Source organism: Mucilaginibacter sp. OK283, assembly GCF_900110415.1.
In the GTDB taxonomy this organism is placed as follows: domain Bacteria; phylum Bacteroidota; class Bacteroidia; order Sphingobacteriales; family Sphingobacteriaceae; genus Mucilaginibacter.
Genome location: NZ_FODR01000001.1, coordinates 171,005 through 228,675 on the forward strand (window position 1 = coordinate 171,005; position 57,671 = coordinate 228,675).

Genomic DNA, 57,671 nt, shown 5'->3' on the forward strand with positions numbered 1-57,671 from the left:
AGCGTAAGTTTAGGGGTAAACATAGGCAGCCAACCGGCCTGGGGGCCTGTTGGATATGATTACGCCAATTATTATTACATGCCCGATATTGATACTTACTATGATGTGCCAACACATCAATATGTATACTTTGATAATAATGTGTGGGTACACCGCGCCTATTTACCGGTACGTTATCGTAACTATGACTTATACCACAGCTATAAAGTGGTAATTAATGAGCGCTCCCCATGGGTAAGAAACGATGTTTACAGAACAAGGTATGCCAGCTACAGGGGCCGTCATGACCAGGTTGTTATACGCAACAGCCGCGATGTCAGGTATGCCAATTACTGGAGAGGCAATCATGACCGTAGGGTAGCGTACACCCGTGGTAATGGCCACTTTGACAATGGAAACCATGGTGGCCGCGGGCCACAGTTTCATGGCAACGGCGGCGGTCATTTTGGTGGCGATCATGGCAACCATGGTGGCGGCGGTGGTCGTGGCAATCATGGTGGAGGTGGAGAACATGGCGGTGGTCATGGTCATCACTAATAACCAAATAAAAACAGCAAAACAGGCCTCCGGTAACATGGGGGCCTGTTTTGTTTAAAACGGGTTGGCAATATTTAGGCATCCCTAACTATTACAAACCGACTGGTTTTTATTTATGTTTGTACGTTCCCAGTTCAACAACGGATGTATACATTATCAGAAGAAAATTATCTAAAGGCCATTTACCGTATCGCACAGCAAAAGGATGTTAAAATAACGCCAACTGCTATAGCCGAAGCGCTGGGTAATAATCCCGCCTCGGTAGTTGATATGATCAGGAAGCTTACCGAAAAGGAGCTGATTGCCTATGATAAAAAGGTGGGCGTAAAGCTTACCCCACAAGGTTTAAAAGATGCCATACTAATTGTACGCAGGCACCGCCTTTGGGAGGTGTTTCTGTTAGAAAAACTGGGCTATCATTGGGACGAGATCCACGATATTGCCGAAGAACTTGAGCACATAAGTGATGCAACTTTGGCCGATAGGCTTGACAAGTTCCTGGGCTTCCCTGAATATGATCCTCACGGCGATCCCATTCCAAAAGCCAACGGAAAGGTGCCTAAATCATTTTCGGTAACGTTAATCGATCTTAAACCTGGTGCGGCATGTCGCGTGGCTGCCGTGCGCGATACCAGCAATTCGTTTTTGCAATACCTTATCAAGCTTAATATTGGTATAGGTACCCACATCCTGCTAATTGAAAAAATACCTTTTGACGACTCGCTGGTAATCAGTATCAATGGTAAGGAAAACACTACCGTGTCGCAAAAATTTGGCGAGAATATTTTGATTGATTGAGAGGCGGATTTTTTTCAAGCGAAGGCACTAAGGAGCAAAGAAAGACAAACAAATACTTTGCGCCTTGACTTCTTTGCGTATTTGCGCGAAATAAATAGCCCTTTTGACTATTTGAAAAAAGTGTCATTTTTTTGTCTTTATTCCTTGCTATTTGCTCCAATTTATAGCCAAATCCCTGATTTACGTTATTCGCAATCTTGTTTTCATCTTATTTTCATATAAGCAATCTACCTTAGTTGTTGTAGAGGTGAGAGGTAACATTTTTGTTATAAACAAAATCATCCTACGGCGGGATTAGAGTAGTTTGATTTTTTGACGATAAAAAATTTATTTTATGCTGGCAGTAAAAACTTTAGGTAACAATTTAACCACCTACAAACGTAATGTACACGCTATGGGTGATAAATTTGAGATTAGTGTGGTTGGAAGTGATCCTTTATTGGCCAATGAACAAATAGAAATCGCTATCGACGAGATCAACCGGGTCGAAAAACTGCTTTCGGCTTTTGGCGACCACAGCAATATTAAACAAATTAACCGCGAAGCCGGTGTGGCCCCGGTAAAAGCCAATGGCGAAATTTTCAGGTTAATTAGCCGTGCTTTACAGATATCTGAACTTACACACGGTGCTTTTGATATTACCTATTTCACCGGTAATACCGGCAACGATACAACTTCGGTTGAAAACGTGACTGTTAAAACGGCCCCATACTCGGTAATGCAAACCAACTATCAAAATGTTGTACTTGATGCCGGCAAACAAACTATTTTTTTAAAGGAAAAAGGTATGCGCATTGGCTTTGGAGCCAACAGTAAGGGATACGCCGCCGACAGGGCAAAATTTATTTTGCAAATGAATGGCGTAAGCAGCGGCGTTATTAATTCAGGTGGCGATTTGCTAACCTGGGGCACACAGCCTAATAACAAACCATGGACGGTAGGCACTGCTGATCCGGAACAGCGGAAACAGCCATTTGCCCACCTTAACATTAGCAATATGGCTTTTGCCACATCGGTAAATGCCGAAAAATATGCAAGCATCAGCAAAAAAAAATTTCAAAGTATTGCCAGTGCCAATAAAGGTTTCCCGGTAAGCGAAATTAAAAGCGTAAGCGTGCTTAGCCCAACCGCCGAATTGGCCGATGCCATGGCATCTCCTATGATTAGCATTGGCATTAACGCCGGCATGTATTTAATTAACCAGCTAAATCAAATTGCCTGTGTTATTATTGACGACCAGGACCGCGTTTATATGTCAAAAGGCATCAGCATATAACACCTTTAATCTTATTTATTTTAAACCAATCATAATTATTCCGGCAAGCGTGTAATCACTTGTTTGTCTAAGCATTTTCTCTTGCTTAAATAAACAGGTGATAATTGTTATCAACAGTACCCCCAATTTGGGTATTACTGTTTATATTGACCGATATTTGAATATAATTTTAAGTTTTTCTTCCTCTCAATGGTAAAGTGGTTTGCGTATATTGTACTGTTATTGATATTTACGCCACATTTATCTGATGCCGGTACTACAAACAGCCCATCAAATCCTGTTGAATACCATTATACGGTTACGTTGCAGCATCATAATTTACCGGCCGATACTACGTTATCAAAAAGTAAAAAAGAGCAGGAAGAAAAAAATAAAATTAAAGAGGTAGCTAAAGCAAAACGGCAGGCCAAGCCCGCAAAGGTGAATGAAAACACTCTACCTGTGGCGCCCAAACCTAAGCCGAAAAGACAGCGCCGGCCCGAAGGGCTGGAGCGTCCGCCGGAAATACCTCGACGAAATGGCGATTAAACAGGTGGTTAACAAACAATTTACCAATTTTTGATGAAGTACCTTTGCTTATTTTTTTTTATTGCCGGCAGTAATGCCTTATATGCCACAGGTATTAACAACCGGTTTTTGACCGGTGGCAACATCCATATTGTGGCCGATACAGATACCATCATCAGGAAAAAATCTGTTTCGGTGGGGGTGAATTATGGCAGCGACGCCCTCTTTTTCGGACGTACCAGCCCTGTTAAATATCCCTTTGTTACCGGCGATGTTATTTATAACAGCAAACAAGGTTTTTTTGCGTATGGTTCGGTATTAAAGGTTTTGGGGTATGCGCCGGTTGATGAAGTTGATGTTGGCGGCGGATACTTTTACAAACTGTCTAAAAAGTTTTCGGGCACGGTAAGCTATACCCGGTTTATTTTTAATAAGCAAGCCAACGTAATCAAATCGGCTTCGTCAAATGATATTAACCTGAAAAACTCATATGATTGGAAGTTTTTGAAAACCAGCGTTATTGCGGACTACCTTTTTGGCAAATCAAACGATTTTTTTGTTACCGTTACAAACTCCAAATACATTGAAACAAGCTGGAGCATTTTTGATGATCAGGATTACCTTTCATTTAATCCATCATTCAATTTTATAACGGGAACCCAAAATTTTGTGCAGCGATACTCTGTAGACCATCGTTTTAAACAGGATATTGACAACATATATGTGTACGATGATGCAAACTCCGCACGGTATAACCGCAAGTTTAAAATGCTTAACTACAGCTTTAAGGTGCCCATTGCTTATAACAGGCCCCATTACACCCTTGAGGCTTCATGGCGTTATTCTATTCCGGTTAACGTAGAGGGGATGCTCGAAAACCATAAAGAATCGTTTTTTAACTTTACATTCTTCTACTTGTTTTATTAATACCAGCGCATGAATGTTTTAATTATTGAAGACGAAAAAGCGCTTGCACAGGAACTGGAGATATTTCTGACCAATTATAACTACATCTGCGAGGTTTGTTATAATGGTGCTTCGGCGTCAGAAAAAATTGCCACCAATTTATATGATTTTATACTGATAGATTTGGGTTTGCCTGATTACGATGGGCTCGATTTGTTAAAAGAGGTAAAAAAACAGGGTTTGGATGCGGCCTGTATCATATTAACCGCCCGCGCCGAAATCAACGACCGCATTAAAGGGCTTGACCTGGGTGCCGATGATTACCTGCCCAAACCATTTTCATTGCTTGAGCTGCAAAGCCGGATGCAAGCTATTATTCGCCGCAAGTTTGGGGTTAAAAATAATATTATAGACCTGGATGGTTTCCTGATTGATTTAACCAACCGCACCATATCATACGGTACAAGCATGGTTAATACCATCACCAAAAAAGAATTCGACCTGATTGCTTACCTCATCCTGCATAAAAACCGCACGCTTACCAGGATGCAGTTAAGTGAACATATTTGGGGCAGTGTGGTTAACAACGATTACGACTCCAATTATATAGATGCACACATTAAAAACATCAGGAAAAAATTAAATGCATTTGCATCGCCCGACTGGTTGGAAACAGTGCGGGGGCTTGGATATAAAATAAAGATAAACGCTTAATTATTTGAAATTAAGAACAAAGCTTACACTGTTTAACGCCATATCAAAACTGGTGATTGTGATACTTTTTGTATTGCTTGTACCCGTATTGATTAAAAATATAAGTAGCAGTTACGTTGATAGTAAGCTGATAAAACAAAAAAACAAACTGCTGCAAATTGTTAAAAGCCAGGGCATTGAAACTTATATAGTAAACGGCGAAGGCTATGGAAGTTACCTCCCGCTTAAAGATGAATACATAAGCCTTGATGAGGTTGACCCAAAGTATTTTTTAGATACCATTCAACGTGGTAAACGTCTTTTTAGCGAGGGCGACACGCTTGAGTACCGGATATTGAGCCATACCTTTAAGGTAAAAAACAAAAATTACCTCCTGGAAATTGGCAAAAGCGTTGATACTCTTGATGAAACCAGCATCCCCCTGCAAAACCTGGCTTTCCAGGTATTATTAGGCATGATATTGCTCACCGTACTTGCCGACCAGGTTTACTCCAATTATGTGCTTAAACCATTACGCATCATTATTAAAACCAAGCTTGTAGGCCAAAGGTTCCCAAATTTCCAGTCGTACCGAAAAGTGCGCACCACTACATCGGATTTTGAGCATCTTGACCTGAGCATCCACAATATGATTGAGACTATTGCCGATAAATTTCATAAAGAACGTGAATTTATCTCCAACGCATCGCATGAACTGATGACCCCGATATCTATCCTTCAGTCGAAAATTGAAAACATGTTTGAGGAGGAAGATATAAATGACGAGTTAAAAGTACGTTTGCTGGAGATGCAAAAAATTCTTAACCGGCTCAAAAGCATCACTAAAACCCTGCTCCTGATATCGCAAATTGAGAATGAGCAATTTTTAAAAGAAGATAGAGTTTCAGTAAGTGAGTTGTTGCAGGATGTTTATGACGAAATCTCCATTCGCCTGCAGGATAAAAACATAAGCTATGAAGTTTCGGTGCCCGATAACTGGTATATGGTAAACATTAATAAGTTCCTGCTTTTTAACCTGTTTTTTAACCTGATTAACAATGCTATAAAATATAACCGCGAGGATGGCAGCATCAGGGTTGCGGCAGTGGCCGTACATGATAAATTTATAATAAGCATAACCGATACCGGGATAGGAATAGATGCCGAAGCGCTGCCTCTGATATTTAACCGCTTTAAAAAATTCCGCCAATCGCTGCAGCAGGATAGCTTCGGCCTGGGCCTGCCCATAGTAAAATCTATAGCCGGCTTCCACAATATCGAAGTTGACGTAGTATCCGAAAAAGATGTAGGTAGTACTTTTAAGCTCATTTTTCCGGCTACATTGATAATTGTTGGTTGATCTGCTCTTCGCATTCCTCTTGTTGTATCGGGAATTTTACATTTATGTACTAAAAATTAGTCAGCCTATTAGATTAAGGCTAAACAATAATCATTTTTCAAATCGCTACTTTCGTAATTGTTAATAAAATAAAGCAGTAGTGTGTATTTGTCTTTATTGGCAGCCAATTTATGCCAATTTTGCTTTTGGCACCTGCTTTGCAAACGGAAGTATATATATACATATTATTATTATGAAATCTCTAAAAATTAAGGTAGCAACTTTCAGTTTAGCATTAGCTACGGTTGGAATATTAGGCTCGGGCTGTAATTCATTAACCAAAACACAAAAAGGGGCTGCTATTGGCGCTGGTGCCGGTGGTACTGTAGGCGCTTTTATTGGTAAGGCTGCGGGTAACACTGCTTTAGGTGCTATTATTGGTGGCGCCGTTGGTGGTACCGCAGGCGCATTTATTGGCCGAAATATGGATAGGCAAGCTGCAGAAATTAAACAAACAGTTCCCGGCGCTACCGTAACCCGCGAAGGCGAAGGTATCCTGGTGAAATTCGACTCGGGCATTTTATTTGATACCGACAAATCGGCTTTAAAAGCCGAAGCGCAAAGCAATTTGCAAAAACTGGCTGTATCGCTTCAAAATAACCCCGAAACTAATATTTTAATTGTTGGCCATACAGATAATACAGGAAGTGATGCACATAATATGGATTTATCCATTCAAAGGGCTCAAGCTGTAAAATCGTACATCGCGGCCCAAAATGTTCCTGCATCACGCTTACAAACTTCGGGCAAAGGTGAAACAGAGCCAATTGCCGATAACACAACAGTTGATGGACGTTCAAAAAACCGCAGGGTGGAAATTGTAATTGTTGCCAACTCAACAATGAAAAACCAAGCCAAACAATCGGCTCAATAATATAATAGTTAAGATAGAGTTAAAAAGAAAAACCTGGCCTTTGCGACCAGGTTTTTCTTTTTTGGTACGCCCGGCACGGGCGCAAACTATAGGGTGAATACCTCCAATGCAAGGGTTAACCAAAGGCACTGGGGGGAGTAGCTGACTTCCTACTTCGGCCCGTAAGTTACTATCGGAATGATCATCTCTTCCAACGAAATTCCCCCGTGCTGGAAGGTTTCGTTATAAAAGTTAACAAAATGATTGTAGTTGTTCGGGTACACAAAATAACTATCCTCCTTGGCAAATACAAAGCTCGAGCTTAAGTGCAGCTTGGGCAACATAGCATCGTGCGGATTGCGGATGTGGAACACTTCTTTGGCGTTATAGTTCAGGTTTTTGCCTTGTTTGTAACGTAAATTGGTATTGGTATTCCTGTCGCCAACAATTTTGCTTGGGTTTTTTACGCGGATGGTACCGTGGTCTGTAGTAATAATCACCCTAACCTGTTTCTGGGCCAAAAACTTCAACAGATCAAACAGGGGCGAATGCTCAAACCACGAGAGTGTTAATGACCGGTAGGCCGCATCATCACTTGCCAGCTCGCGTATCATCTGCATATCGGTACGGGCGTGCGATAGCATATCAACAAAGTTGTAAACAACCACATTCAGTTCGTTGTTCATCAGGTTGCTAACCGACTCATTCAGCGCACGGCCTTCGTCGATATTCAAAATTTTATGGTACGAGTATTTGCAGTCGCGGCGTAACACACGTTTCAAATGATCGGCAACAAATTCCGATTCGTAAAGGTTTTTGCCCCCTTCGTCCTCGTCGTTTTGCCACATTTGCGGGTAACGTTTTTCCATATCTAAAGGCATAAGGCCGCTAAAAATAGAATTACGGGCGTATTGGGTTGCTGTAGGTAAAATACTGTAGTAAGTATCCTCTTCCTCCATCCTGAAATATTCGGAGATGATAGGGTTGATGATCTTAAACTGATCGTAACGAAGGTTATCTATCAATATAAAAAACAGCGGCCCTTTGCCATCCATTTTGGGGAACACCTTCTTTTTAAACAACTGCGGCGAACTTGTAGGTGCCGAATCGGGATTTTTTATCCAGTTTAAATAATTACGCTCAATAAACTTGCAAAACTGCATGTTGGCTTCGGCCTTTTGCATGGTCAAAATCTCGTGCATGCCGGCATCTTCCAGTTTCTCCAGTTCCAGCTCCCAATAGATGAGCTTTTTATAAACGTCAACCCATTCCTGGTGGCTCAGGTTGTCGTTCAACGTCATGCCGAGCGTACGGAAGTCCATTTGGTAGGCCATGGTAGTCTTTTCGGTTACCAGGCGTTTATTTTCCGTTAGTTTTTTAATGGTAAGCAATATTTGCTTTGGGTGAACCGGCTTAATCAGGTAGTCATCTATTTTCGAGCCGATGGCGTCTTCCATCAAATATTCTTCCTCGTTTTTGGTTATCAGCACAATAGGAACATCATTATTAATGTTTTTTATTTGCTGCAGTGTTTCCAGCCCGGTTAGGCCCGGCATGTTTTCATCTAAAAAAACAAGGTCAAAGTAGCCGCTTTTGAAAGTATCAACAGCATCGTTGCCATTGGTTACGGTGGTAACCTTATAGCCTTTTTCGCCTAAGAAAAGTATGTGTGGTCGTAACAGGTCAATTTCGTCATCAGCCCATAAAATGGTGGTATCTTGCATAGTATCTGTAATTAAGTAGTCCGAATGATAAACGTATGAACCGGAATTCATCGAATTAAGGAATTATTTGAATTTTACATTAATAGTAAGTATTTGGCATTCAAACAATTCTGTTAATTCATAAATTCGATGAATTCCGGTTCAGAAATTATTCTGATTCAGTCAGTAAACCCCAAAGGGACGGATTTGTTGTTGATTAGTAAAGGTATTAACAAAATTTAACAAACATCACCGGCTTATTTTACCTTTGTTTTACATTTTTGCACTTTACTTAATCCATTGAACAAAAAGAAAATAATAAACGATCCGGTTTACGGTTTTATCAGCATCCCAACCGAACTGATATTCGACCTGATTGAACACCCTTACTTTCAACGGTTAAGGTACATTAAGCAATTGGGGATGACACACCTGGTTTATCCCGGCGCGCTGCACACCCGTTTTCATCACGCCATAGGTGCTATGTACCTGATGGATACTGCTATTGAAACCCTGCGTAACAAGGGCCACAACGTAAGCGACGAAGAGGAAGAGGCCGTTACTATTGCTATATTACTGCACGATATTGGCCATGGGCCATTCTCGCACGCTTTGGAGCGCACCATTATCGAAGGGATTGACCATGAGGATATTTCATCTATGCTGATGAACAAACTCAACGAGCAGTTTGATGGCCGCTTAACCATGGCTATTAGTATTTTTAACAATACTTTCCCCCGTAAATTTTTGCATCAGCTGGTTTCAAGCCAGTTGGATATGGACAGGCTGGACTACCTTAATCGCGACAGCTTTTTTACAGGAGTATCCGAAGGGGTGATCAGCTCCGAACGGATCATCAAAATGCTGAACGTTAAAGACGATCATATTGTCGTCGACGCGAAGGGCATTTATTCGATTGAGAAATTCTTGATTGCCCGCAGGCTCATGTACTGGCAGGTTTATCTGCACAAAACCGTAATTGCTGGTGAAGAGTTGTTGGTTAAGATATTTAAACGCTGCCGCGAGCTAACCATAAAAGGTGAAGATCTTTTTGCTACACCGGCCTTAAAGCATTTTATAAAAGGCGGTATCAGTAAAGATGCCTTTATGAACCAGGATCATCACCTGGAAACTTTTGCCAGTTTGGATGATACCGATATTATGGCAGCAGTAAAAGTTTGGACCGGGCATAACGATTTTATATTATCAACGCTGTCGCAAAACCTGGTTCAGCGTAAGTTGTATCATGTAGATATCAGTAACAAACGCCCTGATAAGGAATTTGTAAACTCGCTTATCAAAAAGGCGATAAAAAAATACAACCTAAGTGAGCAGGACGCCGGGTACTTTGTTTTCACAACATCCATACGCAATAACGCCTATACCGCCGGCGACGGCAACATAGGTATCTTAATGAAAGATGGTCATGTACATGACATTACAACGGCCAGCGATAACTCCAATTTGGAGGCATTAGCAAAAACCGTAAAAAAATACATACTTTGCTACAGTAAGGAACTGATTTAGTGAGTGGTGAGCGGTGAGTAGTGAATGCTTGCCAATGATTTTCCTAATCATTCACTACTCACCGCTCACCACTCACAATTAATATTTGCTGCTTTAATTATAACATTTAAATTTGTCGATGCAATTTACTGCCCAGGATATAAGTTTTCTGCTTAACGGAACGGTGGAAGGCGACCCTTCGGTTACTGTTAATCAGTTGGCTAAAATAGAAGAAGGTGCCGCCGGCAGTCTTTCTTTTTTGGCCAACCCCAAGTATGAGCAGTATTTATATACTACCAATGCTTCTGTAGTTATTGTTAATAACGATTTACAGCTTACCGGCCCGGTAGCGGCTACACTTATCAGGGTAGAGAATGCCTACAGCGCGTTTTCGGTATTGTTGGAGAAATACAACACTTTTAAGCTTAATAAAAAAGGTATCGAGCAGCCTTGCTTTATACACCCAACAGCCCAAATTGGCGCCGAGCCTTATATAGGGGCATTTGCCTACATTGGTCTTAACGCAAAAATTGGCGATAACTGCAAAATTTACCCCAATGTTAACATATCAGATAATGTAACCATTGGCAACAACGTTACCTTATTTTCGGGCGTTACGGTTTATTTTGATTGTGTAATAGGCAATAACGTTATTGTACACTCTGGCGCGGTTATTGGCAGCGATGGTTTTGGTTTTGCTCCTAATCCCGATGGCAGTTACACTAAAGTGGCCCAGATAGGTAACGTTATCCTGGAAGACGATGTTGAGGTTGGCTCAAATACCACTATCGACAGAGCAACCATGGGGTCGACGGTGATACGTAAAGGCGTAAAATTAGATAACCTGATTCAGATTGCCCATAATGTAGAAATTGGTGCAAATACCGTTATCGCCGCGCAGTCGGGCATATCCGGAAGCGCTAAAATTGGCGAGAATGTGATTATGGGCGGCCAGGTTGGTTTGGTTGGCCATATCAGCATTGCAAACCGTTCGCAGTTCCAGGCACAATCGGGCGTTAGCCGGACTATTGCCGAGGAAGGAAAAAAATGGGCGGGTACGCCTGCTACGCTATACAGCGCAAACATGCGTTCAAACGTGGTCATAAGCCGCCTTCCCGAATTGGAGAAAAGAATAAACGAATTAGAAAAAATAATAGCAGAATTAAAGAGGGACAGTCATTAGTCATTGGTCATTAGTCATTGGGTTTTTGCTTGATGACTATCTGAACTGTTCACCAATGACTAATGCCCAATGACCAATAATATGAATGTAAAACAAAGAACCATTAAATCACCTGTATCGGTTTCGGGTACCGGCCTGCATACCGGTCAAAGGGTAACCATGACCTTTAACCCGGCACCAGAGAACCACGGCTATAAATTCAGGAGGATTGATATACCAGGCTCGCCAATAATTGATGCCGACGTTGATAATGTAACTGACACATCGCGTGGCACTACCATTTCTCAAAATGGGGCTACCGTGAATACTGTCGAGCACGTATTGGCTGCTTTGGTAGGTATGGAGATAGATAATGTGCTGATTGATATGGATGGCCCGGAAACGCCTATAATGGATGGCAGTTCTATCCAGTTTGTCGACATAATAACCGAAACAGGTTTTACCGAGCAGGAAGCAGACCGCGAATATTACCACATACCTTACAATATCCATTACTCCGAGCCTGATCGTAAGGTAGAAATGGTTGCCATGCCTTTAGACGATTACCGCTTTACCTGTATGGTTGATTACAACTCACAGGTATTGGGTAGCCAGCATGCCAGTATCTCGAGCATTACCGAGTTTAAAAAAGAAATTGCATCGTGCCGCACCTTTTGCTTTTTGCATGAGCTTGAAATGCTGTTAAAGCATGACCTGATAAAAGGCGGCGATTTAAACAACGCTATCGTGGTTGTTGATAAAGAAGTTGACGAAGAAGAACTTGCCCACCTGGCCAAGCTGTTTAACCGTAAAGATATCAGCGTAGCCCCGCAAGGTATTTTAAACAATGCCGAACTACGCCACCAAAACGAACCTGCAAGGCACAAACTGCTGGATATGATTGGTGATTTGGCCTTGGTTGGCGTGCCGCTTAAAGGCCATATTATGGCTGCCCGCCCCGGTCATGCTGCTAACGTAGCCTTTGCTAAAAAAATTAAGACCCTGATTAAAAAAGAAAAAAGCCGTAAACAGGTTAAAGTTTACGATGCCAATGCTAAACCGGTGTATGATACCGTTGAGATTATGGGCTTGTTGCCGCATAGGCAGCCTTTTTTAATGATTGATAAAATATTGGAACTGACCAAAAACCATGTGGTAGGGGCTAAAAACGTAACCATTAACGAGGAGTTTTTTAAAGGTCACTTCCCGGGCGCACCAATATTTCCAGGCGTATTGCAAATTGAAGGTATGGTACAAACGGGCGGTATATTGGTGTTAAACACCGTACCCGACCCGGAAAATTACCTGACCCTGTTTTTAAAGATCGAGAACGCGCGCTTTAAAAGTAAAGTAGTGCCGGGCGACACCATTATTTACATTTGCGATCTGCTGGCGCCAATCCGCCGTGGTATTGCAACCATGAAGGGTGTTGGTATGGTAGGTAACCGGGTTGTTGTTGAGGCCGAGTTAATGGCACAAATTGTAAAAGTAAAAGGAAACGAAGCATGATCCAGCCTTTAGCATATATACACCCACAGGCAAAAATTGCCGATAACGTGGTGATTGAACCCTTTGTTACCATCCACAAGGATGTTGAAATTGGCGAGGGTACCTGGATCGGTTCCAACTCCGTAATCATGGATGGAGCCCGGATAGGCAAAAACTGCCGTATTTTTCCCGGTGCCGTAGTCTCTGCACCGCCACAGGATTTAAAGTACAAGGGCGAGCAAAGTACGGTATCTATTGGTGATAATACCACTATCCGCGAATGCGTAACCCTTAATCGTGGTACCGCTTTAGATAAAAATACCACCACCATAGGCAGCAATTGCCTGCTGATGGCTTATGTACACGTAGCGCATGATTGTGTTATTGGCGATAACGTAATTATTGCCAACGCAGTACAGTTGGCAGGCCACATTAATGTGTACGATTATGCTTTCATCGGCGGGTCATCGGCCGTACACCAGTTTGTAGAAATTGGCGCACATAGCATGATCTCGGGCGGATCGTTGGTACGTAAGGATGTACCCCCGTTCACCAAGGCAGGCCGCGAGCCATTATCTTATGTGGGTATTAACTCCGTTGGCTTACGCCGCAGGGGATTTTCGGCTGCTACCATAGCCGAAATCCAGGAGATTTACCGTATCCTGTTCCTTAAAAAATATAACGTAAGCAAAGCCCTTGACATCATTGAAGCAGAGTTTACCCCAAGTGTTGAACGCGACGAGATTATCAACTTCCTTCAAAACTCGCAAAGAGGTATCATGAAGGGGTTTGGGAATTCTTAAGAAAGTCCATGGTCTATAGTCGATAGTCCATGGTTCTTTTTTTCTTTTTTTACATATCATAATTCAACTATCGACCATCGACCATCGACTATGGTCTATGGACTAAATCTTCCAAATGACCATCACCCTCAACAACATCGGCCGCCGCTTTAACCGCGACTGGATTTTCAGGGGGGTTGATCATACGTTCACTCCCGGCGAATCATACGCTATTCTTGGTCCTAATGGGTCGGGTAAATCTACCTTGCTACAGGTTTTAAACGGGAGCCTGTCGCCGTCCATCGGCACAATAAATTATACTTTCCAGGATAAACCTATCGAGATTTCGCAGGTGTTTAACTACCTGAGCCTGGCCGCACCATATTTGGAGGTTATTGAGGAGTTTACGCTGAGTGAAATGGTCGATTTTCATTTCAAATTTAAAAACTACAAAAACGGGCTTGATAAAAAGCAGCTGATCGAATTATTGAATCTGCCAAAAAGTGAGCATAAGCTTATTCGTTACTTTTCATCGGGCATGAAACAACGCCTTAAACTGATCCTTGCCTTTTGCTCCGATACGCCCATGCTGATGCTTGATGAACCCACATCAAATCTGGATGCCCAGGGCGTTGACTGGTATTTAAGCCTGGTTGAGCGTTTTGCAACTGGCCGGCTCACCATCATTTGCTCCAACCAGGAGCACGAGTATGGCTTTTGCAAGCATAGGCTGAGTATATCGGATTATAAAAATTAGATTTGAGATGTTTGATATGAGATTTTAGAAAGAGTCGGAATCGTTCTTGTCGAAAATCTCTCTTAGGAATACATCGATTTTTGTCTCGACACATTATTGTCATAATTCGGTTCTTCCGCGGCAAAATCTCAAATCTCATATCAAACATCTCAATTCTATTCCCGTACCTTTAGGTAATCAAAAATAACAACTACTTATGATACCAGTTAAAGGATACGCGGCGCAATCGCCAACTACCAATCTTGCCCCATGGGATTTTGAGCGCCGGGAGGTTGGGCCTCATGATGTGCAATTTGATATTTTATTTTGCGGTGTTTGCCACAGCGACCTGCACCAGATTAAGAACGATTGGTTCCCGGGTATTTTCCCGATGGTACCAGGTCATGAAATTGTTGGCAGGGTTGTCAAAGTTGGCGACCATGTAAAAAAATTCAAAGTTGGCGATTTAGCCGGAACAGGTTGCATGGTTGACTCATGCCGGGTTTGCGAAAACTGTAAACAGGATTTGGAGCAATACTGCTTAAACGGCAGCTCGCAAACATATAACGGTCTGGAGCAGGACCATAAAACACCAACGTACGGCGGTTACTCCAACAGTATTGTGGTTAACGAAGATTTTGTACTGCATATTTCTGACAAACTTGACCTTGCCGCCACAGCGCCGCTACTGTGCGCCGGCATAACTACTTACTCGCCGTTAAGGCATTGGAAAGTTGGTAAAGGCCATAAACTGGCTGTTTTAGGTTTGGGCGGATTGGGCCATATGGGCGTTAAATTTGGTGTTGCCTTTGGCGCCGAAGTTACCGTATTGAGCACATCACCAGGCAAAGAGGCTGATGCAAAAGCATTAGGCGCGCATCATTTTGTGGTAACCAGCGACCCAAAACAAATTGAAGCTGCTAAAAACTCTTTTGATTTTATTTTGGATACCGTATCGGCACCGCATGATTTTAACATGTACCTGTCGTTGCTGCGCACCAATGGCGTACATATTTGCGTAGGTGTACCACCAGAGCCTGCCAGTGTGCAGGCGTTTAGCCTGTTGGGTGGCCGTAAAAGCCTTGCCGGATCGGGCATTGGCGGAATTGCCGAAACTCAGGAAATGCTTGATTTTTGTGCCGAACACGGAATTGTTTCAGATATTGAAATGATAGACATCAAAGATATTGATACTGCGTACGCCCGCATGGAAAAGGGTGATGTGAGGTATCGTTTCGTGATTGATATAGCTACGTTGTAAGATTTGAGCTATTAGATGTGAGATTTGAGACAGCTGCGGGTTTGGCAGTTATTTCAAATCTCATTTTTTAGGATTGCAAGGTGGGACCTTCGTCCAAAAAGTGCCTAAATTTTTCGCATGCTCCAAAAATCTCAAATCTCACGTCTAATATCTCAAATCTACTTTTCCACATCTCAAATCAAATTTCTAATTTTGCGCCTCAATATTATTTTATGGCCAAAGCATCAGATGTTAAAAATGGAAATGTGCTTCGCTTTAATGGCGAGTTAGTGCAGGTAGAGGAATTTTTACACCGTACACCAGGTAACTTGCGTGCATTTTACCAGGCCCGTATGCGTAACGTAAAATCCGGAAAATTAGTTGAATACCGTTTCCGCACCGACGAGGAGGTTGATATAGCCCGTGTTGAAACCAACGATTATCAATATTTATATGAGGATGGCGATTCATTAGTAGTAATGGATAACGCCACTTACGATCAGCATAACGTGCCAAAAGCTTTATTTGGCCCGGCGGTTAAGTTCTTAAAAGAGGGAATGAACGTTATTGTTGCCTTTGAAAGCGATGAGCCAATCATGGGTTCAATCCCGGGATCGGCCGAGTTAGAAATTACCTATACCGAGCCTGCCGTTAAAGGTGATACCTCGAGTGGTGCCCAAAAGAATGCCACGGTAGAAACCGGTGCCGAGATTCGTGTGCCTCTTTTCATTAACATTGGCGATAAGGTAAAAGTTGATACCGCTACCGGAACGTATGTGGAGCGCGTGAAAGCGTAGCCCACCCGTCCCATGAATGGGATCTTTCTATTTTGTATCTTATTATAAAATATATTTTTAACAACAAAGCCCGTATCGAAAGACCGGGCTTTGTTGTTTTTTAACCGGGCGTGCTAACATTTAAATAGCCCGGGCTGTTACATATTAAACTATTTGCCCGTCATTACAGTCATACAAACAAAAATAACCATATACACATTACACCATGAAGAAGCTATTCATCATTGCTACCCTGCTAACATTTACTTACGGAGCCTTTGCGCAGGCTGTTGATTTGCGCCGAAAAATTGAAGTTACCGGCCTGGCCGAACAGGAAGTTACCCCCGATATTATCAACGTTACGATATCGCTGCAGGAATATATGGATGGTAAAAAACACATCCAGATCTCGGACCTTGAGGATCAGCTTGAAAAAGCGGTTAAGGATGCGGGCATACCGGCGGCCGATTTTACCGTCAACAATGTTTCGGCCTGGAATAACGCCGTCCAAAAAAAGAGACAGCCAGATTTTTTAGCCGGCAAACAATATGGACTGCGGATAAAAGACCTGAACAAGTTTAACCAGATTGTATCTAAAATAGATCCCAAAGGAATTCAATCAACCAACATCGATAGCTACGATTATTCAAAAATAAACGAGCTGAAAAACGAGCTGAAGCTTAAAGCCCTGCTCTCCGCCCGGGATAAGGCTTCCTTTTTACTCAGCGGACTCGGCAACAAACTAGGCGACGTGCTCAATATTATCGAAACCGATAACAGCAGTTTCCCTCAGCCACGCCAATACAACACTATGATGTATAAAGCTGCCGTTGCCGATGCCCCCCAATCCGACATCGACTTTAAAAAGATCAAGATCAGCCTGCAGATAAATGCGGTGTTTGAGATAAAGTAAGCCCCCGGTGCCCCTGAAAGGGGGTTTTTTGAACAAATAAAAAGGTCGTCCTAAGTTTTAAGGATGGCCTTTTATTTTGAAACTGGTTTCACGAAAATGAAGCCATTAAAGGGATGGGGTCAGAAGATTAATGGTTTGTTGTAAATACAACGCACGCAAACATTATCCCGCAATAAAATGTTACCCCTAAAAAAATCACAAAATTATGCAATGGTTTGGCAGGGGCGAAAGCGATAATGTAGAAGATCAGCGTGGCAGCGGCGGCGGCCGTGGTATAGCAATTGGCGGCGGAATACTGGGCCTTATTGGGGCCGTAATTTATATGTTTACCGGGATTAACCCATCGCAGCTGCTTAACCAGAGCGGCGGCGACCAGCAACAGCAAACCGACCAGCAAAATCCCAATGCACCGGAAGATAACGGCAAAAAATTTGTGCGTGTAGTACTTAAGGATACCGAGGACATTTGGGGCAAACTATTTAACGATATGGGCCGGCAGTACCAGGATCCTAAACTGGTTTTATTTACCGATTATGTGCAATCGGCCTGCGGTAACGCCAGCTCGGCAACAGGGCCGTTTTACTGCCCCGGCGATGCCAAAGTATATATCGATTTAAGTTTTTACGATGAACTTAAAACGCGTTTTGGCGCCGGTGGCGACTTTGCCAATGCCTACGTGATAGCGCACGAAGTGGGGCACCATGTGCAAAACCTGCTGGGTGTAAGTGCAAAAATGGACCAGGCCCGCAGCCGGATGAGCGAACGCGAATACAATAAACTGTCGGTAAAGCTGGAGCTGCAGGCCGATTTTTATGCGGGTGTTTGGGCCCATTATGAGCAAAGCATCAACAAAGTAATTAACGAAAAAGATATAGAAGATGCCCTGAACGCCGCTAACGCCATTGGCGACGACCGTTTGCAAAAACAAAGCCAGGGACATGTGGAACCAGACAGCTTTACCCACGGTACCAGCGCGCAACGCGTATACTGGTTTAAAAAAGGCTATGAAACCGGCGATGTAAAACAAGGCAACACGTTTGCCGATGACAGGTACGCTTTTCTGGCTAATTAGTTAGTCATTCGCTGCGTGGTCATTTGCTGCGCGTCATTGGTGTGCCGCTCCCAATGTAATTGGATTTGCATTTACTATTGTTAAATATCGCGAAATACCAGTTCGGCTACCTCTTCGCCAACCAGACTTCCCATGGCTACGCCCATGCCGTTACAGCGTACCGCGCAAAAAACATTGGGCTGTATAGCTTTCACTATCGGGCTTAGTTGTTCGCCGAAGCCCATGATGCCGCTCCACCAGTAATCAACCTCGGTTTTTTGATCGGGGAGGATAACTTCGGCCAAATAGGAAAAGAGTTTTTCCTTAACCTCATCTGTATGCCCAAACTCCCAGGTTTCTTCGGCCTTATAATTCAGGTTGCGGCCGCCGCCAAACAGCACACGGTTATCAATGTTCCTGAAATAATAGTACCCTTCATTAAAATGATAGGTGCCCTTCAGTTTTAAACCATCTATAGGTTTTGTTACCAATACCTGGCCCCTGCCGGGCACCACATCCAATTCCGGGTACAGCTGGCCGGCAAATGCATTGGTTGCCAGTACTACCTTACCTGCTTTAAAGTTACCCTGTGTAGTTTGCAGCCTAACGCAGGTGGCCTCGTGCTCAATTGCCGATACCTGTACATTATTTAAAACCAACACCCCCAGTTCAAACACTTTATACAATAAAGTCCGCATCATTTTACCGGTGTCAATCTGGCCTTCAAAGTGGTTATAAATTATGTTGGCCACATTATTGAAGCCAAAATCTGCAATTTTTTCATTCGCAACTGCATAAATGTCAGTTGTTCCGATAATTGGCTGCAATAATTTATTGAGATGATCAACCTTATCCAAAGCTATGTTTGCGGCCTGGGGTTCATCAACCATAAACAGCTCGTGCCCGCCGTGTTGATGGTAGTCGATATTCTTATCGCCAAGGTTTTGCCGCAGGCGCTGCAGGCCGCGCCACTTATAATCAACCAAATGCATAGCTTCTGCTTCTGACGAGCGGTTTATTACCTCAATTTGTTCGCTAACTGTACCAAAACAGGCAAAGCCAGCGTTTTTAGTACTGGCTCCGCTTGGTAAAAAGCCCCGCTCAAGCACCAGTACTTTAAGCAATGGCTGCTGCTTTTTTAAATGCAGGGCTGCACTTAAGCCCACGAGGCCGCTGCCGATAATAATTATATCGGCGTTATCAATAAAAGAAGTTCGCTCCCAGTAGGAATACATTTTTTTTAATTCAAAAGTAAAAATTGCGCAGCACTCTTGAACACCATAAATAAAATAAACACATTGTGAAAAATTCAAAAATCAAAACCTATCTCTGTAGGCATTACTTTTTAACATGCGTATTTGGTACGGAATGGTTTTTGAATGTGATAAGTTATAAATGCATGTGAAAGTACGTATACACACTAAGCTTAAGCGGCCTACCGCATGCCAATCATTTTTGAATTTTGACTTTTTAATTTTGACTTAACAAATGAATCACTTATCGTTTATAACAGCCTATATTGGATATAACTCTGCCTGGTTCCTGATGATCCTGGTTGCCATTGTTAGCTTTATTGTACAATGGCGTTTTAAGAGTAAATTTAAACACTACTCAGAAGTGGGCCTGCTATCCGGCCTGTCGGGCCAGGAGGTAGCGGTTAAAATGCTGCGCGCCCACGGCATATTTGATGTACAGGTAATATGCGTTGAAGGCCAGCTTACCGATCATTATAACCCCGAAACCAAAACCGTTAACCTGAGCCAGGATGTTTTTTACAGCCGCAGCGTTGCCGCGGCTGCCGTTGCCGCCCACGAGTGTGGCCACGCGGTACAACATGCCCAGGCTTATGCGTGGCTTAGTTTCCGGTCGGCTATGGTACCGGTTATTAACATTGCATCAACGCTAACACAATGGACACTGCTTATTGGTGTAATGCTGCTCATTTTTTCGCACAATCCATTTGTATTGGCCATAGGTGTGGCCGCACTGGCATTGGTTACTTTTTTTAGCTTTATAACCCTGCCGGTAGAGTTTGATGCCAGCCGCCGCGCACTGGCCTGGCTTAACAATAACTATAGTATTGTACAAACTACAGAGGAGCATGAACAGGCTAAAGACGCCCTTTGGTGGGCGGCCATGACCTACGTTGTAGCCGCGCTTAGCTCGCTGGCAACATTGCTTTATTACGCTTCGTTTTTGTTTAACAGGCGGAATTAAAGGCCCGAAGGGCCTTGATGTGCAGATATGCAGATTTCAGATATGCAGATGATGAAAGCAAAAGAGGCCTTCCATACATGGAGGGCCTTTTGCTTGGCGCCCTTTTTAGCGAATCTGAAATCTGCACATCTGGAATCTGCACATTTTTTCCTACCTTACTGTAACCTAAGTAAAAGTCTTGTTGTCAGAGAGGTTGTAACACATGCAAAGCAAGCTTTCAGATATCGATCTTATTGAACAAACACTGGCGGGTAACCAATCGGCATATGCCGACCTGGTGAAGCGGCACCAGCGGTTTGTTTTTACACTTGCTTTGCGTTTTTCAAAAAACCGCGAGGATGCTGAAGAGATTGCGCAGGACTGTTTTATAAAGGCGTACCGCGCGCTGGCAACATACGGCGGGCAATCAAAATTCAGTACATGGCTGTACACTATTGTGTATAATACAGCTATGACATTTTTACGAAAGAAAAGAGTAGCAACCGATTCGATAGATGACGAAGCTACCTTTATACAGGTTGAAAACAACGAGTCGGCTTATGATGTATACAACGTAGAGAATAAATCGAGATCGTTTTACCTTAATCAGGCCATAGCGCAGTTACTGCCCGATGATGCTACCATTATAACCTTGTTTTATAAAGGCGAGCAATCACTGGAAGAAATTGCCCAAACTTTGGGGATGGAGGCCAATACGGTTAAGGTAAAACTATTCAGGGCGCGCCAGCGTTTGAAAGATAAGCTGGAGCGTAATTTAAAACATGAGGTTAAAGAACTGATATGAATACCATAGAAGAAGAACTCTGGAACTACATTGACGGCAACTGCACGCCGGCCGGGCAGGATGCCATTGCCCGCCTTATTGAGCAGGATGAGGCCTATAACAAAAAATACCAGGAACTGATGCAGCTAAACCTGGAATTTGCAGCCATGGAGCTTGACGAACCATCAATGGCATTTACGTATAACGTGATGGAAACCATCCGTACCGAAAACGCGCGACAGCCACTTAAAGCGGCTATTGATAAACGTATTATTATGGGCATAGCTGTTTTCTTTATTTTTACCATATTGGCTTTGCTGGTGTTCGCTTTTGCCAACACTCATTCGCAGCTTTCGGCTTTTGATGTTAAAGTTAAACTGCCGGCTGCTATAAAACTGCCAAATGCCGCCAATATTTTTACCAGCCCGGTATTTAAATGGTTTATCATGTTTGACGTTGTATTGGCCTTATTTTTATCAGACAGTTATTTGCGTAGAAAAAAAACGACAAAACAGGCCTAAAGTGTTTACCATGTAGTACGCAAAAGTTTACAATTAACTAATACCGGCTTTTTTTTAATTGATATTTATTTTTTAACCACCATTTTTAACTCGTATAGGCATATAATGCCAACTTGCTAAAAAAATTTACGAAGTTTTAATTTTTGGTATAGTAATTGTACAGGTATATATGAACTGGTAATCCTTACCGGTTTAATTGTGATAAGGTTTAGGTTGAAAGTCGCCCGACGCAAGGTCTGGGCGGCTTTTATTTTTTTAAGAGATTTCTCAATCTTGAAATATCAGCCTGAAAACCAACTGAAAATTCTTCATATTCCAAAACAAACTATTTCATTCTCCTTACCGTATAACCAAAACACAATAATAGCTGCCCCCCTTGACAGCTATGCCAATTGTATACTACATGATAAATCGTTTTGAGATAAATACCGGGGCCGATTTTAATTTCGAACGGTTTTTCGAATTGTCGGCTGATCTTTTCTGCATTGCCGGTTATGATGGCTACTTTAAAAGAATTAATGCGGCGGTTTCAAAAACATTGGGGTATACCAATGAGGAGCTTTTGTCAAGACCTATAAACTTTTTTGTTCATCCTGACGATCAAACTATAACTGAAAAAAAGCGCGATAACATCAGGCATGACATCCCACTTTTGAATTTCGAAAACCGCTACATAACCAAAAGCGGAGAGGTTGTCTGGCTCGCCTGGACGTCGATGCCTGTTGACCGCGAACAACTTGTTTTTGCTATAGCCAAAAACATTACCGAAAAAAAAAGGCAGGAGGCTGAACGCAACAATTTGATAACCAGCCTGACTCAAATAAACGATGACCTTAAACAGCTTACCTACACTACATCGCATGATCTCCGGTCACCGGTAAGTAACCTGTTATCCGTTTTTAATTTTATTGATATTTCAAAAATACAGGATGCAGAGACCATTGAGCTTATTGGCATGCTCAGATCGGCTTCAGAAAGCCTGAAAGAGACGCTTAATAATTATGTAGACGTTTTGAGCCAGAAAGACAGCCTGAATGTTCACCTGGAGAAAATCAATGTTAACAACTCGTTAAATACCGTTCTGCGTTCGGTTAGTTCGTTGATACAAGATTCGGGCGTTACCATCAACTATAGCATTGCCGGCGATTGTACTATCAATTTCAACAAGGCTTACCTCGAAAGTGTTTTTTTAAACCTGATTACCAATTCCATTAAATACGCGCGCCCTGAAGTTGTCCCGGTTATCGATATCAGCTTTAGAATTTATAAGGGCTTAAAGCAAATAATATTTGCCGATAATGGTTTAGGATTCGACATGGATCGCGTTAAGGATAAAATATTTGGATTTCACCAAACGTTTCATCACCATCATGATAGCAAGGGTATAGGGCTATATTTGGTTTATAACCATATTACCAGCCTTGGCGGACAAATTACCATCGAAAGCAAACCTAACGAAGGGGCTACCTTTATCATATCGTTTAAAGATTAACATGGCCAGTTGGGAACCGCTGATGCGGTATTAAGTCGAAAGTTCTAAGTCTTGAGTCAAAAGTTGAATTCATTTTGACTTAGACCTCTGACTAACGACTATCCGTCATTACCTGACTAATATAATGTAGTTATTTCTGTCAAAACCATTCATAGCACACAAACAAATGGGCAATTACAGGCTTTATATCCAAGGGTAATGAAAACCTTACATTAATTAAACATTGATATTACATACCTTTGCGGCTCGATCCTGACTGGTGGGGTATTGACAATAATAAATTAACAGCATGTACGATATTTGTTGCGTTGGGCATATAACGTTGGATAAGGTGGTAACACCGCGTGTAACTGCCCACATGGCCGGTGGCACTTCTTTTTACTTTTCAAATGCCATCCGCAATATGGATGTTAGCTACACCTTGGTAACAACACTTGCCGAAAGCGAAATGGTTGTTGTTGAAAAACTGCGCGCCAAGGGTATTAACGTAAATGCCTGCGCCTGCGGCCTCTCTGTTTATTTTGAAAATATATACTCCGAAAACCAAGACCACCGTACCCAGCGTGTATTGCAAAAAGCCAATCCTTTTACTGTTGAGCAATTACAGGAAATTGATGCTCAAATTTTCCATTTAGGTCCGCTACTTGCCGATGACATGCCGGTTGAGCTGATTAAGGAACTAAATAGTCGCGGCAAAGTATCGCTGGATGTGCAGGGCTACCTGCGTAAGGTTGAAGATAAAAACGTTGTGCCGATAGATTGGGCCGATAAGCGCGAAGCCTTGCAATACATCGATATACTGAAAGCCAACGAACACGAGACTGAAGTGCTTACCGGGAGTAAAGACATTCACGAAGGTGCCCGCATTTTGGCCGACTGGGGTGTTAAAGAAGTTGTACTTACCCTGGGCAGTATGGGATCTGTAATTTACACAGGTGGCGTTTTTTACAATATCCCTGCCTACAAACCATCTGCCGTTGTAGATGCAACCGGTTGTGGCGATACCTATATGGCCGGTTACCTATACCAGCGCATAAAAGGCGCATCTTTTCAACAAGCCGGTGAGTTTGCCGCAGCAATGGCAAGTTTTAAAATTGAATCATCCGGTCCGTTTACTGGCACCGAGGATGATGTTTTAAGCCTGATTGCCCGTGGCGAAAAAACTTACGCTTACTAACAATGTGTCTGTAACACTATGTTTGCCAAAAAAGGTGCAGCAGCCTTGATACTAAATACTTACTACTTGATACTGTTTCTAATAAGCCTTTGACATCCAGCTTTGTAATAATATTACGGCCGATATGGTATCTACCAGCTCCTTATTTTGGCGGCCTTTTTTATTCATACCGCTTTGGGCGATGGTAGCCGATGCCATTTTGGAGGTAAAACGTTCATCCAGCATTTCGATAGGGATGTCGGGGAAAGTTTTTTTAAGCAACCCCACAAAACCTTTAACATGTATGGCCGACTGCGATGGTGTATTATCCATCTGCTTGGGCTCACCCACAATAAAACGCTCCACCTGCTCGGTTTTTAAATACGTTTTCAGGTAATCAACAATATACATCGGGTGCACGGTATCCAGCCCGGTGGCTATAATCTGCAAAGGATCAGTAACCGCTATACCAATGCGCTTGGTACCATAATCGAAAGCCATTACTCTCATTATAGATGTGAGATATGAGATGTGAGATATGAGATATGCATTGGGTGTAAATATATGGGTTATTGTGAAATATTGGGGTTCATTCGGTCTTGATTCCTGACTCTTGATTCTTGACTCTGCCCTCACATTGTCAAAAAACGAACCTGTCTCAAAATCTCACATCTCACATCTCAAATCTATTTACTATTTTGCACCAAATGCAGTTTAAGGAAATAGTTGGACAAGCGGCAACAAAGCAAAGGTTGCTTAACTCGGTGGCAGAGAACCGGGTAAGTCATGCACAATTGTTTTTAGGTCCCGAAGGTTCGGGCAGCCTGGCGCTTGCCGTGGCCTATGCCCAGTACCTGAGTTGTGAAGATAAGCAGCCCGATGATTCCTGCGGCATATGCTCGTCATGCCGCAAGTACAATAAACTGATGCACCCCGACCTCCATTTTTCGTATCCATTCTTCGCTAAACATAAAGACGATACTGCCCTTACGTTTATTGAGCAGTGGCGCGAGGCTTTTGGTGCTAACCCCTATTTAAACCTGGATGCCTGGCGCGGCTACCTGGATGCCGAAAACAAACAGGCTAATATTAATATAGCCGAGTGCCACCAGATTATTAAAAAACTCAGTTTTAAACCCTTTGAGTCGGCCTATAAGATCCTGATTCTTTGGCTGCCCGAATATCTGGATAAAGAGGGCAACGCCTTGCTTAAAATCATCGAAGAGCCGCAGCCCAATACGCTGTTTATATTGGTGGCCCAAAACCAGGACCAGATATTGAATACCATCCTGAGCCGCACGCAGCTCATCAAAATACCCTGCCTGCATTCGGCAGAAGTAAAGGAGTACCTTATAGCCCAGCACCACCAAACCGAAGATGCCGCCGGCGAAATTGCCTACCTAACCAATGGTAATTTAACCGAGGCGCTTACCATGCTGCAACAGGATACCAAGAGCTATCATGAACTTTTTGTACAATGGCTGCGCCTGTGTTTCAGCAACAAAGGGTTGGAGGTTTTAACTTTTGTAGATAGCTTTGCCAAGATGGGGCGTGAAAATCAGAAGAATTTTTTACGCTATGGCATCAGCTTTATCCGCGAGTGCTGCCTGCTGATGGCCGGTGCCGGCAACCTGGTGCACCTGCCTGCAAAAGAGCTGGAAACCGCCCAAAAAATGACCAACGTCCTTGATATAAACAAGGCTCAATATATAAGTACCGAGCTTGAAAAAGCACACTACCACGTAGAGAGAAATGCAAACCCTAAAATTTTATTTTTAGATGTATCTTTACAGATTATAAAAATATTAAATTTAAAAACCATCCCCTCGGGGAGTCAATATATACCAAGTTAATTATGGGATGTGGAAGTTGCTCAACAGGGGGCGGATGCTCACCTGCGGGCTGCAAAAGTAATGGCTCATGCCTTACCAACGGTTGCAGCAAATTAGATGTTTACGATTGGCTATCCCACATGGATATGCCAACAAATTATAAACCTTTTCCTATTATCGAAGTAAAATTTAAAGGTTCGCGCAAGGAATTTTACCTCAATAACGATAATATTTACCTGGAAGCAGGTGATTTAGTTGCCGTGGAAGCTACCACCGGCGGCTATGATATTGGCCACGTATCTATCACCGGCGAACTGGTGCGCATGCAAATGACCAAGCGCCATGTAAAAGAGGCCGATGTGGTTAAAAAAATCTATCGCCGTGCTACCGTTGCGGATGTGGATAAATGGAAAATGGCCAAGGACCTGGAGTGGGAAACCATGCACAAATCGCGCAAGCTGGCCCTTGATTTAAACCTGAACATGAAGCTGAGCGACGTGGATTACCAGGGCGATAAAACCAAAGCTACTTTTTATTACACTGCCGAAGGTCGTGTTGATTTCAGGGAGCTGATCAAGAAAATGGCCGAAACCTTTCGCATCCGTATCGAGATGCGCCAGATAGGCATGCGCCAGGAAGCAAGCCGTTTAGGCGGTATTGGCTCCTGCGGCCGCGAACTTTGCTGCTCAACCTGGTTAACCGATTTTAAAACAGTATCAACCTCGGCAGCCCGTTACCAAAACCTGTCGTTAAATACCCTGAAACTGGCAGGCCAGTGCGGTAAGCTTAAATGCTGTTTAAATTACGAGCTGGATACCTATATAGATGCGCTAAAGCACATCCCCGATAATGTAAACGTGCTTAAAACCGAAAAAGGCGATGCCCGTTTGCAAAAAACCGACATATTTAAAAAGATCATGTGGTTTAGCTACCCGCGCGAGGAAGCGTGGATACCGATGCCCATAGCCAAGGTGAAAGAAATTCAGCAGCAAAACCGTGAAGGTATTATACCTGCCGACCTGGGCGAGCTGGAGATGGAAGAAACTGAGGTAATAAAAGCCCTTGACTACGAAAACGTAGTTGGACAAGACAGCCTTACCCGTTTAGACGACCGTAACCGCGCTAAAAACCAAAAGAAAAACAACAACAGTAAAAACCGTAACCAGCAGCAAAAACCTGGTGGTGCCGATGGCAGGCCTGCAAACCCGCCCCGCCCGCAAGGCGCAACGCCGGTAGCCGAGCGCCCAGCGGGTGCTCCTGAAGGTAACCGCCCGCCAAAGGGAAACCGGCCTCCGCAGCAAGGCAACAAACCGCCTCAAAGCCAGGGCAACCGTACACCACAGCAACAGGGGCAAAAACCCCAACAACAGCATGGCCCGCAACAAGGCCCCAGGCCACAGCAGCAACACGGTCCGCAGCAAGGCCCAAAGCCACAGCAACAAGGTAACCGCCCGCCGCAGGAAGGCGGCAGCAGGCCCGAAGGTGGCGGCAACAACAGGCGCCACAGGCCAAACCGCCCTAATAATCAAAACCGGAATAACAATAACCCGCCACAGGATAATACGCCCCAATAAAATGAAACGGTTTATCAAAATACTTTACCCGGCAACATGTGTACTAATCACCATGCTGTTGGGTAGTTGTACCGATCCCGGCGCAATTGTTGACACCAACACACAAATTGCCGATCATAACTGGTCGTACGTAAACCGGGCTAAGTTTGATTGTAAGATCGATGACGAAAAAGCGGCCTACAACCTGTACTTTAACCTGCGGGTAACCGATGCCTACAAATACTCCAACCTGTTTGTACTTATCCATCAAAAAAATCCAAACGGCTACATCAAAACCACCCGTTACGAGTTGAAGCTGGCCAGTAAAGATGGCCAGTGGCTGGGCAAAGGATCGGGTAATTTATATAGCTACCAGGTACCTTTTCAAAGCGGGTTCAAATTCCCGGTTAAGGGCACATACCATTTTGAGATTGAGCAAAACATGCGCGATAACCCCCTGCATGAGGTGAGCGATGTTGGGATACGGGTGGAGAAGGTGAAGTAATTGCTTCATTTACCTGCAAGGTCTGCAACGGACAGGCTGCACAACCGGTCGGTTACGTTCAAAATCTATTCTACGCTATGTATGACAGCTTGCAAGGTTTGCGAGCATATGCCTTGTGCCATTACATATCCAATTTTCCTGTCATTCTTAGGTACGAAGGATCTACCAGTTGTGCAGACCGATAGAAAAGTCCGCGAATAGATACTTCGTTCCTACTTACGACATATCCAATTTTTCTGTCATCCTGAGTAAGTTTTATTTGCGCACAAATGATCGCATTGCAAATGACATTTTTTACAGTTGATAATCAGCATGTTACAAATGTGTCAATGGCAGCGATAGCGAAGGATATATTGTACGCCATGCATAACCGCCAACAAAGTTCGCGAGTAGATCCTTCGTTCCTCAGGATGACAGTCTTGTATTTTTGAGTGTCATCCCGCCTTCAGAATCCGGGATATTCCCACTCAGCATGAAAGTCTTTAATTTTGAATGTCATTTCCTCTTCAGAATCTGCGGATTTTACCACTCAGGATTTGACAGTTTAATCATCGGTTCTCCATCACAGCTTCTCAAAATACTCCAGCTTAAGCTCCAATCCGTCAAATACAGCGTACGTATTGTAGTTAACCCACTCGCCAAGGTTAATGTAGCGGCTGTCGGGTGTTATCTGTATATCTAAGGGTTTATGGCGGTGGCCAAAAATAAGATAATCGTAAAAGTTTGTTTTCAATTCTTCACGACAAAATACAACCAGCCATTCCTGCTCACCGGGCTTACTATCCTTTTTGTCGTTGCTGATACGGCTTTTAGTTGACCAATAATTGGCTATGCCAACGCCAAAATTGGGGTGCAAGCGGGCAAACAGCCACTGGCAAAACCCGCTGCGGAAAAAGTTTTTTAGCAGCTTATAAAACCTATCGCCAGGCCCAAGTCCATCGCCATGATGCAGGAAGAATTTTTTGCCGCCACGCTCTATTTTCAATTCATCGCTGATGATAGTTGCACCAAGCTCTTTTTCAAAATAATCAAACATCCACATATCGTGGTTGCCTTTAAACAGGTAAAGCTTTACTCCGGCATCGGTAAGTTCGGCCAGTTTGCCCAAAAAACGGATATATCCTTTAGGGACAACGGTTTTGTATTCAAACCAAAAGTCAAACACATCGCCCATTAAAAAAAGTTCGGCCGCATCGGCTTTAATACTATCCAGCCAGCGTATTATCCTGTCTTCGCGAGCGCGGCTGCTGCCAAGAGCCCCGGCGCCCAGATGGAAATCGGAAGCAAAATAAAGTTTGTTACGGGATGGCATAGGCGGCAAAAATACGGTTATTGGGCGAAAGGAAAAAATGGGGAAGCATACCATGTTAAAGAACAATACAGAGGAAGCTCAGATACTAAAGTGTCGCGGCAATTTGAAGAGGAAAATGGCATAAATTGCTCAAAAACATAGCGTTGAAAATCTGTCGCTCATAAGCCTGTAATTATGATGAACGAAGCATATTCCCCATTCCGGATCAGCGGACTTTACAACTTAACAAAAGGATGAAAGCACAGATCCTAAAACTCCAGCTCCAACAATACCGGGCAATGATCGGAATGTTTGGCTTCGGGTAAAATGGCGGCCCGTTTGATATTGGCTTCCAGTTCTGTACTGGCCATGGCGTAATCAATGCGCCAGCCTAAGTTTTTGCCGCGCGCGCCAGCCCTGAAACTCCACCAGGTATAGTTATGGGGCTCTTTATTTACATGGCGGAAGGTATCTATAAAACCACCTTCGATAAATTTTTCCATCCATTCGCGCTCTTCGGGCAAAAAGCCGGATGAGTTGGCATTTGATTTTGGATTGTGGATATCAATAGGGCGATGGCAAATGTTATAATCGCCGCAAACCACCAGGTTAGGGATCTCTGATTTTAAGAGGGTTAAATACCGGCCAAATTCATCCAGGAAACGGTATTTAAAAACCTGGCGTTCATCGCCGCTTGAGCCGGATGGGAAGTAAGCGCTCATGACCGATACCTCGTCAAAATCAACGCGGATACAGCGCCCCTCGCGGTCAAAATCGGGGATGCCACAGCCGTATTCAACATGCTTGGGCAGTTGTTTAGTAAATATAGCGGTACCACTGTACCCTTTTTTTTCGGCCGGGAACCAGTAGTGCTGATAGCCCATCTGGTCAACCAGCCCCAGGTCGGTAAGTACATCAGGCGTAGCCTTAATTTCCTGCAGGCAAACTACATCGGCATCAGTAGCCTGTAGCCAGGCCAGCCAGTTTTTGCTTATTGCCGACCGGATACCATTAACGTTATAAGTGATTATTTTCATGTCGGATTTGGGATGTTCGATTTCGGATTTAAAATTAAGATTAGTAAAGCGTACAATTTTAGATTTTTTATTTCATCAATCGTTCACATCTAATGATAATTCAAAAAATAAAAATCCGAAATCGAACATCCCACATCCGAAATCAAGAACCCTGGCTCAGCAGCTTATCCAGTTGCTTACACTCTTTTTTACTTAGTACGTCTACCTTCATCGGGATATCGGTAAGCGGCCGGTCCCTGTCGTCTTTTTTTACTGCGGCAATATGGTCAACCATATCAAAGCCGGTCACAACCTCGCCGTAAACGGTGTAACTATGATCAAGTTGGGCTGTACCGCCAACTGTTTTATAATATTCGCGTTGCCAGGCAGGTATTTTATGACCTTTTAGCCGTCCGTTTTCCAGCGAATCCATTTTGGCATCGCTAAGGCGTTTGCCCTCCACAATATAAAACTGGCACCCGCTTGATGCCTTTTGGGGGTTATCATCGCGGGCGGCAGCCAGTACCCCGCGTTTGTGAAACAAGCTATCCCTGAATTCGGCAGGGATGGTGTAGCCCACATCGCCATTGCCCAATTCGGCACCGGGTTTGGCTTTGGCCGGGTTTTTAGAATCCGGGTCGCCCCCCTGGATCATAAAATTCTGGATCACCCGGTGAAACAATACACCATTGTAAAAACCCTTTTTTGCCAATTTGATAAAATTATCACGGTGCAAAGGGGTCTCGTTATACAGCCGGATAATTACGCTCCCGTAAGTAGTGCTGATACGCACGTACTGGTTTTTGGGAGGCTTTGCAAAGGCAATGGCAGTTATAAATAACAGTAAGGTTAGGGTAAGGAGTTTTTTCATATGTCGTCTGAATCAGAGTTTTCCGAATTTAAGAATTAGCAGAATATTGTCTGAACCTGAATTTTTCACTTGGTGTTTGTTTTAAAAGGTGTTCAAGAGGGTTACGCCGTTCGTCGAATTTAGGAAATTACAGAATTTCTGGAATAATAATCACAATAACCGATAATCTAATTGAAATGAGTAACAACTGTATTTGAATAACAACGATTGCTTCACTAACCACTCACCTAATTAACCCAATCAACCATTCACCACCTATATCACCCCCAGCTCTTCAAAATAAGTGATGATTAATGACTTTATGAGCATTTCCTGCTCCAACATGGTATAATTAGGAATAACTTTAACAAGTTTCCAGTGCGGCCAGCCATCCTGGTCAAGGCCTTCCAGTTCGTAAAAACCCATCATGCTCATGAGCTTACAGTTGGCAATATGCATCAGTTCTTCTTTCTGACGTTTGCTGAATTTGCGCGGCCCCTGGCCAAGTTCCTGAACGCCAATTAAAAACAATAGTACTTTTATATCGGGTTTCTCGTTATCAAAATCTTCGGCAATACGGTTTTGCAACGCACCCCACTTAATATTAATTTCTGCCGGTTTCATATCAGCAAAGATAGCTTAGTTCATGGTTGATGGTTCATTGATCATGGCAAAATGTTATCAACGTAATAGACTCCGGATCGCCATATGGTTTTTTGTTTGATCAAACGCGGATATGAGGAACAGGCAACAGGCGAAGCGGCCATGATCTATGAACCATCAACCATGAACTTATCACAATTGTTACAATGTTGCATTAAATTGCCCGTTTAAATGCTTACTTTTGCTATATCCTGCAAAAAGGGTGTTGACGTGAAGAAAAACAAGGTAAATATCATTTACTCGTGGCTGTTGCTGGTTTGCTTTATTGCAGGGCAGTATATGGTTTATACACACCAGCATCATTTGTTAAATGGTATTTCAAAATCGGTATCTATATCCAATACCCATCCACAACAAACGGTTAAAGAAAAATGCGATATGTGCGATGCCATGCACCACAACTTCGCGGTAGTTGATAATGCTTTATATGCAACGCACCAAACAGCGGTGATGCATGTTTTTAAGGCTTGCGACTATGATTTTGTAAACTTTTCGCTGGTACTGGCTGCCGGTCGTGCCCCGCCGGTGCTTTCGTAACAATTTCATCCTGTTATCATTTTTTACGAAGAAAGCCGTTTTATGAGCGGTATTTTATTGATTTACACTCCATTCTTGTTATGAAATTAAAGCTGATTAGCTTCTATATATTATTATTTTTAGGTTTTGGTGCACAGGCACATATTGCCCCCCATATTCTTAAAAACTTGCCCGAAGATGTTGTCGGGACATTATCCGGCACCATTACCGATAAGGCGGACGGCAAACCCATTATTGGCGCTACTATTACCATCCCCGATTTACGTAAAGGCGCAGTTACCGGTGCAGATGGCAAGTATACGTTTAACAATATCCCTAAAGGCATTTACCTGGTACAGGTAAGTTATATTGGTTACCTAACCATCAACCAACGCGTTGATTTTTCGAAAACAAAGGTGTACGATGTAAAAATGCAAACATCATCTGTTGAAGCCGGCGAGGTTGTTATAACCGGCGTAAGCAAGGCCACCGAAATAAAGCGCAGCCCCGTGCCAATGCTGGCTGTTGGTAAGGCCTATTTAGAGCAGCGTGCGGCATCGGGCAATATTATTGACCAGATAGCTACGCTGCCGGGTGTAAGTGCCGTTACAACAGGGCCAAACGTATCTAAACCCTTTATTCATGGCCTGGGGTATAACCGGGTAATTACGCTGATGGATGGCATACGCCAGGAAGGCCAGCAATGGGGCGATGAGCACGGCATTGAGGTTGACCAAAACTCGGTTGACCGTGTGGAGGTAATAAAAGGCCCGGCCAGTTTAACCTACGGTTCGGATGCCATTGGCGGGGTGGTGAATTTGATTTCGCCGTCACCAGTTCCCGAAGGCACTATAGCCGGTTCGGTGCAAGGGATTTATGGCACCAACCAGGGCTTGTTGAACGGGTCGTTCCGTTTGCAGGGCAATCAAAATGGCCTTGTATGGGGAACTGTTGTATCGGCCAAAGAGGGCAAAAATTACCAGAATCAGCACGACGGCCGGGTTTATGGTACCAACTATAAAGAAAAGGACGCCCGTGTAATGGTGGGCTTAAATAAATCATGGGGTACGTCGTACCTGAACGCCTCGGTATTTGACGACGAGCAATCCATCCCCGACGGCAGCCGCGATTCATTAACCCGGCAGTTTACCCGCCAGATAACCGAGGATGATGCCTTCCGGCCCATAGTACCCCAATCTGTGCTAAATAGTTATACGATTCCTACCCTGCACCAGCATGTGCAGCTGTACCGAATTTACAACAACAGCAACTTCAGGCTGGGCGATGGTAACCTGGTTGTAAACCTGGGCTACCAATACAGCCACAGGCGTGAGTATACCCACCCCCAGGCTGGTGATATTGCAGGGCTTAACCTGCATTTAACTACTTATACCTATGATGTTAAATACAACTTTAACCTGGGGAACGATTATGAAACTACGTTGGGCATCAATGGGCAATATCAAAATAATACTATTGGTGATGCTACCGATTTCCCTATCCCGGCATATCACCAGTTTGACATAGGGCCGTTTTTTGTAGTAAAGAAAAGCTATGGCAAGCTTGATCTGTCGGCGGGCGCAAGGTTTGATAACCGGTCATTTAGCAGCAGCGCCGCTTATGTGGATACTCTGGGTGCAAATGGTTTTCCGCAGTTATATACCGGCGCAAACCCAACATCTACACCAAATGTAAAAACACAGTTTGATGCTTTCAATAAAACTTTCCGGGGTTTTTCGGGCAGTTTTGGCGCTACTTACAATGTATCTGACGCATTTTTAGTAAAGGCGAATATTTCGCGTGGTTTCAGGGCGCCAAGTATTGCAGAGATATCGGCCAACGGGCCAGATCCGGGCTCGCAGATTTACCATATCGGCGATAAAAACTTTAAGCCGGAGTTTAGCTTACAGGAAGATATAGGCACGTTTTTAACGCTGCCCAATGTAACAGCCAGTATTGAATTGTTTAATAACGATATCTCCAATTACATTTACCAGCAACAGATCTTAAATCCGGATGGCAGCCCGGTTTACACCCAGGGTTACACTACATTTACCTATGTACAAAGCAAAGCCCGTATTTATGGCGGCGAGGTAAATGTAGATTTACACCCTATTTCGTGGTTGCATTTTGAAAATGCTATGAGCCTGACCTATGGCGAAAATAAAGGTAACGGGGGGGCTGTTGCCGATAGTTTGAAATACCTGCCATTTATACCGCCACTGCATACCCACTCTGAACTGCGGGGCACCCTCAACGGCGGTTTTGGCGATTTCAAGAACCTATACGTATTTGTTGGTTTCGACCACTACAGCGCCCAAGGCCGTTTCTTTTCGGCTTATGGAACAGAAACCTATACGCCGGGCTATAACTTGTTAAGCGCCGGTTTTGGTGGCAATATTGTGAACAGGGCAGGTCAACCGATAATTAAATTATTTATTGAAGGTACCAACCTGGCCAACGTTAATTACCAATCAAACATGAGCAGGCTAAAGTATTTTGATAATCCAACCGTACCACAGGGCGTTCGTCCCGGTATTTTTAACATGGGGCGTAACATCAGCTTTAAAGTGGTAGTTCCGTTTGGGTTTAATGCCGGGAAGAAATCTTAAACTCGTTTTAACCCCAAAGTCCATTTACAAAACAAAGGCGCACTATGCAGGTAAATCCTGGTAGTTCGCCTTTGTTGTTTTAATTGAATTGATGTGGTAGCAACTATTAATCCTGCGTAACTGGCTGATGGTGTTCATGACAAGCTTCGGCACAAACCAGGCAGGCCTGGGCACATTGTCGACAATGATCGTGGTTATATTTACCGCATTCGGCTGCGCAAAGGCGGCAAATTTCTTCGCATAACACCAGGTACTGATGAGCTATTACCGAATCCCGCTGTAACAGGCGTGCGGCCAGGGCGCAAATATCGGCGCAGTCTCGGTCCAGCCGGATGCAGTCTGTCATCATTTGTACATCGTCTTCACTTAAACACGCTGTTGCACAGTTTTCGCATGCTGCTACGCAATTCAACAACTTTTGAATGATTGCGCTATGATCGTGATTTTCCATATCTGTATTTGTTATCGTGTTTAATAACAATACCGGTAGGGCGATAAATGTTTTGAGGGATTTCAATTGCGCGGAAAACCCATGCTCAAATTAAATCTCTCAAAACAAAACAGGCCGCTTCGTTTACCGAAGGGGCCTGTTTTTATAATATTTGAATTTTTATTTATTATTGCTGATCTGGCTCGTCAGATGGGGTGCCAACAATTTTGTAAATGGTATCGCCATTGTTGTTTTGGCTTTCCTGGTAGTAATAACCGTCAGGAGAGACAAATAATTTTTCGCCATTGATCTTGATCTTGCGGCAGTCGTCTGGCAACTGAGTAACAATATCGCCAATTTGCGGGCCTTGCTGTACATCGCCGTTACCACCATTATCGGTATTCAACTCTCCATCTTTACCGGCTATTACGTATACCTGGGTGCCATCATCTTTTGTATAGGGCTGATAGTATACACCATTTGATTCATAATACTGCTCGCCGTTAATCATAATAGATTTTGCATCCGATGGTAAGTTTTTAACTTCGGCACCAACAGGTGGCTCAACCACAGTATACTGATCATTATATTGACGGTAGTATAAACCATCGCTATAAAAGTATTGGTAATCGCCATACCAGAATGGATAGTATCCGTAAGGCAGGAAACCTATGCTAAAGCCTATACGAGGGTAATAGTACGAGTAATAGTAATTGTGGTATGGGTAATAAACATGGCTGCCAAAGTAACCACCACGGCCACCATAGCGATAAGCGCTACCGGTATAAACCCTTCGTCCATAACCGCCCGAGCCGTTATAATAATTGCCGCGGCCACCATTATAAGCACGCCTGTCAATACTATTATAACTGCGGGTACCGCTGTATACACGTTGGCCGCCACCGTTAATGCTGCTGCGCTGAGGCGCAATAGCCACATTGTTTGATCTGTTACCATAGCCATAATTGCCACGTTGGGGCGCAATTGCCTGGCTGCCACGGTTAATGTTGCCGTTGCCGCTAAAACCACGTGAAGGAGGGGCTACCGAAACTCCCTGATTGCCGCCGCCATTGAATGACGGGCGTGCAACACCAATGCTGCCACCCCCCGATGGACGTGACACACTGACACTGCCGCCACCACCGCCGCCGGATGACCGGGAACCGCCGCCACCGCCACCGCCGCCAGATCTTTGGCCGCCGCCACCGCCACCACCTCGCTGTGCGTTTGCGGTAAACGCTAAAGACAAACTCAATAAGCCGGCTAAAGCGAATGAAAATAAATTTTTATATGTCCTTTTCATGATTGAAAGATTTTTAACTGTTCGGCAGGTTTCCCCGCCTTGTATAGAGATATAGACTAAAAAATGTTTAAACGGTTTAATTGATGTTTAATAATAATTTATATAATAATGCAAAAAACGAACCAATAAAAAAATTATCTATACAACAACCTCAAAATCGCCTTTTTATTGCTTTGTGCTTACTAATTTAAAGTCTCGGCAATTAATAAAAACGGTTCATCAAAGTTCAAGGTAAAAAAACCATCCACAGTTGTTTGGTACCTGTTTTGGCCTTTATCCAGCAAGCCGATGTATTTAAGTGCCCTTGTTGGCGACAATAATTCAATTTGCTCATCTGCCGGTTTCCACTTGCTGAAACCCGACGTTACCGGATAAATTTTTTGCCGGGCGTTAAAAATAACCAGGTTAATTTTATCGGCATAAGGCAAAAAATCACTCAGCTCCAGGTCGTCGGTTATCACGTTAACAGCGGGATAGTTATTAATCGTAAGGAACTTTAGCGCTGCCTGTGTTATATTGCTGTTTCCGGCAGCGATCAACCTCACATCAGACTGGGTGAAAACCGCTCCGTCATCATCAGTAATAATCCAATCTATTTTAATACCAAAACTGTTCAGCTTTTCGGCGGTGTCTGGGGTTGTTATCACCGTCGGACTCCACTCCAGTAATTGCCCCAGCAGTTCCTCCTCAAAATTATCTATCCCCAATACAAGTAAAGCAGGCTCCTGTTTCTCGCGAACGATATGATGCGACGACATTTGATAAAGTTAAGGCGAATAAATGAATATTGGATGAAAAGAAACCGGCCTGAAATGTTAAATTATCACATTTAACATTTCAGGCCGGGTAAACAGGTTATTTGCCCAAGCCATCGGGCTGAAAATCCAGCGATATCGAGTTCATACAAAAGCGCTTGCCAGTAGGTGGTGGCCCGTCGTCAAAAATATGGCCCAGGTGCGAATCGCAGCGCGCGCAAATAACCTCGGTACGCTGCATGCCCAGGGAGTTATCTTCTTTATAAATCACGCTGTTTTTACGCACTGCCTGGTAAAAGCTGGGCCAGCCACAATTGCTGGCAAACTTGGCATCCGACCGAAAAAGTTCGTTACCGCAAACGGCGCAAAAGTAGGTACCCCTGGCATTTTTGTCCCAATATCGGCCCGTAAATGGCCTTTCTGTAGCCTGTTCACGTGCAGTGGCATATAAAGCAGGCGACAGGATCTTTTTCCACTCGGCATCGCTCACAGCTAAATGTTTGGTATCGGTATTGGAGTAATAGGGGTTGTTCTCGTGCCCTTTGTTTGATTTTAGATGTTGGGCATTGGCGCCACATGCTGTGCCGATTAAAATGGCAAATATTATTAGTGCTAATCTCATTTTTTTAATTTCCCTTTAAATACACTCCTGAATTTTTCCAGTTCGGGCTGTATCACATATTTGCAATAAGGCTGCTCGCCATTTTGGTTAAAATAGTTTTGATGATAATCTTCGGCTTTGTAAAATACGGTATAAGGATTTACCTGGGTAACTATTTTGTTGGGATAAACCTTTTCGGCATTCAGCTTATTAATGTAGTATTCGGCTTTTTGTTTTTGGGCCGCGTTGTGATAAAATATGGCCGAGCGGTATTGCGTACCTACATCATTACCCTGGCGGTTAAGCTGTGTTGGGTCATGCGCTACAAAAAACGCTGCTAACAGTGCATCATAAGTTACTTTAGCCGGATTATAAATAATGTTGCAGGTTTCTGCATGGCCGGTTGTGCCGGTGCAAACCAGCTTATAACTGGGGTTGGCCACGTGGCCGCCTGCAAAACCAGATACAACTTTTACAACACCCTCTATCTGTTGAAACTTGGCCTCGGTACACCAGAAACAGCCGGTGGCGAAAGTGGCGGTATCAAGTTTGAGCGCGTTTAATTTGTTGGGTTTAATGATAGGCCGGGCAAACACCGATGCCCCGGTAATGATGAATAGTAGGAATTGAAATGTTATTTTTTTCATGTTTTAATTGATCGGTGCAGCTTTTGTTTCTGCTGCTAATGTTACTAACGTAAAAACCTGATGCTTGGTAACTATGTAGTCGGGAATTCGGGGATATCCTTACAGATTTTTACTCAAAGGTGATAATTTGTTAACAAAGCCAGATACAGATGCAAATTTAAAATGACGCAGTAAGGGCGTCTTTAATTTCTCAGCTTTTAAATCGATGCGCCCTCGTTTACTATAAAAAATAAGGTAATTTATTTGCAACCATTATTTCAGTAAAAAGCACTTCGCGGTGTACTTATGAAGGAGTGCACGGTTTTAATCTGAGATCCACGATTATCCCGGATTGGCAAGTTATAACTTTAACAACTCGTCATTTAAATAGCGAAAATCCGGCCTCGATAAAACATCCTGCGCCATACATGCATCCCTGATAATACCAACCTTTGCCAGGGTTTGGTTGCTTGGTTTGTTACTTAAACTAAGCAAATCGTCAAGCAGGCAGCCAAACGCCCTTACCTCAAGCCGTTCAAGTGCCGGGCCTATGTAGCTATGGTTTTTATCATAAAAGGAAGCAGCTCCAAAATCGCCAAACAGCGTGTTTGCATCATCATCAATCAGGGTGTTGTGGGCGTACATATCGCTGTGCATTATGCCCCTGTCATGTAACTGGAGCGCAACGGATGCAATTGTGGCAGCAATTTTGACTATTTGCCGGGTTGTGAGTGAAAGGGTTTCCTTAAAAACATCGCGGGTGCAGGTTTGTAAACTCGGAGGCAGGCCGAGGTTATAAAAAGATGGAGGGATTAACTCCATTACCAGGCCTTTTTTACCTTCGGGGTGCCCTTTTATTTGCCCCAACAGTTGTACCAGCCCGGGGTGAACATCAGCGGCTATGCAAGCATCCATTTCATCGTCGGGCGAGCCATCGCTGGTAACAGCACCTTTAAAAATTTTTATGGCTACCTCTTGCATTGCTGTCGCGTTGCGCCAGGTAGCTTTGTGTATAACGCCAGATGCGCCTTCGCCAAGGTGCCCGTTCAATTCCAGGTCATCCCAATGGATAAGATCAAGGGGCTGTACAGCGGGAATGGTACAAAAAGGGTTTCCGGAAAATGCCAGCCACGAAAGCCTGGGCATACGTAAAAGCCATTGGGGCAATTCACTTAGCCTATTGGCAGAAATTCGCAGTAACTCCAGATTGATGCAGTTACTAAGCTCCCATGGTAACGCGGTCAATTGATTGCCGGCAAGCATCAGCTTTTGCATCCTTTTGCAGTTGCCAATTGCGGCAGGCAAATCTGTAATGCTGTTGTTGGTGAGTATTAGCCAGCGCAGGCTGGCATTGAGTGATTTTGCAGAAACGGTAGCTATTTTGTTTGATTTAAAGCCTGCAATATCCAGCAGTGGGCAGTCGGCCAAAACTTCAGGTAAAATGGTAAACCGATTTTCTGAACAGAAAAAGATTTTCAACTTTTTCAGCCTGCCAAAATCTGCAGGTAGTGCGCTGATGTTGTTATGGGATAGGTCAAGCCTTTCTAAAGTATCTGCCAGGTCGAATATTTCTTCCGGGAAATGCGACAGTCCTTCTGTAAGCGTAAGTGAAGTGGCACCTTTTAGTTCGCCGTTTTGTAACTGTAATAAAGTTTGCATGACAGAGTTTCCTTAAAACAGCCCCTCAATGATATTGGCGGCAGATAGGCCCTCCGCTTCGGCGTGGTAACTGCGCACAATACGGTGGGTTAAAATAGGTTTGGCAACGGCTTGTACATCCTCAATATCGGGTGAATATTTTCCGTTGATAACGGCATGGCATTTGGCGCCAAGTATCAAAAATTGTGATGCCCTTGGGCCGGCGCCCCATGTTAATAAACGGTTTACCTGCGGCGTGGCAAACTGGGTATTGGGGCGGGTTTTTGATACCAGCTTTACAGCATATTCCATCACATTATCGGTAACCGGAATGTTGCGTACCAGTTGCTGAAAATAAATGATCTGCTCGGCGTTCAATATTTTTTTAACATCGGCCTTTAAGGTGCTGGTGGTGTTTTTAACAACCTGCAATTCCTCTTGAAACGAGGGATAGTTTAATGCCACATTAAACATAAACCTATCCAGTTGCGCTTCGGGCAGGGGATAGGTACCTTCCTGTTCAATGGGGTTTTGGGTGGCTAATACAAAAAATGGCTGGGCCAGTTTATGGGTGATACCGGCGGCTGTAACCGCTTTTTCCTGCATGGCCTCTAATAAAGCGGCCTGCGTTTTGGGTGGGGTACGGTTTATCTCATCGGCCAGGATAATATTGCTAAAAACTGGGCCTGGTATAAATTTAAAATTACGGTCTTCGCCTAAAATTTCAGACCCTATGATGTCAGACGGCATCAGGTCGGGCGTAAACTGGATGCGTTTAAAATCGAGGTCTAATACCTGCGATACCGTTTGTACCAATAGCGTTTTGGCCAAACCGGGTACGCCTACCAGTAAACAATGGCCGTTACTAAAAATAGATATCAGCACAAACTTTACCACCTCGTCCTGCCCGATTATTACTTTGCCAATTTCGGCACGTATTTGCTGGTAGGCCAGCTTTAAAGCATCTGCGGCTTCTACATCAGAGCGGTGTGGCATAGGTTATATATTATTTAGCTTGGGCAGTTGTTGTTACAGGAGGTGTTAACCACTTTTTCAATATGTCGCAAGTTTGATATTCAGGGTCAATTTTGATGAACGTTTGTTTACGGCGTTTATCAAACCATTGGTTTACTACCCTTGTGTTTTTATCCTGGTAAGCAAAATCTTTCAGCTTAGGAAAATCCTGCGCAAGGTTGGCTTTGTGTGCATCGGTTGCTGATTTAAGGTATAGTATTTTATAGCTCTTTTTACCATCGGCGCCGGTAAATATATCGGGTTTAGATATACTGCCAACTTTCATGGTATCAACAACCAGGGCAACTTTAGGGTCAAGCTTATCAGTAGGAATAAAGGTTGTGCGGGTTTGTACGTTTTCGGCGTTCAGCATCATACCGCCGTTAAATTTGGTTTCTTTGTCGTCCGAATAAAAATTCGCGGCAGCAGAAAAATCAAGATCTTTTTTATGCGCTATCATCAGCGTATAAATACTATCGGCTTTTGCTTTGGCCCTATCCAAGCTGGCTTGGGTAGTAGCCGGCGATATCAGGATGTGCCTTACGTGTACCTGCTCGCCACGGCGCTCAATAACCTGTAAAAAGTGAAAACCAAAGTCGGTTTCAAACACGGGCGAAATCTCTCCGGCTTTAAGCTTAAAGGCATTGGCAGTAAATTCTTTTACAAATGTAGTACGATCGGCAAAACCAAGGTCGCCACCTTCAACTGCCGATTGCGGATCTTGCGAGTACAAACGTGCTAAAGTTCCAAAATCTTCGCCTTTTTTTACGCGGGCAAGCAGTTCTTCGGCTTTTTCTTTATATAGTTGTTTTTCTTCTTTACTTAGTTTGGGCTGAAAAACAATTTCGCCAACCTCAACCTCTTTGTTGAATGAAGGCAAGCTATCCTTAGGCATTTTGTTAAAATAATCTTTAACATCCTGTGGGGTAACATTTAGCTTTTCGGTTATTTTTTGCTGCATTTTTTGAGCAATCATTTGCTCTTTCATGTCGGGGCGAATCTCGTCCTTGTACTGAATTATTGATCGGCCTAAAAAGGCTTCCAGTTTATCCTGGCCACCTGCACGCTGCATCATTTCGCGCATACGGCGGTCAACACTGGCGTCAATATCATCATCTTTTACATCGATACTATCAATAACGGCTTGTTGCGCCAATAGCTTTTGTGTTAATAACGATTGCAGTATCTGGCATTTTACAGCCGGATTTGGCTGCATACCCTCAACCAGGTAACGGGCGTATGATAGTTCAATATCCGACAATAAAATAGGGCTGTTGCCAACAATTGCGGCAATTTTATCTAATGTTTTTCCTGGTGTTCTGGCCGTGTTGGTATCTGGTTTAGCTGCTGTGGCATCTAATGTAACTTGTGCCTTTGCAACTGATATTATGGATATAAACCCTAAAACTAATAACCCTAACTTTCTCATGTAATGCTTTATGTACTAAATAAAACGGAAATAACAATTCCGTTAAAACTTCAAATTTCGGTAAAATTTATTAATTATAGCGGCACAATTAAACTGAATAAAAAACAGCGTATTAAGCCGGTAGTCTTTAGTTTAAAGTCAGAGGTCGAAACACGTCTTTTTTTTGACTTGAAACTTAGTACTTCGGGCTTCAGGTTAAGGCCATGCTATAATTGTGCTAATATGGTTATAATGCTTCAAACGGTTTAACTACTTTTGGTTAAAATTTGTTAAAGTGAAAGTTGAAAACCCGGTTGCCCTACGCTTTATTTTACAGGATGAGCTTTATTTGCTAAAAGCAGATAAAGCCATGTATGAAAACTTTGCAATAGCCCAACCCGAAATTGAAAGTATTGCTCCCGCTGTAATCGTTGCTGCATCGCCCTTGCCAATAACCAAACAACCGGAACCAGCAGTTCAATCACCCGTACCTGAAGTTAAAACGCCTGTAATAAGTTTTAATTATTTAGGTAAAAACTTAAAACGTTTTTTGGTACTGGTACACTATCCCGAATTGGAATTTATTGATGATGCCCACTTAGCCGCACTTACCAATATTATTAAGCGGAAGGATTTAAGTATAGACGATATTGTAATTTTAAACCTGGCCAGGCATGCCACTGTGCAATATAATGAACTGGTTAATTTTTTTAAACCAGCCAGGCTGTTGGTGCTGGGTAAAAATGCAATGCCACAAGGCATAGCCCCGCTGGCGTTAAATGCTCCCAGTACCTTGGGAGATATTGCAGGCTTATATAGCTTTAGCTTTGGCGAAATGATGGATAACGTAGAGCATAAGAAAGCTTTTTGGGAACAAATGAAAACGCTATAATTTGACGATTTGAAAATGGGGTATCGTAAAAACATCATCTTCAAATTCTCAATTTTTCAAATTGATTCAATATGACGGAATTAGTATTCGCTACCAACAATCGCCACAAACTCGAAGAAGTAGAAGCAAAACTTCAGGGTAAAATTAAGCTGCTTACGCTTAACGATATTGGCTGCTATGATGATATTGAAGAAATCGGTACTACTTTTAAAGTAAACGCTTCTATTAAAAGCCAATACATTTATAATAAGTATAAACTGAATTGTTTTGGCGATGACAGCGGACTTGAAATAGATGCCCTGAATGGCGAACCGGGCGTTTATTCGGCCAGGTACGCTGGCGAACATGGGAATCATGCCGCCAATATTAAACAGGTACTGGATAAATTAAAGGACGAAACTAACCGAAAGGCAAGGTTCCGTACTGTGATATCATTAATGTGGGCTGGTGAAGAATATTTTTTTGAGGGAACGGTTGAAGGAACTATCCGCACGGCACCCAGCGGAACAGACGGCTTTGGATACGACCCAATATTTGAACCCGATGGCTACGCTATAACCTTTGCCGAAATGACTATGGACGAAAAAAACCAGATAAGCCACCGGGCGAAAGCCATGGAAAAACTCATTGGTTTTTTAAGCATTGCTTAAAAAAAATATTCTCAGTTAACTTTCGTAACCTTAATGGCCTGTTATCCGTAAAATAGTGCTATAAGGAATACATCTATGAATCTTATTTATAAAATCAGCCACTCGTTATTCTCAAAAGATACCGACCACCGTTTTGCCAAAAGCCTTAAAAACGTTAAAGAGGCAGACCTGTTAGTTGCATCCATTAACCAGCGTTTATTCGAAATTGATAAGCAGCTTAAATCAAACACGGTTAAGTATAGTTAAGCTTTTGGCAGGGTTTATGCTTATATGCATTAAATAACTTTTGTCATGAAAAATGTACTAAAAACACCGATAGCGATCCTATCCCTTATCTTTTTGTTTGCGGCTTGTTCAACCCCGCAAAGTGCAACTACAACTAACGTATCCCGGGGTAAATTCACCGGCACCTGGACATTGAATAACGTAAGTTACCAGGGCCTTGTACAAGGCGCTGTTCAAAACGTATTTGACCAGGCGGCTCCCGAAGCATTTGTTGGCAGTACCTGGAAATTAACCAATAGCGGAAATGGTGTTTATACCATGAGCAACGGTACTTCGCAAACTATATACTGGTCGGTTTATAACGGGGGCACCACAGGTACGCAATTCCAATTTAAGAAAATTTACCAGGGCGATAAGCCTAAAAACGTAGCAGAGGGCTATCGATTGGATATTGCCAGTAACGATGGCAAGTCGATGGTTCTAAAATCGGCTGTTGATGTAGGCGGAACCAATGGGTATATCATTTATTCATTCACTAAAAATTAGGCGAAAGGATAAAGGTAAAAGGCGAAAGGTTGCCTTTACGAAAAAGGGGGCAAGCACAATTTACAGTGTGCTTGCCCCTTTTGATTTTTTAACTAATTGGCTGCTTTTGCCTGTTACCTTCGCCCTTTCACGTCAAAATTATTCTGCCGACGTAAACTTCAAACAAACGGGATTGCCGATATCTATTTTAATACCTGTTTGGGTTAGCTTACCTGTATTTTGGTCTATTTTAAATACAAACATACTGTCACTGCCCTGGTTGGCTACAACCATATAGTTACCCGATGGGTCGATGGCAAAATCGCGCGGGTTTTTACCGTATGTTGATTGGCGCGATACAAAGGTAAGTCCGCCGGTTTCCTGGTTAACCGCGTAACAAATAATTTCGTTAGTCTCTAAACGGTTTGATACATACAGAAAGCGGCCATCAGGCGATAGGTGGATAGCTGCGGCAGCTGTTTTGCCGGTAAAGCCATCAGGTAGTAAAGTTATTACCTGCTTCTGTTTAAACTTGCCATTGTCATAATCAAACACAAATACATTCGACCCCATTTCGGTTGCCAGGTAAACATGCTTTTTATCCAAAGAATATTCCAGGTGACGGGGGCCTTCGCCGGGAGTAACGCTTACAAAAGTTGGATCGGTTAATGGAGATTCCTTACCCGGGCGGTAACGATAGATGTTTATCCTATCGGTACCCAAATCATTATAAAACAGGTATTTTTCATCTGGCGACAATATGCTCATATGGGCATGCGGGCCTTCCTGCCGTTCTTTGTTGGGGCCTTTGCCGTCTTCGTTACGTACAGTTTCAATGCCGTTGCCAAGTGAACCGTCCTTATTAACAGGCAGTACAGCAACCTGCCCGCTTGAATAATTGGCTACAAACACATTCTTTTGTGCTTTGTCCACAGCAATGTAACATGGGTCGGCACCTAACGATGATTGTTTGTTAATGAAATCTATTTTACCTGTTTTGGCGTCAAATGAAAATGCGCTTACCTCGCCTTTGGTAATTTCGTTTACGGCGTAAATAAATTTATTGTTTTTGCTGATGGTGAGGTACGATGGGTTGGTAACGCCATCTATCTGGCTTAAATAAGCCAGTTTGCCGCTTTGGGTATAAAAGCGGTAAACCATAATACCCTTACTGGTACCTGTTGTATACGTACCTACAACCAAATCAAATGATTTGGGAATTGGCTTTTTATCCTGGGCGTAATTAAACAAAGGCGATAGCATCGCTATGATCAAAAGAACTTTTTTCATGTGGGTACAAATTGATTATGGAGCGCAAGTTAACAAAATAGACAAAAAAAACGCCCCGATGTTTAGCGGGGCGTTTTATAATTATTTTATCAGGTGTTTAAGCTGGATAATCTCGCTTTCTTCCAAATGGCGGTAGCGGCCGCGTGGAAGATCTTTTTTGGTGAGATTGGCATAAACCACCCTGTCAAGCTTTACAACCTCGTAACCAAGGCTTTCAAAAATGCGGCGTACCACACGGTTTTTACCGCTGTGGATTTGGATGCCTACTTCGCGCTTTGATGCACCTGCAACGTACGATACCGAATCGGGTTTAATTAAGCCGTCTTCCAGCTCAATACCATAGGTGATCTTATTCAAATCGCCTTGAGATAAGGCTTTACTTAATTCAACCTGGTATAGTTTGCTGATGTTGCTGCGTGGGTGCGATAATTTATCGGCAAGGTCGCCATCGTTGGTCATTAATAATAACCCGGTGGTATTCCTGTCTAAACGGCCAATTGGGTAAATACGCTCTTTGGTTGCTTTTTCAACCAGGTGCATTACGGTGCGACGTTCCTGAGGGTCTTCGGTAGTGGTAATATAATCCTTTGGTTTATTTAACAAAACGTAAACCATTTTTTCGCGACGCAAGGTTTCGCCGTTATATTTGATCTCGTCCTTACGGGGATCAATTTTGGCACCCAATTCATCAACAACCACACCATTTACCGATACCACACCTGCAATGATCAGTTCATCGGCCTTACGGCGAGAACAGATGCCTGCATTTGATATATAGCGGTTAAGGCGGATAAGGCCGTCATCCTTAGTTTTGGTCTCCGCTGGTTTTTTACGGCCACGCATGGTCCTTTCGGGCGCGCTGGTATCTTTGGTTATTTTATCGTAAGTGGGCTTACGCTGTGGCTTGTCGGCATTATAAGCCGGTTTATCTTTTGAAAAACTGCCTTCGCGTTTCTTAAATCCGCCTTCGGGCCTTTCACCAAATTTTTTATCTGTCGATCTTTCTGCGCCTGCACCAAAGCTTCTTTTGGGCTTATCGCCAAAATCGGTGTTTGATGTGCGGGTGCGTGGAGATGAGTATGGTTTCTTTTCGCCGGCACTGCTGCCGCCAAAGTTTCTTTTGGGTCTTTCTTCACCTTCGCCAGAGGTTGGACGGCCAGAGTAGGGCTTTCTTTCGCTGCTGGCGGATGAGCCTGCACCGAAGCTTCTTTTTGGCCTGTCTTCAAAATCGCCGCCTGTTGGCCTGCCAGAGTATGGCTTGCTGCGTGGCGAAAAGCTTTTTTTATCGCCGGATGAAGCACCGTCTCTAAAGTTACTTTTAGGTCTGTCGTCACCTGCCGCAGGTCTGCCTGAATATGGCTTTGATCTGCCCGACGATTTTTTGTCGCCAGATGATGCGTTGTCCCTAAAATTGCTTTTGGGCTTATCGTCGCTGAACCTGTTGCTTTGGAATGGTTTATCCGGTCTGGATAGTTTTTTCTTTTCTCCGTCCGGAGTGGCTTTACCTTTTGCGGTTGCCGGTCTTTTTGGCTTATCGTCGCCTCTTGAGCTTCTGCCAGTTGATTTTCCTGGCCTGTCATCGCGACTACCTGTTGGTCTCTTAAATACCATATTTTTTTGTTTAGCGCTTTCGCAGCGTGAGGGTCAAAGTTACGCTTTTTTGGCACACTTTAATTAAAAAAATCAAAAAAATGTCAGCAAACAAAATCACGGTTTAAACGGTTTTAAACACAGTTTTTGAACCGAAAACCCATGCTAAAAAAGTTGGCAAAATCCTAAGTATTTGATTATGTGATTTGTATGACATACCTTTGCAGCACATTTTACCTAATGTATAGTTAATGATAAAAAAAGAAATGATTAAAAAACACTTACTTACGTGCTCCGTAATCCTGGTGCTGGCCCTCATTTCAAAGCTTAATATCTACAGCACAACAATTGCTGAAACGGTTGCAAAACCGGCCAAATTAAGCCATCGGACCTCGAAATTTATTTTTATTAAAAGCACTGCGGCTACCTATAGTTTTGCCGATGAAGCTTTACCTGTTAACGATGCCAGGGTTACCAAAAAACTCAATAAATCGCTTAGCCAACATTCGTTTAAAAGTGTTCAGTCAACCTTGCTGCACCGCAAGGCCGAAGCGCTGTTCCCTATTATTGAGCCCATTTTAAAGTTTTATGGCATTCCTGATGATTTTAAATACATCCCGTTGGTTGAATCGGGCCTTAAAAGCGGCACTTCATCAAAAGGGGCATCTGGCTTATGGCAGTTTATGGCGGGTACCGCGCGTACTTATGGCCTAAAGGTTGGTCATGGTGTTGATGAACGCCAAAATGTGCGCAAATCAACAATAGCAGCCTGCAAGTACATCAAAGAACTGTATGGTGAATTTAACAGCTGGACGCTGGCTGCCGCCGCTTACAACAATGGCTCCATTAAAATGGAACGCGCCATTAATAAGCAAAACGAAGATAATTACTTTCGCTTAAGCCTCAACCGCGAAACCGGTTCATACATCTACAAGCTTATTGCCATGAAAGCAATTATCGAACAGCCAAAAAAGTTTGGGTACAAGGATTACATTGTTATCCCACCCACAACACAACTGTTAGCATTTAATTAGTGAATTGGTGGGTTAGTGAATTGGCGATTGAAGTAATCTTTTTTAAATCAATAATTCAAACACTCAATAATTCAATAATTAAAATTTTACGGAGCACTTGAAAGCCGATCTTCCTGGATGGAGGATCGGCTTTTTTTATGTTTTGCTATTCAATAATATACTTGCTCAATATCATAGTAAATTGATCATTGAGTCTGCTGCTTTAGGCTTTCTGCCTTAAGCTCTCTATAAAAACAAGTTTAAAAAACAGCGGTTACATTAGGGCTGTTATTTTTAGGTCAAATAACGTTTTGGGTTGTTGCATATCTTATAAAGCATCAGCTTTTTACATATATTTGCGAAAAATATTAGTATAGTTGGCGGGCATTTTTAAACCGGCTAAACGGTATTGTTTTTAAAAATACATATGATTGAAAAAACCATCGACCTGGGCGAACAAAGTGAAGTTGAAGTTTACGGGGCCAGGGTACATAATTTAAAAAATATTGATGTTTCTTTTCCGCGCAACCAGCTGGTGGTAATTACCGGCTTAAGTGGCAGCGGCAAATCGTCACTGGCATTTGATACCATTTATGCCGAGGGGCAGCGCCGTTATATGGAAACATTTTCGGCTTACTCGCGCCAGTTTATGGGTGGTATGGAGCGGCCGGATGTAGATAAAGTATCGGGCTTAAGCCCGGTTATTGCTATTGAGCAAAAAACAACCAGCAAAAATCCACGATCAACAGTGGGGACAATTACCGAGATTTACGATTTTATGCGTTTGCTTTTCGCCCGTACCGGGGATGCCTATTCCTACACAACCGGCGAGAAAATGGAACGGATGAGCGAAGATCAGATCCTGAAAACCATTACCGAAAAATTCGACGGTCAGCCCGTGAACATCCTGGCCCCAGTTGTAAAAGCCCGCAAGGGGCATTACCGCGAGCTTTTTGAATCTATCCGCAAGCAAGGCTACCTTAAAGTATGGATTGATGGCGCCATGGCCGACGTTGAACCCAAAATGCAGGTAGACAGGTACAAGATACACGATATTGATATTGTGGTTGACAGACTGGTGGTGACCGAAAAGGATAGCAAGCGTTTATACACCTCGGTACAAACGGCGCTTAAAATTGCCAAAGGCATTATTCGCGTGGGTGATAAGGATGGTAACGTAGCTTATTATAGTAAGTATTTGATGGACCCGGTTTCGGGTATCTCATACGATGAACCGCAGCCAAATACATTCTCGTTCAACTCGCCTTATGGTGCCTGCGAAAAATGTAATGGTTTGGGGTATATTTTTGAGGTTGATGAAGCATCGGTTATCCCTAATCCTAAGCTGACCATCATGAATGGCGGCCTGGCCCCGATAGGTGAATACCGGGAAACCTGGATATTCCAGGTGCTGAAGGCGCTGGCTAAAAAGTATGAGTTTTCATTAACCACCCCGATAGAAAAATTAAGCCGCGATCATTTAGATATTATATTGAATGGGGCGCCCGATACCATCAGTGTTTCTGTTGAGTACAATAAATGGAATGTTCAAAGTTATACCATCACTTTTGATGGTATTGTACGTATGCTGGAAGAGCAGCAGGAGCGCCGAAACGATGAGGGTATGGACGATATGGAAAATTATCGTGTACTGAAAACCTGCCCGGTTTGTGAGGGCGCAAGGCTGAAGAAAGAATCGCTGCATTTTAAGGTAGATAACAAAAATATATTTGAGCTGGCCTGCATGGATATCAATCACCTGCAGGAATGGTTTAACGGCCTGGAAGACAGGCTGAGCGAACGCCAGAATGTTATTGCCAAAGAGATCCTGAAAGAGATCCGGGCACGTATTGTTTTCTTGTTAGATGTTGGCTTGAGTTATTTAACGCTTGATCGTACGGCCAAAACGCTTTCGGGTGGTGAAGCACAGCGAATCCGTTTGGCCACGCAGATAGGCTCGCAGCTGATGAATGTTATGTACATTTTAGATGAGCCGAGCATTGGCCTGCACCAACGCGATAACGAGCGCCTGATTAACGCCCTCAAAAACCTGCGCGACCTGGGCAATACGGTTTTGGTGGTTGAGCACGATAAAGATATGATACTTGAAGCCGACCATGTTATTGACATGGGGCCGGCAGCCGGCGTACACGGCGGGCAGATTGTTGCGCAAGGAACACCTGCACAGCTGATGAAAGAACATACGCTCACTACATCCTATATCAATGGCGAGCGTTCTATCGCTATACCTGAGAAACGGAGAGAGGGCAACGGAAAAACACTAAGCCTTAAAAAGGCAACCGGCCATAATTTAAAAAAGGTTTCTGTTGATTTTCCTTTAGGTAAATTAATTGGTGTTACAGGGGTATCCGGCAGCGGTAAATCAAGTTTAATTACCGAGACGCTATATCCTATATTAAACCATCATTTTTTCAGGGCCAAAAAGCATCCGTTGCCTTATGAAAAAATTGAGGGTTTGGAGAATATCGATAAAGTGATCGAAATAGATCAAACGCCTATCGGCCGTACGCCGCGATCGAACCCGGCCACTTATACCGGTGTGTTTTCAGATATCCGGAACCTATATGTTGCACTGCCCGAGTCGAGGATCAGGGGGTATAAACCCGGCCGTTTCTCATTCAACGTAAAAGGGGGCAGGTGCGAAACCTGCCAGGGTGCAGGAATGAAAGTTATCGAGATGAACTTTTTACCTGATGTGCAGGTACCTTGTGAAGAATGCGGCGGCCGCCGGTACAACCGCGAAACACTGGAAGTGCGCTACCGTGGTAAATCCATCAGCGATGTGCTGGATATGAGCATTGAAGATGCCACGCCATTTTTTGAGCATATCCCATCGATATACCGCAAGGTAAAAACATTGAATGATGTTGGCTTAGGTTACATTACTTTGGGCCAGGCATCCACTACACTATCTGGTGGCGAGGCGCAACGTGTAAAGCTGGCTACCGAGCTATCAAAAAAAGATACCGGCAACACTTTTTACATTTTAGATGAGCCTACCACAGGATTGCATTTTGAAGATATTAACGTGCTGTTAGGTGTGCTTTATCAACTGGTTGATAAAGGCAATACGGTTTTGGTAATTGAGCATAACCTGGATGTAATTAAAGTGGTTGATCATGTTATCGATCTTGGCCCCGAAGGCGGTTCTGGCGGCGGTAAAATTCTTTTCAGCGGTTCCCCCGAAGGGTTGTGTAAAGTGAAGGAAAGTTTTACAGGTCAGTTTTTGAAAAAGGAAATGGGGATAAAATAAAATAGCGATATATTGTGGATAGAAACTAATGCAGATCGAAATGAAAAAGAGCGGGGCCATTCTATCCACAGTTTTTGTCCTGCTTGTTGCAGTGGCAGCGCTGGCTTTTACATGGACACATCAGGATGAAGATCGTTTTCTTAGTTACCGGGTAAACCCCCAAAAACACGAACTGAAACTTTATTGGAAGGGTGATAGAAATTCGAATTTCGGCAGTATCCAAAACCTTAAGCTTTGGCTTGAAAATAATAAGCGTAAGGTGGTATTTGCCATGAACGCTGGGATGTACAAACCGGATGGATCACCGCAGGGGCTGTACATCGAAAATAAAAAAACATTAGCGCCATTAGATACGTTATCAGGTAATGGTAATTTTTACCTGAAGCCTAACGGCGTTTTCTATCTTACAACAACCAATACCGCGGTCGTTTGCAACACAGCCTCGTTTAAAGATAGTGGTGATATCAAATACGCCACCCAATCAGGGCCGATGCTGGTAATAGGCGGTCAAATTCATCCATCATTTAAAGCGGGGTCAGCAAACCTGAATATCAGGAATGGCGTTGGCATTTTACCCACCGGCGAAGTTGTTTTCGTTATCTCTAAAGTGCCTGTTAATTTTTATGATTTTGCAGCGTATTTTAAAAATATAGGCTGTAAAAATGCCTTGTACCTGGATGGTTTTGTTTCGAGGGCTTATTTGCCCGAAAAGAATTGGATGCAGACAGATGGGAGCTTTGGGGTGATGATTGGGGTAACTGAACCTGAATAATGTTTTTGCTGACGGACACGACGAGAAGCGAAGGTAATTTCAAGTTTTTAAACGCACATGTACAATTTGTTGTACATGTGCGTTTTGTTTTTTATCTTTATTTAAAATTAGACAAATGGAAGTGACCACATATACAACCTTCAGGCAGCAACTTAAATTCTATCTGGATAAAGTTCGCAATGATCATAAACCCTTGGTGGTTACAAGTACCAATGCCGAGGATGTTGTAGTTATTTCCAAAGCTGATTATGAAAGCATGGAAGAAACATTTTACTTGCTTAAGAGTCCGGCAAATTCTGCCCGGTTGATGAAAAGTATCGAGGATTTGGAAAATGGTTTAGGTACCGAAAGAAAACTGATTGAAGAGTGAGAATTGTTTTTTCCGATCAGGCCTGGGAAGATTATCTATACTGGCAGACTACCGATAAATCTATTTTAAGAAAGATAAATGCTTTAGTAAAAGAAATAGAAAGAACTCCATTTAAAGGTTCTGGCAAACCAGAACCTTTAAAACATAATTTGGCAGCTTTCCGGTCTCGGCGGATAAATTTAGAACACCGTCTTGTATACAAAATTGACAACGGATCAATTCATATACATCAATGCCGCTATCACTACTAAAACATCAACAAATAACTCACATGTTTCAGCGTTTGCCTTAACTTCTCTAACGCAATGCTCACCTGGCGTTCAACCGTTTTGGGCGAAAGGTTGAGCTTACTGGCAATTTCCTTATACTTCATGTCGCTAAAGCGGCTCAATACAAAAATTTCGCGGCATTTTTCGGGGAGGGTGTTTATGGCTGCTTTTATCTGGTGGGCCAGCTCTTTTTCTTCGTACCCGTTTTCAACAGCGCTGCGTACTTCATCAAGCAGGTTGTTTTTTTGCAGGTAATCAACGTAAAGGTTTTCTATTTTTTGGTGCTTCAAATAATTGAGGCTACGGTTTTGCGCCATTTTATACAGGTATGAACTTACCGATGTTGAAAATGTAACTTCATGCCCCTTTTCCCATAAATCGGTAAATATTTCGGCAACTATCTCTTCGGCCACCGGCAAATCATTCACAAAACGATTGGCGAAAAGCGTAAGGCGGGTATAATGAAGTTTAAATAAAACTTCAAACGCGCCGGCATCCCCCTGCGTGAGTTTTGTTATTGATGTGTCGGTTTTTGAGGTAATCATTTATTCATAGGATAGGTAAAAAAGAATTACTTTTTAAAAAACTTTAACAAGTTAACGATTAAATTTTGAAAGCATCAAATTTAATATGGAAATATTGACAAATGCACTCGCGAATATTTTGCATTGTGGGTGTAATTCGCAATTAGCAGGGTTAAATTTTGTCTTTGTCCGAATTTAATAAAGAAATATTTTAGCCCCGTTTGAGGGTATGGGGTTTTCCAGTTGTCTTGCTAATAAGAACACGAATGGACAACGAAGAAATAAAACTGTTACTGGTAAAATACATAACCCGCGAAGCCGATGAAAAAGAAGTAGAGCAGGTAAAAGAATGGGTTAATGCGCACCCCGAGAATGAGCAGTACTTTGCCCAGCTATATGAAACCTGGCAAAACATGCTGTACCTGGAGCCCGATGTTATTAATGAGGAGAAAGCATTCGCCAAATTTTCGGCGGCAACTATCCCGCATGAGCCAAAATACCGCGTGCTTGCTATATGGAGTAAAGTAGCTGCAACCGTGGCCTTGTTTGGTTTGCTAACAGCTTTGCTTGTAAACCATTATTCAAAAAATGTGCAGAACACGAGGCTCGTATCTGTTAATAATGGGGGCATAAAAAAAATAGTTTTAAGCGATGGCACACTTGTTTGGCTAAATGCAGGCAGCAAGCTTAAATACAATACTGATTTTAATAAAACAAACCGGACTGTTTACCTGGAGGGTGAGGCATTTTTCGACATTGCCCCCGGCGGCAAAACTATTCCGTTTTTGGTTAACACTAAAAATTATACCATCAGGGATATCGGCACAAAATTTAACCTGAAAGCTTACGCCAACGACTCTTTTTTTGAAACCACGGTTGTAAAAGGCGAGGTAGCGGTTGAGGGTAACATAGATAACAACACCCGCGAGATGAACCGCATCTACGTTAAACCGCACCAGGTGCTCAGAATATATTATCCCAGTGCCGAAAAATACGCTGTAAAGCAGGATGATAAAGAATTGAAAAACCTTAACGAGATACAAGTATCGGAGGTTGATTCGGCAAAAATGGACCGCTACGATGGCTGGAAGGACGATTTGCTGGTATTTGATGGTAACACCCTCGGCGAGATTGCCAAAGTATTGGAGCGCAGGTATAATGTAAAAATTATTATGGACGATGCCGGGCTGCAAAACATCCGCTATTCGGGCAGTTTCAAAAGCATATCCAGTATAGATAAAGTTTTGGATCTGATAAAGGGCAATACAGCAATCAACTATTCTATTACGGGCAACACAATAAACATCACAAAAAACAATAAAAACTAATCTGTTAACCCTTTAAAAACAAAATAACTTATGGCGAAAAACTAACGCTCTCTCTTTCAAAATAAAAAACCCGGTGTGCGCTAACACTCCGGGCTTCAATAAAATCAATAGCTAATACCCTACGCTTGGGGAAGCATCGTATTAACTGATTAACAAACAAATTTATGATAAATTTTGACAGAAAATCTGTAATGGCTGCGCGCGCGTGGCAAAAAACGATTAAAATTATGAAGCTTGTAACTGTTTTACTCTTAACGGGAATAATGCAAATACACGCAGCTGCTTTTTCGCAAAACGTTTACAACTTTAATGTAAACAATATATCTGTTAAACAGATGTTTAAGCAGATTGAAAAAAACAGCAAATACACGGTTTTTTACCGGCTGGACCAGGTTAACATTGATAAAAAGATTAATGTTGAACTGCAAAACGCCAGTATTGAAACGGTAATGAAAGATGTTCTTAAAAATCAGCAACTCACCTTCCAGGTGGTTGATAACATCATTATTATTAAACCGGCCGATGGTAAAACTATAGCAACCGTTACAGTAACCGGTACCGTTACAGATGCTGCCGGGCTGCCGCTACCCGGTGTAAGCATAAAACTTAAAGGGAGCACATTAGGAACAGTAACCAATATCGACGGAAAATATAACCTTACATTGCCCGATGGTACAGGCACGCTCCTTTTTAACTTTTTGGGCTTTACACCACAGGAAGTACCCATTGCCGGCCAAACCGTAGTAAATGTAAAGCTTGTTGAAGAATCAAAAGCCCTGAACGAGGTTGTAGTCGTTGGTTATACCACTCAAAAAAAGAAAGACCTTACCGGCGCCGTAGCCGTAGTTAATGTTAAGGATTTGAATAAACAAGCATCATCATCGGTAAACAGCCAGTTACAGGGGCAGGCATCTGGCGTTACAGTAACCGGATCGGGCCAGCCGGGTGAAGAGCCCCAGGTACATATCCGGGGTTTTAACACGTTTGGCGATAATACCCCATTGTATGTGGTTGATGGTATGGAAACCTATGACGTGAGCACTATTAACCCAAATGATGTCGAGTCGTTACAGGTGTTAAAGGATGCAAGCTCCGCGTCAATATATGGCGCCAGGGCTGCAAACGGGGTTATCATCATTACCACCAAAAGGGGCAAGGGCAAAGTGAGCATTCAGTACGATGCGTATTATGGCTCGCAGGTGCCTAAAGGAGGCAACGTTTGGCATACATTAAACCCGCAGCAAGCGGCCAACTTACAGCTAATGGCCGAAAAAAATTCCGGGATTACTGATTTTACAGATCCGTTATATAACCCAACAGGGGCAAACTCCACTTTTACGTTGCCCGATTATATTACGCCTGCCGGTGCTAAAGAAGGCGATGCTTCGGTAAATCCCTCAAAATATTACGTTAACCCTAACTATACCTCGCCTGATGATTTTAATAGCTTTTATCGGATAACAAGGGCAAATAAAGCAGGTACCGATTGGTATCATGAACTATTCAAATCGGCTCCTATAACCAGCCATAATTTAACCTTAAGCGGCAGCAGCGATCAGGCAAGCTACCTGTTCTCGCTTAATTATTTTAACCAGCAGGGAACATTGATTGATACTTACCTAAAACGGTACACCCTGCGCTCAAATACCACTTTTAATATTACCAAACATATCCGTGTAGGCGAAAACCTGGCTTATTCTATCACCAAAACACCGCAGGTGGCTGCCGCTAACCATGCGCAAATAAGCGCCAATAATCCCGATGGTGTAATAGCTATGGGTTTAAGAGAGCAGACAATTATACCTGTTTATGATATAATGGGCAATTATGCCGGCACTTATGGTACAGGATTAGGCGATTC

56 protein-coding genes (2 of these 56 running past the window's edge) are annotated in these 57,671 nt (G+C 43.2%); 38 read left to right on the plus strand and 18 right to left on the minus strand.

Features of this window, described 5'->3' with window-relative positions:
• The 8 genes from BMX56_RS29985 to BMX56_RS00885 all read left to right on the plus strand — a co-directional run.
• Positions 1-537: the 3' portion of a hypothetical protein gene (locus BMX56_RS29985; RefSeq protein WP_090638453.1), read on the plus strand. Its footprint begins 72 nt before the window's first position; only the last 537 of its 609 coding nucleotides appear in the window; the start codon falls outside the window, past its left edge; the stop codon is at positions 535-537.
• A 144-nt stretch (positions 538-681) separates the two neighbouring features.
• Entirely contained in the window at positions 682-1,335 is a 654-nt protein-coding gene (locus BMX56_RS00855) for a metal-dependent transcriptional regulator (protein WP_090638458.1), read from the plus strand.
• A 334-nt stretch (positions 1,336-1,669) separates the two neighbouring features.
• Positions 1,670-2,611: an FAD:protein FMN transferase gene (locus BMX56_RS00860; protein ID WP_090638462.1), complete on the plus strand. Its 942-nt coding sequence runs from the start codon at positions 1,670-1,672 to the stop codon at positions 2,609-2,611.
• A gap of 189 nt (positions 2,612-2,800) precedes the next feature.
• Positions 2,801-3,139: a hypothetical protein gene (locus BMX56_RS00865; RefSeq protein ID WP_090638468.1), complete on the plus strand. Its 339-nt coding sequence runs from the start codon at positions 2,801-2,803 to the stop codon at positions 3,137-3,139.
• A gap of 33 nt (positions 3,140-3,172) precedes the next feature.
• Complete coding sequence (locus tag BMX56_RS00870; protein WP_090638473.1) at positions 3,173-4,045, plus strand: hypothetical protein; 873 nt, start codon at positions 3,173-3,175, stop codon at positions 4,043-4,045.
• 9 nt (positions 4,046-4,054) lie between these two features.
• Positions 4,055-4,738 (plus strand): response regulator transcription factor, encoded by a 684-nt coding sequence (locus tag BMX56_RS00875; protein ID WP_090638478.1) that lies wholly within the window; start codon positions 4,055-4,057, stop codon positions 4,736-4,738.
• Between the two features lie 4 nt (positions 4,739-4,742).
• Entirely contained in the window at positions 4,743-6,077 is a 1,335-nt protein-coding gene (locus BMX56_RS00880; RefSeq protein ID WP_090638484.1) for a sensor histidine kinase, read from the plus strand.
• Positions 6,078-6,309: 232 nt separating this feature from the next.
• Entirely contained in the window at positions 6,310-6,990 is a 681-nt protein-coding gene (locus tag BMX56_RS00885; RefSeq protein ID WP_090638488.1) for a YiaD family glycine zipper/OmpA-like lipoprotein, read from the plus strand.
• Positions 6,991-7,139: 149 nt separating this feature from the next.
• On the opposite strand, the gene BMX56_RS00890 is transcribed toward BMX56_RS00885, so the two are convergent.
• Positions 7,140-8,693, minus strand: a complete 1,554-nt coding sequence (locus tag BMX56_RS00890) for a T9SS response regulator signal transducer PorX (RefSeq protein ID WP_090638493.1) — start codon at positions 8,691-8,693, stop codon at positions 7,140-7,142.
• 279 nt (positions 8,694-8,972) lie between these two features.
• Between BMX56_RS00890 and BMX56_RS00895 the strand changes: the two genes are divergently transcribed.
• The 9 genes from BMX56_RS00895 to BMX56_RS00935 all read left to right on the plus strand — a co-directional run bounded on the left by BMX56_RS00895 (position 8,973) and on the right by BMX56_RS00935 (position 18,347).
• Positions 8,973-10,199: an HD domain-containing protein gene (locus tag BMX56_RS00895; protein WP_090638497.1), complete on the plus strand. Its 1,227-nt coding sequence runs from the start codon at positions 8,973-8,975 to the stop codon at positions 10,197-10,199.
• A 118-nt stretch (positions 10,200-10,317) separates the two neighbouring features.
• Positions 10,318-11,361 (plus strand): UDP-3-O-(3-hydroxymyristoyl)glucosamine N-acyltransferase, encoded by a 1,044-nt coding sequence (gene lpxD, locus BMX56_RS00900; protein ID WP_090638501.1) that lies wholly within the window; start codon positions 10,318-10,320, stop codon positions 11,359-11,361.
• Between the two features lie 81 nt (positions 11,362-11,442).
• Positions 11,443-12,849, plus strand: a complete 1,407-nt coding sequence (locus BMX56_RS00905) for a bifunctional UDP-3-O-[3-hydroxymyristoyl] N-acetylglucosamine deacetylase/3-hydroxyacyl-ACP dehydratase (protein WP_090641564.1) — start codon at positions 11,443-11,445, stop codon at positions 12,847-12,849.
• The gene (gene lpxA / locus BMX56_RS00910) at positions 12,846-13,631 is read left to right on the plus strand and encodes an acyl-ACP--UDP-N-acetylglucosamine O-acyltransferase (RefSeq protein ID WP_090638506.1); all 786 of its coding nucleotides are present in this window, start codon (positions 12,846-12,848) and stop codon (positions 13,629-13,631) included. Before BMX56_RS00905 ends, lpxA begins: the two co-directional genes overlap by 4 nt.
• Before the next feature lie 115 nt (positions 13,632-13,746).
• A complete protein-coding gene (locus tag BMX56_RS00915) occupies positions 13,747-14,367 on the plus strand; it encodes an ABC transporter ATP-binding protein (protein ID WP_090638511.1) in 621 nt (206 codons plus the stop codon).
• Between the two features lie 196 nt (positions 14,368-14,563).
• The gene (locus BMX56_RS00920) at positions 14,564-15,607 is read left to right on the plus strand and encodes an NAD(P)-dependent alcohol dehydrogenase (RefSeq protein ID WP_090638514.1); all 1,044 of its coding nucleotides are present in this window, start codon (positions 14,564-14,566) and stop codon (positions 15,605-15,607) included.
• A gap of 212 nt (positions 15,608-15,819) precedes the next feature.
• Entirely contained in the window at positions 15,820-16,383 is a 564-nt protein-coding gene (gene efp, locus BMX56_RS00925; RefSeq protein WP_090638517.1) for an elongation factor P, read from the plus strand.
• A gap of 205 nt (positions 16,384-16,588) precedes the next feature.
• On the plus strand, positions 16,589-17,275 hold the full coding sequence (locus tag BMX56_RS00930) for an SIMPL domain-containing protein (protein WP_090638520.1): 687 nt from the start codon (positions 16,589-16,591) through the stop codon (positions 17,273-17,275).
• A 205-nt stretch (positions 17,276-17,480) separates the two neighbouring features.
• Positions 17,481-18,347: a KPN_02809 family neutral zinc metallopeptidase gene (locus tag BMX56_RS00935; protein WP_090638524.1), complete on the plus strand. Its 867-nt coding sequence runs from the start codon at positions 17,481-17,483 to the stop codon at positions 18,345-18,347.
• 80 nt (positions 18,348-18,427) lie between these two features.
• On the opposite strand, the gene BMX56_RS00940 is transcribed toward BMX56_RS00935, so the two are convergent.
• A complete protein-coding gene (locus BMX56_RS00940; protein WP_090638529.1) occupies positions 18,428-19,561 on the minus strand; it encodes an NAD(P)/FAD-dependent oxidoreductase in 1,134 nt (377 codons plus the stop codon).
• A 253-nt stretch (positions 19,562-19,814) separates the two neighbouring features.
• Between BMX56_RS00940 and BMX56_RS00945 the strand changes: the two genes are divergently transcribed.
• From BMX56_RS00945 to BMX56_RS00965, 5 genes are all read left to right on the plus strand, one after another.
• Complete coding sequence (locus BMX56_RS00945; RefSeq protein WP_090638537.1) at positions 19,815-20,543, plus strand: zinc metallopeptidase; 729 nt, start codon at positions 19,815-19,817, stop codon at positions 20,541-20,543.
• Between the two features lie 202 nt (positions 20,544-20,745).
• Positions 20,746-21,327 carry an RNA polymerase sigma factor gene (locus tag BMX56_RS00950; RefSeq protein WP_090638544.1) on the plus strand — a complete coding sequence of 194 codons (582 nt, stop codon included), beginning with the start codon at positions 20,746-20,748 and terminating at the stop codon, positions 21,325-21,327.
• Positions 21,324-21,827 carry a hypothetical protein gene (locus tag BMX56_RS00955; protein WP_090638548.1) on the plus strand — a complete coding sequence of 168 codons (504 nt, stop codon included), beginning with the start codon at positions 21,324-21,326 and terminating at the stop codon, positions 21,825-21,827. The genes BMX56_RS00950 and BMX56_RS00955 overlap by 4 nt, the downstream gene beginning before the upstream one ends.
• Positions 21,828-22,230: 403 nt before the next feature.
• Entirely contained in the window at positions 22,231-23,319 is a 1,089-nt protein-coding gene (locus tag BMX56_RS00960; RefSeq protein WP_090638552.1) for a PAS domain-containing sensor histidine kinase, read from the plus strand.
• 289 nt (positions 23,320-23,608) lie between these two features.
• Positions 23,609-24,496, plus strand: coding sequence for a PfkB family carbohydrate kinase (locus tag BMX56_RS00965; RefSeq protein WP_090638557.1), 888 nt, complete (start codon positions 23,609-23,611; stop codon positions 24,494-24,496).
• Positions 24,497-24,574: 78 nt separating this feature from the next.
• Here BMX56_RS00965 and ruvX read toward each other — a convergent pair whose 3' ends face one another.
• Positions 24,575-24,985 carry a Holliday junction resolvase RuvX gene (gene ruvX, locus BMX56_RS00970; protein WP_090638562.1) on the minus strand — a complete coding sequence of 137 codons (411 nt, stop codon included), beginning with the start codon at positions 24,983-24,985 and terminating at the stop codon, positions 24,575-24,577.
• A 197-nt stretch (positions 24,986-25,182) separates the two neighbouring features.
• Between ruvX and BMX56_RS00975 the strand changes: the two genes are divergently transcribed.
• From BMX56_RS00975 to BMX56_RS00985, 3 genes are read left to right on the plus strand one after another with little or no spacing between them, the layout of a single operon-like run.
• Complete coding sequence (locus BMX56_RS00975) at positions 25,183-26,328, plus strand: DNA polymerase III subunit (RefSeq protein WP_090638566.1); 1,146 nt, start codon at positions 25,183-25,185, stop codon at positions 26,326-26,328.
• Positions 26,329-26,330: 2 nt separating this feature from the next.
• Positions 26,331-27,881 (plus strand): regulatory iron-sulfur-containing complex subunit RicT, encoded by a 1,551-nt coding sequence (gene ricT / locus BMX56_RS00980; RefSeq protein WP_090638572.1) that lies wholly within the window; start codon positions 26,331-26,333, stop codon positions 27,879-27,881.
• 1 nt (position 27,882) lies between these two features.
• Positions 27,883-28,365, plus strand: a complete 483-nt coding sequence (locus BMX56_RS00985; protein ID WP_090638577.1) for a gliding motility lipoprotein GldH — start codon at positions 27,883-27,885, stop codon at positions 28,363-28,365.
• A gap of 562 nt (positions 28,366-28,927) precedes the next feature.
• On the opposite strand, the gene BMX56_RS00990 is transcribed toward BMX56_RS00985, so the two are convergent.
• The 4 genes from BMX56_RS00990 to BMX56_RS01005 all read right to left on the minus strand — a co-directional run bounded on the left by BMX56_RS00990 (position 28,928) and on the right by BMX56_RS01005 (position 32,146).
• Positions 28,928-29,677 (minus strand): UDP-2,3-diacylglucosamine diphosphatase, encoded by a 750-nt coding sequence (locus tag BMX56_RS00990; protein ID WP_090638581.1) that lies wholly within the window; start codon positions 29,675-29,677, stop codon positions 28,928-28,930.
• A gap of 248 nt (positions 29,678-29,925) precedes the next feature.
• Positions 29,926-30,693 carry an exodeoxyribonuclease III gene (locus BMX56_RS00995; protein WP_090638585.1) on the minus strand — a complete coding sequence of 256 codons (768 nt, stop codon included), beginning with the start codon at positions 30,691-30,693 and terminating at the stop codon, positions 29,926-29,928.
• Between the two features lie 142 nt (positions 30,694-30,835).
• The gene (locus BMX56_RS01000; protein ID WP_090638590.1) at positions 30,836-31,543 is read right to left on the minus strand and encodes a peptidylprolyl isomerase; all 708 of its coding nucleotides are present in this window, start codon (positions 31,541-31,543) and stop codon (positions 30,836-30,838) included.
• A gap of 255 nt (positions 31,544-31,798) precedes the next feature.
• Positions 31,799-32,146 carry a hypothetical protein gene (locus BMX56_RS01005; RefSeq protein WP_090638594.1) on the minus strand — a complete coding sequence of 116 codons (348 nt, stop codon included), beginning with the start codon at positions 32,144-32,146 and terminating at the stop codon, positions 31,799-31,801.
• 210 nt (positions 32,147-32,356) lie between these two features.
• On the opposite strand from BMX56_RS01005, the gene BMX56_RS01010 reads away from it, so the two are divergent.
• Positions 32,357-32,722: a hypothetical protein gene (locus BMX56_RS01010; RefSeq protein WP_090638598.1), complete on the plus strand. Its 366-nt coding sequence runs from the start codon at positions 32,357-32,359 to the stop codon at positions 32,720-32,722.
• 80 nt (positions 32,723-32,802) lie between these two features.
• Entirely contained in the window at positions 32,803-35,313 is a 2,511-nt protein-coding gene (locus tag BMX56_RS01015; protein WP_090638602.1) for a TonB-dependent receptor, read from the plus strand.
• A 106-nt stretch (positions 35,314-35,419) separates the two neighbouring features.
• Here the strand turns inward: BMX56_RS01015 and BMX56_RS01020 are convergent, their stop codons facing one another.
• The 8 genes from BMX56_RS01020 to BMX56_RS01060 form a co-directional block, all read right to left on the minus strand.
• Positions 35,420-35,764, minus strand: a complete 345-nt coding sequence (locus BMX56_RS01020; RefSeq protein ID WP_090641567.1) for a four-helix bundle copper-binding protein — start codon at positions 35,762-35,764, stop codon at positions 35,420-35,422.
• Positions 35,765-35,930: 166 nt separating this feature from the next.
• Positions 35,931-37,046 carry a DUF6515 family protein gene (locus BMX56_RS01025; protein WP_177183676.1) on the minus strand — a complete coding sequence of 372 codons (1,116 nt, stop codon included), beginning with the start codon at positions 37,044-37,046 and terminating at the stop codon, positions 35,931-35,933.
• A 182-nt stretch (positions 37,047-37,228) separates the two neighbouring features.
• Positions 37,229-37,804 carry a hypothetical protein gene (locus BMX56_RS01035; protein WP_090638616.1) on the minus strand — a complete coding sequence of 192 codons (576 nt, stop codon included), beginning with the start codon at positions 37,802-37,804 and terminating at the stop codon, positions 37,229-37,231.
• Between the two features lie 97 nt (positions 37,805-37,901).
• Positions 37,902-38,423, minus strand: coding sequence for a peptide-methionine (R)-S-oxide reductase MsrB (gene msrB, locus BMX56_RS01040; protein ID WP_090638619.1), 522 nt, complete (start codon positions 38,421-38,423; stop codon positions 37,902-37,904).
• Positions 38,420-39,049 (minus strand): peptide-methionine (S)-S-oxide reductase MsrA, encoded by a 630-nt coding sequence (gene msrA, locus BMX56_RS01045; RefSeq protein ID WP_090638623.1) that lies wholly within the window; start codon positions 39,047-39,049, stop codon positions 38,420-38,422. Before msrA ends, msrB begins: the two co-directional genes overlap by 4 nt.
• A 339-nt stretch (positions 39,050-39,388) precedes the next feature.
• The gene (locus BMX56_RS01050; protein WP_090638628.1) at positions 39,389-40,687 is read right to left on the minus strand and encodes a leucine-rich repeat-containing protein kinase family protein; all 1,299 of its coding nucleotides are present in this window, start codon (positions 40,685-40,687) and stop codon (positions 39,389-39,391) included.
• A gap of 12 nt (positions 40,688-40,699) precedes the next feature.
• The gene (locus tag BMX56_RS01055) at positions 40,700-41,662 is read right to left on the minus strand and encodes an AAA family ATPase (RefSeq protein WP_090638634.1); all 963 of its coding nucleotides are present in this window, start codon (positions 41,660-41,662) and stop codon (positions 40,700-40,702) included.
• A gap of 10 nt (positions 41,663-41,672) precedes the next feature.
• The gene (locus BMX56_RS01060; RefSeq protein ID WP_090638639.1) at positions 41,673-43,109 is read right to left on the minus strand and encodes a peptidylprolyl isomerase; all 1,437 of its coding nucleotides are present in this window, start codon (positions 43,107-43,109) and stop codon (positions 41,673-41,675) included.
• A gap of 274 nt (positions 43,110-43,383) precedes the next feature.
• Between BMX56_RS01060 and BMX56_RS01065 the strand changes: the two genes are divergently transcribed.
• The 4 genes from BMX56_RS01065 to BMX56_RS01075 all read left to right on the plus strand — a co-directional run bounded on the left by BMX56_RS01065 (position 43,384) and on the right by BMX56_RS01075 (position 45,401).
• Positions 43,384-43,980, plus strand: coding sequence for a hypothetical protein (locus BMX56_RS01065; protein WP_090638644.1), 597 nt, complete (start codon positions 43,384-43,386; stop codon positions 43,978-43,980).
• 71 nt (positions 43,981-44,051) lie between these two features.
• Positions 44,052-44,630, plus strand: a complete 579-nt coding sequence (locus tag BMX56_RS01070) for a non-canonical purine NTP diphosphatase (RefSeq protein WP_090638650.1) — start codon at positions 44,052-44,054, stop codon at positions 44,628-44,630.
• A gap of 75 nt (positions 44,631-44,705) precedes the next feature.
• Entirely contained in the window at positions 44,706-44,876 is a 171-nt protein-coding gene (locus BMX56_RS29990) for a hypothetical protein (RefSeq protein ID WP_177183677.1), read from the plus strand.
• 45 nt (positions 44,877-44,921) lie between these two features.
• The gene (locus BMX56_RS01075; protein ID WP_255369741.1) at positions 44,922-45,401 is read left to right on the plus strand and encodes a hypothetical protein; all 480 of its coding nucleotides are present in this window, start codon (positions 44,922-44,924) and stop codon (positions 45,399-45,401) included.
• Between the two features lie 138 nt (positions 45,402-45,539).
• Here the strand turns inward: BMX56_RS01075 and BMX56_RS01080 are convergent, their stop codons facing one another.
• Positions 45,540-46,670: a lactonase family protein gene (locus BMX56_RS01080; protein ID WP_090638656.1), complete on the minus strand. Its 1,131-nt coding sequence runs from the start codon at positions 46,668-46,670 to the stop codon at positions 45,540-45,542.
• Between the two features lie 81 nt (positions 46,671-46,751).
• On the minus strand, positions 46,752-48,281 hold the full coding sequence (locus tag BMX56_RS01085; RefSeq protein WP_090638659.1) for a pseudouridine synthase: 1,530 nt from the start codon (positions 48,279-48,281) through the stop codon (positions 46,752-46,754).
• Between the two features lie 230 nt (positions 48,282-48,511).
• Here BMX56_RS01085 and BMX56_RS01090 point away from each other — a divergent pair, with 230 nt between their 5' ends.
• The 5 genes from BMX56_RS01090 (at position 48,512) to BMX56_RS01110 (ending at position 53,940) form a co-directional block, all read left to right on the plus strand.
• Positions 48,512-49,294: a lytic transglycosylase domain-containing protein gene (locus tag BMX56_RS01090; RefSeq protein WP_255369742.1), complete on the plus strand. Its 783-nt coding sequence runs from the start codon at positions 48,512-48,514 to the stop codon at positions 49,292-49,294.
• A gap of 406 nt (positions 49,295-49,700) precedes the next feature.
• Positions 49,701-52,547: an excinuclease ABC subunit UvrA gene (gene uvrA / locus BMX56_RS01095; RefSeq protein WP_090638662.1), complete on the plus strand. Its 2,847-nt coding sequence runs from the start codon at positions 49,701-49,703 to the stop codon at positions 52,545-52,547.
• Between the two features lie 40 nt (positions 52,548-52,587).
• A complete protein-coding gene (locus BMX56_RS01100; protein ID WP_090641575.1) occupies positions 52,588-53,319 on the plus strand; it encodes a phosphodiester glycosidase family protein in 732 nt (243 codons plus the stop codon).
• Between the two features lie 115 nt (positions 53,320-53,434).
• On the plus strand, positions 53,435-53,689 hold the full coding sequence (locus BMX56_RS01105; protein WP_090638667.1) for a type II toxin-antitoxin system Phd/YefM family antitoxin: 255 nt from the start codon (positions 53,435-53,437) through the stop codon (positions 53,687-53,689).
• The gene (locus BMX56_RS01110) at positions 53,686-53,940 is read left to right on the plus strand and encodes a Txe/YoeB family addiction module toxin (RefSeq protein ID WP_090638672.1); all 255 of its coding nucleotides are present in this window, start codon (positions 53,686-53,688) and stop codon (positions 53,938-53,940) included. Before BMX56_RS01105 ends, BMX56_RS01110 begins: the two co-directional genes overlap by 4 nt.
• Here the strand turns inward: BMX56_RS01110 and BMX56_RS01115 are convergent.
• Complete coding sequence (locus BMX56_RS01115) at positions 53,937-54,503, minus strand: RNA polymerase sigma-70 factor (RefSeq protein WP_090638676.1); 567 nt, start codon at positions 54,501-54,503, stop codon at positions 53,937-53,939. The genes BMX56_RS01110 and BMX56_RS01115 overlap by 4 nt on opposite strands.
• A gap of 245 nt (positions 54,504-54,748) precedes the next feature.
• Here BMX56_RS01115 and BMX56_RS01120 point away from each other — a divergent pair, with 245 nt between their 5' ends.
• The gene (locus BMX56_RS01120) at positions 54,749-55,810 is read left to right on the plus strand and encodes a FecR family protein (protein ID WP_090638681.1); all 1,062 of its coding nucleotides are present in this window, start codon (positions 54,749-54,751) and stop codon (positions 55,808-55,810) included.
• A gap of 227 nt (positions 55,811-56,037) precedes the next feature.
• On the plus strand, positions 56,038-57,671 hold the 5' end (the start) of the coding sequence (locus BMX56_RS01125; RefSeq protein WP_218152359.1) for a TonB-dependent receptor. It continues 1,864 nt past the right edge of the window; 1,634 of the gene's 3,498 nt are visible here — the first part of the coding sequence; the start codon lies at positions 56,038-56,040; its stop codon lies off the right edge, out of view.

What these genes read in the sequence shown, in the direction of transcription:
- efp (WP_090638517.1), top strand. Translation starts at nt 15,820, where the DNA reads ATGGCCAAAGCATCAGATGTTAAAAATGGAAATGTGCTTCGCTTTAAT.
- BMX56_RS00935 (WP_090638524.1), top strand. Translation starts at nt 17,481, where the DNA reads ATGCAATGGTTTGGCAGGGGCGAAAGCGATAATGTAGAAGATCAGCGT.
- BMX56_RS01000 (WP_090638590.1), bottom strand. Translation starts at nt 31,543, where the DNA reads ATGAAAAAACTCCTTACCCTAACCTTACTGTTATTTATAACTGCCATT.
- BMX56_RS00950 (WP_090638544.1), top strand. Translation starts at nt 20,746, where the DNA reads ATGCAAAGCAAGCTTTCAGATATCGATCTTATTGAACAAACACTGGCG.
- BMX56_RS01020 (WP_090641567.1), bottom strand. Translation starts at nt 35,764, where the DNA reads ATGGAAAATCACGATCATAGCGCAATCATTCAAAAGTTGTTGAATTGC.
- BMX56_RS00865 (WP_090638468.1), top strand. Translation starts at nt 2,801, where the DNA reads ATGGTAAAGTGGTTTGCGTATATTGTACTGTTATTGATATTTACGCCA.
- lpxA (WP_090638506.1), top strand. Translation starts at nt 12,846, where the DNA reads ATGATCCAGCCTTTAGCATATATACACCCACAGGCAAAAATTGCCGAT.
- BMX56_RS00995 (WP_090638585.1), bottom strand. Translation starts at nt 30,693, where the DNA reads ATGAAAATAATCACTTATAACGTTAATGGTATCCGGTCGGCAATAAGC.
- BMX56_RS00975 (WP_090638566.1), top strand. Translation starts at nt 25,183, where the DNA reads ATGCAGTTTAAGGAAATAGTTGGACAAGCGGCAACAAAGCAAAGGTTG.
- msrB (WP_090638619.1), bottom strand. Translation starts at nt 38,423, where the DNA reads ATGAGATTAGCACTAATAATATTTGCCATTTTAATCGGCACAGCATGT.
- BMX56_RS01050 (WP_090638628.1), bottom strand. Translation starts at nt 40,687, where the DNA reads ATGCAAACTTTATTACAGTTACAAAACGGCGAACTAAAAGGTGCCACT.
- BMX56_RS00890 (WP_090638493.1), bottom strand. Translation starts at nt 8,693, where the DNA reads ATGCAAGATACCACCATTTTATGGGCTGATGACGAAATTGACCTGTTA.
- BMX56_RS01070 (WP_090638650.1), top strand. Translation starts at nt 44,052, where the DNA reads ATGACGGAATTAGTATTCGCTACCAACAATCGCCACAAACTCGAAGAA.
- BMX56_RS01005 (WP_090638594.1), bottom strand. Translation starts at nt 32,146, where the DNA reads ATGAAACCGGCAGAAATTAATATTAAGTGGGGTGCGTTGCAAAACCGT.
- msrA (WP_090638623.1), bottom strand. Translation starts at nt 39,049, where the DNA reads ATGAAAAAAATAACATTTCAATTCCTACTATTCATCATTACCGGGGCA.
- BMX56_RS00870 (WP_090638473.1), top strand. Translation starts at nt 3,173, where the DNA reads ATGAAGTACCTTTGCTTATTTTTTTTTATTGCCGGCAGTAATGCCTTA.
- BMX56_RS01060 (WP_090638639.1), bottom strand. Translation starts at nt 43,109, where the DNA reads ATGAGAAAGTTAGGGTTATTAGTTTTAGGGTTTATATCCATAATATCA.
- BMX56_RS01055 (WP_090638634.1), bottom strand. Translation starts at nt 41,662, where the DNA reads ATGCCACACCGCTCTGATGTAGAAGCCGCAGATGCTTTAAAGCTGGCC.
- uvrA (WP_090638662.1), top strand. Translation starts at nt 49,701, where the DNA reads ATGATTGAAAAAACCATCGACCTGGGCGAACAAAGTGAAGTTGAAGTT.
- BMX56_RS01080 (WP_090638656.1), bottom strand. Translation starts at nt 46,670, where the DNA reads ATGAAAAAAGTTCTTTTGATCATAGCGATGCTATCGCCTTTGTTTAAT.
- BMX56_RS01115 (WP_090638676.1), bottom strand. Translation starts at nt 54,503, where the DNA reads ATGATTACCTCAAAAACCGACACATCAATAACAAAACTCACGCAGGGG.
- BMX56_RS00965 (WP_090638557.1), top strand. Translation starts at nt 23,609, where the DNA reads ATGTACGATATTTGTTGCGTTGGGCATATAACGTTGGATAAGGTGGTA.
- ricT (WP_090638572.1), top strand. Translation starts at nt 26,331, where the DNA reads ATGGGATGTGGAAGTTGCTCAACAGGGGGCGGATGCTCACCTGCGGGC.
- BMX56_RS01120 (WP_090638681.1), top strand. Translation starts at nt 54,749, where the DNA reads ATGGACAACGAAGAAATAAAACTGTTACTGGTAAAATACATAACCCGC.
- BMX56_RS00905 (WP_090641564.1), top strand. Translation starts at nt 11,443, where the DNA reads ATGAATGTAAAACAAAGAACCATTAAATCACCTGTATCGGTTTCGGGT.
- BMX56_RS00985 (WP_090638577.1), top strand. Translation starts at nt 27,883, where the DNA reads ATGAAACGGTTTATCAAAATACTTTACCCGGCAACATGTGTACTAATC.
- BMX56_RS00940 (WP_090638529.1), bottom strand. Translation starts at nt 19,561, where the DNA reads ATGTATTCCTACTGGGAGCGAACTTCTTTTATTGATAACGCCGATATA.
- BMX56_RS01100 (WP_090641575.1), top strand. Translation starts at nt 52,588, where the DNA reads ATGAAAAAGAGCGGGGCCATTCTATCCACAGTTTTTGTCCTGCTTGTT.
- ruvX (WP_090638562.1), bottom strand. Translation starts at nt 24,985, where the DNA reads ATGAGAGTAATGGCTTTCGATTATGGTACCAAGCGCATTGGTATAGCG.
- BMX56_RS01085 (WP_090638659.1), bottom strand. Translation starts at nt 48,281, where the DNA reads ATGGTATTTAAGAGACCAACAGGTAGTCGCGATGACAGGCCAGGAAAA.
- BMX56_RS00885 (WP_090638488.1), top strand. Translation starts at nt 6,310, where the DNA reads ATGAAATCTCTAAAAATTAAGGTAGCAACTTTCAGTTTAGCATTAGCT.
- BMX56_RS01075 (WP_255369741.1), top strand. Translation starts at nt 44,922, where the DNA reads ATGAAAAATGTACTAAAAACACCGATAGCGATCCTATCCCTTATCTTT.
- BMX56_RS00860 (WP_090638462.1), top strand. Translation starts at nt 1,670, where the DNA reads ATGCTGGCAGTAAAAACTTTAGGTAACAATTTAACCACCTACAAACGT.
- BMX56_RS00955 (WP_090638548.1), top strand. Translation starts at nt 21,324, where the DNA reads ATGAATACCATAGAAGAAGAACTCTGGAACTACATTGACGGCAACTGC.
- BMX56_RS01010 (WP_090638598.1), top strand. Translation starts at nt 32,357, where the DNA reads ATGCTTACTTTTGCTATATCCTGCAAAAAGGGTGTTGACGTGAAGAAA.
- BMX56_RS00945 (WP_090638537.1), top strand. Translation starts at nt 19,815, where the DNA reads ATGAATCACTTATCGTTTATAACAGCCTATATTGGATATAACTCTGCC.
- lpxD (WP_090638501.1), top strand. Translation starts at nt 10,318, where the DNA reads ATGCAATTTACTGCCCAGGATATAAGTTTTCTGCTTAACGGAACGGTG.
- BMX56_RS00920 (WP_090638514.1), top strand. Translation starts at nt 14,564, where the DNA reads ATGATACCAGTTAAAGGATACGCGGCGCAATCGCCAACTACCAATCTT.
- BMX56_RS00875 (WP_090638478.1), top strand. Translation starts at nt 4,055, where the DNA reads ATGAATGTTTTAATTATTGAAGACGAAAAAGCGCTTGCACAGGAACTG.
- BMX56_RS01015 (WP_090638602.1), top strand. Translation starts at nt 32,803, where the DNA reads ATGAAATTAAAGCTGATTAGCTTCTATATATTATTATTTTTAGGTTTT.
- BMX56_RS00930 (WP_090638520.1), top strand. Translation starts at nt 16,589, where the DNA reads ATGAAGAAGCTATTCATCATTGCTACCCTGCTAACATTTACTTACGGA.
- BMX56_RS00960 (WP_090638552.1), top strand. Translation starts at nt 22,231, where the DNA reads ATGATAAATCGTTTTGAGATAAATACCGGGGCCGATTTTAATTTCGAA.
- BMX56_RS00915 (WP_090638511.1), top strand. Translation starts at nt 13,747, where the DNA reads ATGACCATCACCCTCAACAACATCGGCCGCCGCTTTAACCGCGACTGG.
- BMX56_RS01105 (WP_090638667.1), top strand. Translation starts at nt 53,435, where the DNA reads ATGGAAGTGACCACATATACAACCTTCAGGCAGCAACTTAAATTCTAT.
- BMX56_RS01025 (WP_177183676.1), bottom strand. Translation starts at nt 37,046, where the DNA reads ATGAAAAGGACATATAAAAATTTATTTTCATTCGCTTTAGCCGGCTTA.
- BMX56_RS00990 (WP_090638581.1), bottom strand. Translation starts at nt 29,677, where the DNA reads ATGCCATCCCGTAACAAACTTTATTTTGCTTCCGATTTCCATCTGGGC.
- BMX56_RS01035 (WP_090638616.1), bottom strand. Translation starts at nt 37,804, where the DNA reads ATGTCGTCGCATCATATCGTTCGCGAGAAACAGGAGCCTGCTTTACTT.
- BMX56_RS00855 (WP_090638458.1), top strand. Translation starts at nt 682, where the DNA reads ATGTATACATTATCAGAAGAAAATTATCTAAAGGCCATTTACCGTATC.
- BMX56_RS29990 (WP_177183677.1), top strand. Translation starts at nt 44,706, where the DNA reads ATGAATCTTATTTATAAAATCAGCCACTCGTTATTCTCAAAAGATACC.
- BMX56_RS01090 (WP_255369742.1), top strand. Translation starts at nt 48,512, where the DNA reads ATGATAAAAAAAGAAATGATTAAAAAACACTTACTTACGTGCTCCGTA.